At 58.7% G+C, this 56,932-nt stretch carries 55 protein-coding genes and 1 tRNA gene (1 of these 56 cut by a window edge); 35 read left to right on the top strand and 21 right to left on the bottom strand.

What is annotated here, in order from left to right; genetic code table 11:
* The 3 genes from mrdA to IP81_RS18985 form a co-directional block, all read left to right on the top strand.
* Nucleotides 1-752, top strand: partial view of a penicillin-binding protein 2 gene (gene mrdA / locus IP81_RS18995; protein WP_054109572.1) — the 3' portion only. The gene continues 1,345 nt to the left of window position 1, outside the view; the window shows 752 of its 2,097 coding nt (coding positions 1,346-2,097); the start codon falls outside the window, past its left edge; it ends in the stop codon at nt 750-752.
* Nucleotides 752-1,867, top strand: a complete 1,116-nt coding sequence (rodA, locus tag IP81_RS18990; protein WP_054109571.1) for a rod shape-determining protein RodA — start codon at nt 752-754, stop codon at nt 1,865-1,867. The genes mrdA and rodA overlap by 1 nt, the downstream gene beginning before the upstream one ends.
* Before the next feature lie 112 nt (nt 1,868-1,979).
* Nucleotides 1,980-2,055: transfer RNA gene (locus IP81_RS18985), tRNA-Lys, on the top strand.
* Between the two features lie 166 nt (nt 2,056-2,221).
* Here the strand turns inward: IP81_RS18985 and IP81_RS18980 are convergent.
* Both IP81_RS18980 and IP81_RS18975 read right to left on the bottom strand, forming a co-directional pair.
* Nucleotides 2,222-6,775, bottom strand: a complete 4,554-nt coding sequence (locus tag IP81_RS18980; protein WP_157573347.1) for a VCBS repeat-containing protein — start codon at nt 6,773-6,775, stop codon at nt 2,222-2,224.
* Between the two features lie 211 nt (nt 6,776-6,986).
* Nucleotides 6,987-9,902, bottom strand: coding sequence for a TonB-dependent receptor (locus IP81_RS18975; RefSeq protein ID WP_157573346.1), 2,916 nt, complete (start codon nt 9,900-9,902; stop codon nt 6,987-6,989).
* A gap of 571 nt (nt 9,903-10,473) precedes the next feature.
* On the opposite strand from IP81_RS18975, the gene IP81_RS18970 reads away from it, so the two are divergent.
* Nucleotides 10,474-11,001, top strand: coding sequence for a MarR family transcriptional regulator (locus IP81_RS18970; protein ID WP_157573345.1), 528 nt, complete (start codon nt 10,474-10,476; stop codon nt 10,999-11,001).
* 60 nt (nt 11,002-11,061) lie between these two features.
* On the opposite strand, the gene eno is transcribed toward IP81_RS18970, so the two are convergent.
* Entirely contained in the window at nt 11,062-12,348 is a 1,287-nt protein-coding gene (eno, locus tag IP81_RS18965) for a phosphopyruvate hydratase (protein WP_054109569.1), read from the bottom strand.
* Between the two features lie 218 nt (nt 12,349-12,566).
* On the opposite strand from eno, the gene IP81_RS18960 reads away from it, so the two are divergent.
* From IP81_RS18960 to IP81_RS18935, 6 genes are all read left to right on the top strand, one after another.
* Complete coding sequence (locus IP81_RS18960) at nt 12,567-13,115, top strand: hypothetical protein (RefSeq protein ID WP_054109568.1); 549 nt, start codon at nt 12,567-12,569, stop codon at nt 13,113-13,115.
* Nucleotides 13,116-13,146: 31 nt separating this feature from the next.
* Complete coding sequence (locus IP81_RS18955) at nt 13,147-13,530, top strand: phage holin family protein (RefSeq protein WP_054109567.1); 384 nt, start codon at nt 13,147-13,149, stop codon at nt 13,528-13,530.
* The gene (locus IP81_RS18950; RefSeq protein WP_054109566.1) at nt 13,527-13,811 is read left to right on the top strand and encodes a hypothetical protein; all 285 of its coding nucleotides are present in this window, start codon (nt 13,527-13,529) and stop codon (nt 13,809-13,811) included. Before IP81_RS18955 ends, IP81_RS18950 begins: the two co-directional genes overlap by 4 nt.
* A gap of 1 nt (nt 13,812) precedes the next feature.
* Nucleotides 13,813-14,298: a hypothetical protein gene (locus IP81_RS18945; protein WP_054109565.1), complete on the top strand. Its 486-nt coding sequence runs from the start codon at nt 13,813-13,815 to the stop codon at nt 14,296-14,298.
* Between the two features lie 161 nt (nt 14,299-14,459).
* Nucleotides 14,460-14,822, top strand: a complete 363-nt coding sequence (locus tag IP81_RS18940) for a bleomycin resistance protein (RefSeq protein WP_054109564.1) — start codon at nt 14,460-14,462, stop codon at nt 14,820-14,822.
* A 284-nt stretch (nt 14,823-15,106) separates the two neighbouring features.
* Nucleotides 15,107-15,328, top strand: a complete 222-nt coding sequence (locus IP81_RS18935) for a DUF4170 domain-containing protein (protein WP_197274708.1) — start codon at nt 15,107-15,109, stop codon at nt 15,326-15,328.
* Between the two features lie 63 nt (nt 15,329-15,391).
* On the opposite strand, the gene greA is transcribed toward IP81_RS18935, so the two are convergent.
* Both greA and carB read right to left on the bottom strand, forming a co-directional pair.
* Nucleotides 15,392-15,868: a transcription elongation factor GreA gene (gene greA, locus IP81_RS18930; protein WP_054109562.1), complete on the bottom strand. Its 477-nt coding sequence runs from the start codon at nt 15,866-15,868 to the stop codon at nt 15,392-15,394.
* 145 nt (nt 15,869-16,013) lie between these two features.
* Nucleotides 16,014-19,337 carry a carbamoyl-phosphate synthase large subunit gene (gene carB, locus IP81_RS18925; RefSeq protein WP_054109561.1) on the bottom strand — a complete coding sequence of 1,108 codons (3,324 nt, stop codon included), beginning with the start codon at nt 19,335-19,337 and terminating at the stop codon, nt 16,014-16,016.
* 67 nt (nt 19,338-19,404) lie between these two features.
* On the opposite strand from carB, the gene IP81_RS18920 reads away from it, so the two are divergent.
* Nucleotides 19,405-19,755: an endonuclease domain-containing protein gene (locus tag IP81_RS18920; RefSeq protein ID WP_054109560.1), complete on the top strand. Its 351-nt coding sequence runs from the start codon at nt 19,405-19,407 to the stop codon at nt 19,753-19,755.
* A 155-nt stretch (nt 19,756-19,910) separates the two neighbouring features.
* On the opposite strand, the gene carA is transcribed toward IP81_RS18920, so the two are convergent.
* Nucleotides 19,911-21,080 carry a glutamine-hydrolyzing carbamoyl-phosphate synthase small subunit gene (gene carA, locus IP81_RS18915; protein ID WP_054109559.1) on the bottom strand — a complete coding sequence of 390 codons (1,170 nt, stop codon included), beginning with the start codon at nt 21,078-21,080 and terminating at the stop codon, nt 19,911-19,913.
* A gap of 173 nt (nt 21,081-21,253) precedes the next feature.
* Here carA and IP81_RS18910 point away from each other — a divergent pair, with 173 nt between their 5' ends.
* The 6 genes from IP81_RS18910 to IP81_RS18885 all read left to right on the top strand — a co-directional run bounded on the left by IP81_RS18910 (nt 21,254) and on the right by IP81_RS18885 (nt 27,064).
* Entirely contained in the window at nt 21,254-21,709 is a 456-nt protein-coding gene (locus tag IP81_RS18910) for a GatB/YqeY domain-containing protein (RefSeq protein ID WP_054109558.1), read from the top strand.
* A 55-nt stretch (nt 21,710-21,764) separates the two neighbouring features.
* On the top strand, nt 21,765-22,046 hold the full coding sequence (locus IP81_RS18905) for a type II toxin-antitoxin system RelE/ParE family toxin (RefSeq protein WP_054109557.1): 282 nt from the start codon (nt 21,765-21,767) through the stop codon (nt 22,044-22,046).
* The gene (locus IP81_RS18900; RefSeq protein WP_054109556.1) at nt 22,046-22,354 is read left to right on the top strand and encodes a HigA family addiction module antitoxin; all 309 of its coding nucleotides are present in this window, start codon (nt 22,046-22,048) and stop codon (nt 22,352-22,354) included. The genes IP81_RS18905 and IP81_RS18900 overlap by 1 nt, the downstream gene beginning before the upstream one ends.
* 7 nt (nt 22,355-22,361) lie before the next feature.
* Nucleotides 22,362-24,230, top strand: coding sequence for a DNA primase (gene dnaG / locus IP81_RS18895; protein WP_054109555.1), 1,869 nt, complete (start codon nt 22,362-22,364; stop codon nt 24,228-24,230).
* A 62-nt stretch (nt 24,231-24,292) separates the two neighbouring features.
* Nucleotides 24,293-26,296 (top strand): RNA polymerase sigma factor RpoD, encoded by a 2,004-nt coding sequence (gene rpoD, locus IP81_RS18890; RefSeq protein WP_054109554.1) that lies wholly within the window; start codon nt 24,293-24,295, stop codon nt 26,294-26,296.
* Nucleotides 26,297-26,419: 123 nt separating this feature from the next.
* Nucleotides 26,420-27,064 carry a transposase gene (locus IP81_RS18885; RefSeq protein ID WP_082356311.1) on the top strand — a complete coding sequence of 215 codons (645 nt, stop codon included), beginning with the start codon at nt 26,420-26,422 and terminating at the stop codon, nt 27,062-27,064.
* A 25-nt stretch (nt 27,065-27,089) separates the two neighbouring features.
* Here the strand turns inward: IP81_RS18885 and IP81_RS18880 are convergent, their stop codons facing one another.
* Both IP81_RS18880 and IP81_RS18875 read right to left on the bottom strand, forming a co-directional pair.
* Nucleotides 27,090-27,545 (bottom strand): DUF3237 domain-containing protein, encoded by a 456-nt coding sequence (locus IP81_RS18880; RefSeq protein ID WP_054109552.1) that lies wholly within the window; start codon nt 27,543-27,545, stop codon nt 27,090-27,092.
* Nucleotides 27,542-28,837, bottom strand: a complete 1,296-nt coding sequence (locus IP81_RS18875; RefSeq protein ID WP_054109551.1) for a flavin-dependent oxidoreductase — start codon at nt 28,835-28,837, stop codon at nt 27,542-27,544. Before IP81_RS18875 ends, IP81_RS18880 begins: the two co-directional genes overlap by 4 nt.
* A gap of 212 nt (nt 28,838-29,049) precedes the next feature.
* On the opposite strand from IP81_RS18875, the gene rpiB reads away from it, so the two are divergent.
* Genes rpiB through IP81_RS18850 form a run of 5 tightly spaced genes read left to right on the top strand, consistent with a single transcriptional unit; the run spans nt 29,050 to nt 32,285 of the window.
* Nucleotides 29,050-29,487 (top strand): ribose 5-phosphate isomerase B, encoded by a 438-nt coding sequence (gene rpiB / locus IP81_RS18870; protein ID WP_054109550.1) that lies wholly within the window; start codon nt 29,050-29,052, stop codon nt 29,485-29,487.
* A gap of 14 nt (nt 29,488-29,501) precedes the next feature.
* Nucleotides 29,502-30,812: a serine hydroxymethyltransferase gene (gene glyA, locus IP81_RS18865; protein WP_054109549.1), complete on the top strand. Its 1,311-nt coding sequence runs from the start codon at nt 29,502-29,504 to the stop codon at nt 30,810-30,812.
* Between the two features lie 4 nt (nt 30,813-30,816).
* On the top strand, nt 30,817-31,023 hold the full coding sequence (locus tag IP81_RS18860; protein WP_054109548.1) for a hypothetical protein: 207 nt from the start codon (nt 30,817-30,819) through the stop codon (nt 31,021-31,023).
* 3 nt (nt 31,024-31,026) lie between these two features.
* Nucleotides 31,027-31,515 carry a transcriptional regulator NrdR gene (gene nrdR, locus IP81_RS18855; RefSeq protein ID WP_054109547.1) on the top strand — a complete coding sequence of 163 codons (489 nt, stop codon included), beginning with the start codon at nt 31,027-31,029 and terminating at the stop codon, nt 31,513-31,515.
* Nucleotides 31,512-32,285: an RNA methyltransferase gene (locus IP81_RS18850; protein WP_054109546.1), complete on the top strand. Its 774-nt coding sequence runs from the start codon at nt 31,512-31,514 to the stop codon at nt 32,283-32,285. Before nrdR ends, IP81_RS18850 begins: the two co-directional genes overlap by 4 nt.
* Here IP81_RS18850 and IP81_RS18845 read toward each other — a convergent pair whose 3' ends face one another.
* Nucleotides 32,286-32,573: a hypothetical protein gene (locus IP81_RS18845; protein ID WP_054109545.1), complete on the bottom strand. Its 288-nt coding sequence runs from the start codon at nt 32,571-32,573 to the stop codon at nt 32,286-32,288.
* Nucleotides 32,574-32,779: 206 nt separating this feature from the next.
* Here IP81_RS18845 and rpsD point away from each other — a divergent pair, with 206 nt between their 5' ends.
* Together rpsD and IP81_RS21080 are read left to right on the top strand one after the other, a co-directional pair.
* On the top strand, nt 32,780-33,391 hold the full coding sequence (gene rpsD / locus IP81_RS18840) for a 30S ribosomal protein S4 (protein ID WP_054109544.1): 612 nt from the start codon (nt 32,780-32,782) through the stop codon (nt 33,389-33,391).
* 145 nt (nt 33,392-33,536) lie between these two features.
* The gene (locus IP81_RS21080) at nt 33,537-33,713 is read left to right on the top strand and encodes a hypothetical protein (RefSeq protein ID WP_197274707.1); all 177 of its coding nucleotides are present in this window, start codon (nt 33,537-33,539) and stop codon (nt 33,711-33,713) included.
* Here the strand turns inward: IP81_RS21080 and tgt are convergent.
* A complete protein-coding gene (gene tgt / locus IP81_RS18835) occupies nt 33,710-34,834 on the bottom strand; it encodes a tRNA guanosine(34) transglycosylase Tgt (RefSeq protein WP_054109543.1) in 1,125 nt (374 codons plus the stop codon). The two genes, IP81_RS21080 and tgt, sit on opposite strands and share 4 nt — an antisense overlap.
* Before the next feature lie 60 nt (nt 34,835-34,894).
* Between tgt and IP81_RS18830 the strand changes: the two genes are divergently transcribed.
* Nucleotides 34,895-35,665, top strand: coding sequence for a TSUP family transporter (locus tag IP81_RS18830; protein WP_054109542.1), 771 nt, complete (start codon nt 34,895-34,897; stop codon nt 35,663-35,665).
* A gap of 7 nt (nt 35,666-35,672) precedes the next feature.
* Here the strand turns inward: IP81_RS18830 and IP81_RS18825 are convergent, their stop codons facing one another.
* The 6 genes from IP81_RS18825 to IP81_RS18800 all read right to left on the bottom strand — a co-directional run bounded on the left by IP81_RS18825 (nt 35,673) and on the right by IP81_RS18800 (nt 40,430).
* On the bottom strand, nt 35,673-36,857 hold the full coding sequence (locus IP81_RS18825; RefSeq protein WP_054109541.1) for a cytochrome P450: 1,185 nt from the start codon (nt 36,855-36,857) through the stop codon (nt 35,673-35,675).
* Nucleotides 36,858-36,922: 65 nt separating this feature from the next.
* Nucleotides 36,923-37,951 (bottom strand): tRNA preQ1(34) S-adenosylmethionine ribosyltransferase-isomerase QueA, encoded by a 1,029-nt coding sequence (queA, locus tag IP81_RS18820; RefSeq protein WP_054109540.1) that lies wholly within the window; start codon nt 37,949-37,951, stop codon nt 36,923-36,925.
* A 26-nt stretch (nt 37,952-37,977) separates the two neighbouring features.
* Nucleotides 37,978-38,649: a peptidylprolyl isomerase gene (locus IP81_RS18815; RefSeq protein WP_054109539.1), complete on the bottom strand. Its 672-nt coding sequence runs from the start codon at nt 38,647-38,649 to the stop codon at nt 37,978-37,980.
* Nucleotides 38,650-38,755: 106 nt separating this feature from the next.
* Nucleotides 38,756-39,268: a pantetheine-phosphate adenylyltransferase gene (gene coaD / locus IP81_RS18810; RefSeq protein WP_054109538.1), complete on the bottom strand. Its 513-nt coding sequence runs from the start codon at nt 39,266-39,268 to the stop codon at nt 38,756-38,758.
* A complete protein-coding gene (locus IP81_RS18805; RefSeq protein ID WP_054109537.1) occupies nt 39,268-40,167 on the bottom strand; it encodes a polyprenyl synthetase family protein in 900 nt (299 codons plus the stop codon). Before IP81_RS18805 ends, coaD begins: the two co-directional genes overlap by 1 nt.
* Nucleotides 40,168-40,178: 11 nt before the next feature.
* On the bottom strand, nt 40,179-40,430 hold the full coding sequence (locus IP81_RS18800) for an exodeoxyribonuclease VII small subunit (protein WP_054109536.1): 252 nt from the start codon (nt 40,428-40,430) through the stop codon (nt 40,179-40,181).
* A gap of 73 nt (nt 40,431-40,503) precedes the next feature.
* Between IP81_RS18800 and IP81_RS18795 the strand changes: the two genes are divergently transcribed.
* Complete coding sequence (locus tag IP81_RS18795; RefSeq protein ID WP_054109535.1) at nt 40,504-40,902, top strand: DUF2177 family protein; 399 nt, start codon at nt 40,504-40,506, stop codon at nt 40,900-40,902.
* Between the two features lie 39 nt (nt 40,903-40,941).
* Nucleotides 40,942-43,101 (top strand): phosphoribosylformylglycinamidine synthase subunit PurL, encoded by a 2,160-nt coding sequence (gene purL, locus IP81_RS18790; protein ID WP_054109534.1) that lies wholly within the window; start codon nt 40,942-40,944, stop codon nt 43,099-43,101.
* A gap of 63 nt (nt 43,102-43,164) precedes the next feature.
* Here purL and IP81_RS18785 read toward each other — a convergent pair whose 3' ends face one another.
* Together IP81_RS18785 and serB are read right to left on the bottom strand one after the other, a co-directional pair.
* Nucleotides 43,165-43,968 (bottom strand): Coq4 family protein, encoded by an 804-nt coding sequence (locus IP81_RS18785; RefSeq protein ID WP_054109533.1) that lies wholly within the window; start codon nt 43,966-43,968, stop codon nt 43,165-43,167.
* Nucleotides 43,969-44,034: 66 nt separating this feature from the next.
* A complete protein-coding gene (serB, locus tag IP81_RS18780) occupies nt 44,035-44,919 on the bottom strand; it encodes a phosphoserine phosphatase SerB (RefSeq protein WP_054109587.1) in 885 nt (294 codons plus the stop codon).
* On the opposite strand from serB, the gene miaA reads away from it, so the two are divergent.
* From miaA to IP81_RS18745, 7 genes are all read left to right on the top strand, one after another.
* Nucleotides 44,912-45,886: a tRNA (adenosine(37)-N6)-dimethylallyltransferase MiaA gene (gene miaA, locus IP81_RS18775; protein WP_054109532.1), complete on the top strand. Its 975-nt coding sequence runs from the start codon at nt 44,912-44,914 to the stop codon at nt 45,884-45,886. The two genes, serB and miaA, sit on opposite strands and share 8 nt — an antisense overlap.
* A 199-nt stretch (nt 45,887-46,085) precedes the next feature.
* Entirely contained in the window at nt 46,086-47,834 is a 1,749-nt protein-coding gene (ilvB, locus tag IP81_RS18770; protein ID WP_054109531.1) for a biosynthetic-type acetolactate synthase large subunit, read from the top strand.
* Between the two features lie 16 nt (nt 47,835-47,850).
* On the top strand, nt 47,851-48,366 hold the full coding sequence (gene ilvN, locus IP81_RS18765) for an acetolactate synthase small subunit (protein ID WP_054109586.1): 516 nt from the start codon (nt 47,851-47,853) through the stop codon (nt 48,364-48,366).
* Nucleotides 48,367-48,492: 126 nt separating this feature from the next.
* Nucleotides 48,493-49,512: a ketol-acid reductoisomerase gene (gene ilvC, locus IP81_RS18760; protein ID WP_054109585.1), complete on the top strand. Its 1,020-nt coding sequence runs from the start codon at nt 48,493-48,495 to the stop codon at nt 49,510-49,512.
* A gap of 219 nt (nt 49,513-49,731) precedes the next feature.
* Complete coding sequence (locus IP81_RS21765; protein WP_369800789.1) at nt 49,732-49,980, top strand: I78 family peptidase inhibitor; 249 nt, start codon at nt 49,732-49,734, stop codon at nt 49,978-49,980.
* A gap of 294 nt (nt 49,981-50,274) precedes the next feature.
* Entirely contained in the window at nt 50,275-51,945 is a 1,671-nt protein-coding gene (leuA, locus tag IP81_RS18750) for a 2-isopropylmalate synthase (protein WP_054109529.1), read from the top strand.
* A 118-nt stretch (nt 51,946-52,063) separates the two neighbouring features.
* The gene (locus IP81_RS18745; protein ID WP_054109528.1) at nt 52,064-53,044 is read left to right on the top strand and encodes a nitronate monooxygenase family protein; all 981 of its coding nucleotides are present in this window, start codon (nt 52,064-52,066) and stop codon (nt 53,042-53,044) included.
* A gap of 4 nt (nt 53,045-53,048) precedes the next feature.
* Here the strand turns inward: IP81_RS18745 and IP81_RS18740 are convergent, their stop codons facing one another.
* The 3 genes from IP81_RS18740 to IP81_RS18730 form a co-directional block, all read right to left on the bottom strand.
* Nucleotides 53,049-53,591: an AHH domain-containing protein gene (locus IP81_RS18740; RefSeq protein WP_231627130.1), complete on the bottom strand. Its 543-nt coding sequence runs from the start codon at nt 53,589-53,591 to the stop codon at nt 53,049-53,051.
* On the bottom strand, nt 53,582-54,235 hold the full coding sequence (locus IP81_RS18735) for a hypothetical protein (RefSeq protein WP_054109526.1): 654 nt from the start codon (nt 54,233-54,235) through the stop codon (nt 53,582-53,584). Before IP81_RS18735 ends, IP81_RS18740 begins: the two co-directional genes overlap by 10 nt.
* A gap of 190 nt (nt 54,236-54,425) precedes the next feature.
* Nucleotides 54,426-54,905, bottom strand: a complete 480-nt coding sequence (locus tag IP81_RS18730) for a flavodoxin family protein (RefSeq protein ID WP_054109525.1) — start codon at nt 54,903-54,905, stop codon at nt 54,426-54,428.
* A gap of 173 nt (nt 54,906-55,078) precedes the next feature.
* On the opposite strand from IP81_RS18730, the gene recJ reads away from it, so the two are divergent.
* Nucleotides 55,079-56,854, top strand: a complete 1,776-nt coding sequence (gene recJ / locus IP81_RS18725; RefSeq protein WP_054109524.1) for a single-stranded-DNA-specific exonuclease RecJ — start codon at nt 55,079-55,081, stop codon at nt 56,852-56,854.
* Nucleotides 56,855-56,932: the final 78 nt, after the last annotated feature.

Below are 56,932 nucleotides of genomic sequence, written 5' to 3'. Positions count from 1 at the left end.
GTCAGGGCTATATGCTGGTCAACCCGCTGCAACAGGCGGTGATGGCATCGCGCATTGCATCGGGCCGCGAGGTGATGCCGCGTCTGGTGCTCGATCGCAACGCGCCGCCGGTCAAATCGATGGGTTTCCGGCAGGACCATCTTGATTACATTCATGCGGCGATGAGCGAAGTGGTCAACGGGCGGGGCACCGCCGGACGCGCCCGACTGCCGGTTGAAAACGTGCTGATGGCAGGCAAGACCGGGACCGCGCAAGTCGTTGGCCTCAATGTTGCCAATGGCAAAAGCGGCGCATGGAAGTACCGCGATCACGGCCACTTCATCGCCTTTGCCCCGTTCGACAAGCCCAAATACGCTTGCGCAGTGGTCATTGAACATGGTGGCGGCTCGGGCGCAGCCTATCCCATCGCCCGCGACGTCATGACCTATATCTTTGCACCGGACAAAGCGATGGCCGTGCTGGATGAATTTGAAAAACAATGGGGCGGCAACGTGCAGCAGCGCATGGCCCGACGTTATAACAGTTTTGCGGCCCAATTTGGTGCCAGCGCGCCCAAGCCCTTACCCGATGATGAAGCGCTGACCGAGCAGGTGGAGCAAGCGCGCAAGCCCGATAGCGCCCCTGCCAATGTCCAGACAGACGCCGCCGCTCCGCCGCCCGAACCCGTCTCGGCTCCGCCCTCAACACAACCTGCCGCCACACCGGCGCAGTTACCCACAGCGCCGCAACCAACCGTGCAGGGGCAACCTTGATGCCACGCGCCTACATTCCCGCCGCGATTGCGCGTCAGCCATGGGGCGTACTACTCCCTTTAATGGCGCTTGTCGGGTTCGGCGCAGCTGTGCTCTATTCCGCCGCTGGCGGTCGGTTCGAAACCTGGTCACTGTCACACATCGTGCGCTTTTCGGTCTTTTTGGTCATGGCCATGGTCATCGCCCGCCTGCCGCAAGACTTGTTCCGGAAAATGGCAGTCCCAGGTTATGTCGTGCTCTGCCTGCTCCTGATCCTTGTCGAACTGATCGGCGGGATCGGCAAAGGCAGCCAGCGCTGGCTTAACCTCGGTTTCATGAACTTGCAGCCGTCAGAGTTGATGAAACCCGGCATTGTACTCGTGCTGTCGTGGTATTATTCCGTGCTACCAGTGGGCGAAACCCAAAACTGGCGGGCACTTGGCACAGCGGGTGTCCTTCTCGGCGTTCCGGCGGGCCTGGTAATGCTCCAGCCTGATCTAGGGACAGGCCTTTCGATCACGTTCGGCGCGGTGGTGATCATGTTCCTTGCCGGTTTGCCACTACGCTGGTTTCTCGGTGCAGGAGCGGCGGCACTTATGATCGCGCCGCTGGCGTTCTTTACCCTGCTGCACGGCTATCAGCGCAACCGCGTGCTGGTGTTCCTTGATCCCGAAAGCGATCCTCTGGGCACGGGCTATCACATTACCCAGTCGAAAATCGCCATCGGCTCGGGCGGCTTTTTCGGCAAAGGCTTTGGCGACGGCTCGCAAAGCCACCTGAACTATCTGCCCGAATCGCACACCGATTTTGTCTTTTCAACGATGATCGAGGAATGGGGCATGATCGGCGGACTGTTCGTCTTTGCCGTGTTCGGCCTGATTTATCGTTGGGGCCTTAAAGTGGCGCTGGATTCGCCCGAGCGTTTCCCGCGCCTGCTGGCCTCTGGCATGACGATGACGATCTTTTTCTACATGTGCATCAATCTGATGATGGTCATGGGCCTTGCGCCCGTGGTCGGCATCCCCTTGCCGTGGATGAGCCATGGCGGCTCTTCGATGATGACCAACATGATCTGTATCGGCACCATCATGGCCGTAGAGCGCTGGAACCGCGTTGCCCCCCGCAGCCTTTCCTGATCCTGCTTGGACGCAAAGTGCGACGTGGTTGCACAAAAGCAAAATTGGGGCTTGGCAGGGTCCAGAAAAACGCTAAGGGAACTGCTCCCGAACGGGAATGCCGGATGGCAGTGGACGCATAGCTCAGTTGGCAGAGCAGCTGACTCTTAATCAGCGGGTCCTTGGTTCGAGCCCAAGTGCGTCCACCACTCTCTTGATATTTGTTATCACGCTGTCGCGCTCCGCCACACAAGTATATGGTTCGTCTGCTACACGGGCATAGCGAAAGCACACGCGCTAGCGATCAGAGTATGAATCTCAGAAAGATCATAGTCTGATCGCAAGCAATGGGTGCAGGCTGGTGGACCAAGCGGGTCAGAGCAGGACATCGCCCCCGACATTAAAGCTCGCCAAGACGCCTGCAAAGCCGAAGCCGACGATATCATTGAACCCGTCGTTGTTGATGTCGGCGATTTCGCGGTGGAATGTGGCGTTGCTGTTCCACCCCTGGTTGGCACCAAAGTTTGCAACGTCGAAGTTGGCCGCGCCAAAGGTTCCGTCTGCCTTGCCATAGGCAACCAGCGTTCCTGCAAAACCGAAGCCGACCAGATCGGCAAAGCCGTCATTGTTGATATCGGCAACAGTGCGCGCAAAGCCGTCTTGTGTCGCCCATCCTTGCACTCTGCCGAAATTGTCCAGTGCGAGTTTGGCAGCGCCAAAGGTACCGTTGCCGTTGGACAACGCAACAAGCGTGCCTGCCTGACCGAAGCCGATGATATCGTCAAAGCCATCGCCATTCACATCGGCCACGGCGCGATGGAACTGGTTGTCGCTGGTCCAGCCTTGCGCCACGCCAAAGTTGCTTACGGCCAACGTGGCGTTCTGGAACGTGCCGTCACCCCTGCCGAGCGAGACCAGCGCTCCGGCAGAACCGAAACCGATGATATCGGCCTTACCGTCACCATTCACGTCGCCCATGGTGCGGGCAAAGCCGTCCTGCGTGCTCCAGCCTTGCGTGCTGCCAAAGTTGTTCACACCAACAGTGGGCGTGGCGAAGGACCCGTCTGCCTGTGCCAGCGAAACCAGCGTGCCCGCAAAGCCGAATCCGACAATGTCGGCACGGCCATCGCCGTTAACGTCGGCCAGTTCGCGATGGAATTGGTTGTTGCTTGTCCAGCCCGCTGTCTGGCCAAAGTTCCCGACCTTGAGCGTGGCGGCAGTGAAGCTGTTATTGGCCGCGCCAAACGACACCAGCACCCCGGCAAAACCGAACCCGACAATGTCGTTGAATCCGTCGCCGTTCACATCGGCAATGTGGCGGGGAAACAAATTCTGGCTGCTCCAGCCACCGGCCCCCACCGCAAAGTTATTCACCAACACGCCGCCAGTATTGGCAAACTTGAACGAGAACGTGCCGTCGCTGAACCGCAATTGCTCGACGTTTGCAACCGTATCAGTCCCGTCGGCCCCTGCTGCCACTGTCAGCGTGCCATTGGCATTGCGCGTAACCACGGCCTGCGAGCGGGCAACGGAATAAACCGCAACATCCGTGCCTGCACCGCCGTTGATAATGTCGTCTCCGGCCCCACCGGTCAGAATGTCATCGCCTGCATCGCCCCTCAGCACATCGCTCTGGTCGCTGCCGGAAATCGTGTCTGCACGAACGGTGCCGGTGATGTTCAAACCCGTCGAGTTTGCAACGCCACTGGCGTTGAAGGTCTGGACGAACACGCCTTCGGCAACGGGATTGCCCGGACGTGCACCAATGGTGCCGGTCAGCGTTGAACCAACCGTGAGGCCGCCTACGATCAGGAAGACTTGCGCATCTGTCGTTCCTAGTTGGGTAAGCAAAGCTGCCGGGATCCGGTATTCACCATTGGCATCAGGTGTGAGTGCAGGAATCTGGATCGAGCCCGAAGGTAGATATGTTGCGCCTGCAATTCCAGCGAGGTCAAGTGTACCACCCGACGACTGCGTGATCAGCATCCCGACCGACGTTGGCCCGGTGCCATTGGCATAAGAGGCCGAATCGATCTGGAAGGTTTCCGCACGGCCGCTTGTTGTGGCGATGAACCCGAACCCGTTGGGCAGAACTGTCGTGCTGGTGGGCACATCCACCAGCGCCGCTGTCTGGCTATAGGATAGGTCCTGCTGGCTTTCGATAAAGACGCCAACGCTTTGCCCTTGGTTCAGGCCCGTTATCTGCAAGTTCATGCGGTTGTCGATACCGAACTGGTCCAGGATAGACTGGGTGATCTGCACCCGGCCAAACGCGTCTGGCGTGAGCGCAACCGTCTGCTGTGCGCCGCCATTGCCCACACCTACCAGCGCGAACCTTGCGTTGGCAGGTGGGGAATCAAAGAAGAGCGCTTCGGGTCTTCCAGCGACAACCAAGAAGATGGTCTCGTTCGGAACAGTCGCCGTGACGGTAGCATAACGCCCTCCGGATTCCGGCTCCAGCGAATAGGTGAGAGCATAACCGCCGCCCGCGAGCGCTTGCAGATCATAAGATAAAACATCAAGCGAGTTAAGCAAGTCTGGCGACAGTCCTTGCAGCACCGTCACCGCGCCCTGTTTCGTGCCGTTCGCGGCAAACCGCTGCACCGCAAGCCCGCTTGCCGTGCCGTCGATATGATTACCATCGACCAGCCAGTGCACCACGAAGCCGCCGTCATCCAGCGCCGTCATGCCGACATTGAAACGGCCGTCATCCGTGTTTGTAAGCACCGGCGCAGATGTATTATCAATACGGGGGCCGAGCGCCCCGGTCGCCACGCCGCTGGCGTTGAAGGTCTGGACATAGAGCCCTTCGGGAATGGCGATGGCTGGACGCGAACCGATGGTGGCATTCAGCGTTGAACCGGCAGCAAGGCCGAGAACGATCAGAGCGGATTGCGCGTCACTCGTACCAAGCTGCGCCAGCAATTGAGCGGGCACGTGGTAATCACCGTTGGCATCGGGTGTCAGGCCGGTAATCTGGATTGTGCCGCTTGGCAGCCGCGTTGCTCCGGGAATTCCGGTTAAGTTAAAGCCAATATCGGTTGCAGGCGTAAACACCATAGTCACCGAACTTGGCCCGGTGCCGTTAGCAAAAGTTGCAGAATCGATGCTGAAAACTTCAGGTCTTCCAGATAATGTGAGTATACCCCCTCTACCGCTGGCTGAAGCAACAGAGCTGATAGGCACATCTACCAATGCGGCGGCGGGATCATACCGCACGTCTTCCTCGATCAAAATGCTGACGTTGACACTCTGGCCCTGCGTCAACCCTGTCACCAGCAAAACAAGGCGGTTATCGATGCTGAACTGGTCGAGAATAGCCTGCGTGATCTGGATCCGGCCAAATGCATCAGGGGTGAGCGCAACGGTTATTGACGCACCATTATTGCCTGAACCCTGCAGCGCATAACTGGCGTTGGCAGGTCCTGATTGTACGAAGAACCCGCTGGGACGTCCGACTACATTAAAGCCAAAAGTCAAGCCAGTCCCGCCTGCCGTCGCCTGAACTCCGCGCCCACCGCTCTCAAGGCCCAGCGCATAGGTCAGGGCATAACCGCCTCCTGCCAGCGCTTTCAGGTCATACGATGAAATATCCGGCGCATTGAGCACCTCTTGCGACAGCCCTTGCAGGACCGTCACCCCGCCTTGCTGCGTGCCGTTGGCGGCAAACCGCTGCACTGCAAGGCCACCAGCGCTGCTGTTTACATCACCGTCATCGATCACCCAGTGCACAACATAGCCGCCATCATCCAGCGCCGTCAGCCCGACATTGTTTCGCCCGCCGTCTGTGTCGAACAGCACTGGGGCCGGTCCGCCATCAAGCCGGGGACTTTGCGCACCAATCGCCACCCCGCTCGCGTTGAAGGTCTGAACAAACAGACCTTCCGGATTGGCAGTGGCCGGACGTGTGCCCATAGTGGCGGTTAGCGTTGAACCGACGGTAAGCCCGCCAACGATCAGGACTGTTTGGGCATCAGCAGTGCCAAGTTGGGCGAGCAATGCAGAGGGAATGCGGTAATCACCGTTGGCATCGGCTGTCACGCCGTCAATCTGGATCGTGCCGTCGGCCAGGCGTGTGGCGCCAGCAATTCCGGTGAGGTTAAACCCGATATCGATTGTCGGCGTGATCTGCATAGTGACAGAACTTGGCCCGGTACCATTCGTAAACAATGCAGAGTCAATGTGGAAGGTTTCTTGGCGACCGGAATTCGAGAAAATGAACCCGAAGCCGGGATTCACCACGACAGAACTGGTGGACACATTCACGAGTGCTGCTGCCAGATCATAACGGACGTCCTCTTGGACCGAGATGCTTACATTGGCGGTTTGCCCCGAGGTCAACCCGGTCACCTGCAAGAAGAAGCGGTTATCGATACCGAACTGATCGAGGATTGCTTGCGTAATCTGGATTTGGCCAAACGCATCAGGCGTGAGTGAAACCGACGTTCTCACAAGGTCATTGTTCACCCCATTTAGCACAAAACCTGCGTTGGCGGGGGCACCCTGAACGAAGAAGGATGCAGGGCGTCCCGCGATATTCAGAAACGGTGTCATAGAGGTGTATGTTTCAAAACGCCCTCCCGACCGAAGCTCCAGCGAATAAGTGAGGACATAGCCACCACCCGCGAGCGCCTGTAAATCATATGACGCATCGTCCTGGTTTTTGATAAGGTCCTCCGGGAGCCCTTGCAGGACCGTCACGCCACCCTGTTTTGTGCCATTGGCGGCAAAACGCTGCACCGCAAGACCGCTTGCACTGCCGTCAATATCACCACCATCGATCAGCCAATGGACGACGAAACCGCCCCCATCCAGCGCCGTCATCCCGACGTTGCTCCGACCGTCATCCGTTTCAGACAACCCCGGTGCCAACCCGCCATCAATGCGGGTAGCCAAACGTACCGTCGGCACCAAAGCATTGTTTACCATACATCCCCCAACCAAACTGACAAATGATCGCCCAGCCTTCGCTTCCGAAGCCTTTGTCACAATCATTTAGAAATTTATCGGAGAAAGCAATTAACTATCGTAAACTATTGTGACAATTTTCACCATTATTCCCGATTATCCTGCAAGAACTGCTCAAAAAAAACGCCGGGACTTTTGGCCCCGGCGCAATACTCTGGTCTGGTCAATCAGGTTAGAACTTGAAACCTGCCATCACACCATAACGGCGCGGTTCAAGAGTGAAGATGTTGGTAAACAGGCCGGATGATTGGTCGGTCACGTAAAGGCCGGTGGTTGCGTTATTGTTGGCGATATTCTGGATGTAGCCTCGCAGGAACCAGCGATCATCCCGGCCATTCAACTGGATCTGCGCATTCATCACAGAAAAGCCCCGAATCCGGTTGATATTGCCATTGAAGATCGTGCCATAGCTGTCGCCGGTATAATTGATGTCAAACCGGGGTACGATCGACATGTCTCCCGCTTCCAGCGTGTATTGAACACCGGCAGACCATTTGAATTCCGGCGCTTGGGGCAATTGGTTGCCCTTCACGTTGCGCTCGATCCCCGAACTCACGCGAATGCCGCCAAACGCGCTGCCCACTGCCGCCGCCTGCTGTGCCAGAACACCGCAGATGGAAAACGCGCCGGTCGTGTTTGTGCCCGGGATCGGAGTTGCCGGACGCAAGCCGACGCCGCCGTTGATCGTGTTGACAAAAGCATTGGCCGCAGCCGCACTTGCCCCGGTTACCGCACAGTTCGATCCCAGCGTGATATCCTTGATGATCACAGTGTCCGGTCGGCCTGCGGAAACATCGCGCGTGTCCACAAAGAACTGGTCGCCTGCAACCTTGGTTTTCAGATAACTGGCCGAAACGTTGACCAGCAGATTGCGCGTCGGGGCCATGATCGCCTCGGCCTCGACGCCGTAGATATTGGCATCGATATTGTCGTTAACCGAAGTGCGCGCGGTAATGCGGCTAAGCTGCAGATCCTTGTAGCGATAGTAAAACGCCGAAAGGTTGAGCTGCAAAGCGCCAAAGCGGTTTTTCGAACCCAGTTCAAACGCGTCCACCGTTTCGGGCTTGAACACATCGTTGACCGAACCCACCGAGAGCGGCGGGTTGATACCGCCCGATTTGTACCCGCGTGAATAGGACACATAGACAAGATTATCCGAACTGATCTGATAATCGATCACCGCGCGCCCGGTCATCCGGCCAAAGCTGACCGAGCGTTCCTGGAAGGGCTGAACACCTGCCTGACCCTTGTCGAAATCGGCTGTGGCAATGTTCAGCGCATCTTCCAACCGCGTAGCGCCAACCGGGGCAAGGATGGCACCGCCGCTGGCAAACTCGCTCGACAACCCGTTGCTCAGCAGGGTTGTTCGTGCGCGGGTGGATTTCTTGTCGTGATTGTAACGCAGGCCCAGTGTCAACTTCAGCTTATCGTTGAACTGGAAATAGGTTTCACCAAAGATGCCATAGCTGTTAAGCAAGCCACGTTCGGTATTGCTGCGGAAGAATGGCGATGCGCGGAACACCGCCCTGCCCCCGGTTGCGCCCGATGCCGCCGCCGCAGCACCGAGAATCCCTGCGGCATAATCAAGGCCGAAGGAATTGACGAAATAGTTGTTATTCGTCGTCTCGCCCCGCAGATAATTGGCACCGATCAGGAAATTGAACATGCCGTCAAAATCGGAATCGATATGGGCCTCGCCAGCATATTGTTTGTAGGACTGGCTTGATTCATCAATATCCAGCGATGTCCGGGCACAGAGCGGCTGGGCATTGGCACCAAACACCCCGACATTGTTTGTATCGATGTCAGACTGGCAGACGTTTCCGGTGGGGCCATTGGGGATCAGGCGGGCTGCAATCGGCGCAAAGGCAAATGCCGTTGCCGGATTGGCCGCAAATGCCGCCAAGGCGAACAGCCCCGGGCTGCCGGAAATCGCGCGCGCGGTTGTTAGGTTATAGTCCGTCCGGCTGCGAATGGTGTTGCGCGAATAACCGGCGGTCACATTCAGCGTAAGTTTATCGCCCAGCGTTTGCTGCAATTTGCCTTGGTAGACTTCTTCTTCGGCGAAATAGGATGGCAGATAATCGACATCTACCGTCCTGACGTCAGCGGGATTGCGTGCGCCCAGGAAGCCATCGCCATCATCACCATAGATGCTGCCAAGGCCAAGCGCTGCAAAACTGGGGGAAACGGCGATGCCAAAGAATTCACGCGAAGATAGCAGATTGGCCAGCGTCGCATCACCGTTGGGGGCTTCATTGGCCAGTTTATCCGGCAAACAGCCCAACACGCCGGTCGGGTCGCGGTGGCACAATTGCTTTTGTACGCGGCTGCGATTGTCATTCTCGCGGAAGTAATAGGCAGACAGATCAACCGTAGTGTTGGCGCTTGGCTCCCAGCGCAGAGATCCGCGCAGCGCATACATATCGCGCCCGTCGATGCGGCTGTTGGTGCCAATGTTATACGTATACCCGTCGCGCTTGTTATACATTCCGGCCACGCGGATACCGAGCGTATCGGTTAGCGGCGCATTGACCATGCCGCGCACGCGGACCGAATTGTACTTGCCGTAATCAACGTCACCCGATGCGCCAAAGCCTGAAAGATCAGGGCGCGCGGTAATGATGTTGACTACGCCCGAAGTGGCGTTGCGGCCAAACAAGGTGCCTTGCGGACCGCGCAGCACTTCGATCCGTTCCAGATCGAAGAATTCGGTTTCGAACAGTCGGCTGGCAACCATCGGCATATCGTTCAGATGGATGCCGGTGGCAGCATCGCACGAAACACCCACGCACAAGTCGCCAATACCGCGAATGGTAAAGCTTGAGGAGGTAAAGTTGGTCTTGGTAAACGTCACGTTAGGCAATGAAAGCTGCAAGTCAGATGAATTCTGGATTTGCTGCTTATCGAGATTTTCAGCAGAAAATGCCGATACCGCAATCGGCACCGCCTGAAGTGATTGCGCTTGGCGCTGCGCGGTTACGATGATTTCTTCAAAGCCGATATTATCATCGGCGGTTTGTGCAATAACGGGTGACGATATGGCTGTAACGCACACGCCAGCCATTAGGGAAAGTTTGCCCCTCATAAGTCAGACCTCTCTCCAGCGATGCCCATCGTTTATCGTGGGTCACGTGAAACACAGGACATAACGGGAGCAAACTTTTGTCAATCGGTTAATTAAAAACTGTCCATTCCGTAACGTAAGGTTATCGGGGATTGGGGCGCTGCCCGTGCCAAAACACCCGGATTTATGGAAAATCGCCGCGATCACCGTCCAAAACCGGCATCCTAGAGGCTCGACCGGCGACTCGAGTGATGCTGTTGCGTTTCAGATTATGTCTCCATGCGGTGGCAACGGACGACCGGGTGCTTGCTCTAAACCCTCGGCGAGAAACCCCCGGCGATACCCGAAAAGGCATCAACCAAGTATACTTTAATAAGCTTCGAAAATGGCATATCGTAATAATCTATCTCACTGAAAAAGAGAAAATATTACTGATAATATTAGCTTTTTTATTCAATATGACGCCCGCCTTAAATTAATACGTGGAAGTACTTAGCGTTAAACCGAATAGTTAAATGACTTATCTTCGCGGATTAACGGCGATGGAATGGCGGGGGTTCGGCATTCCTTTAGCCGACGGGGGTGTCATCGGATGAGCCAGAACCAGCTTAGGGCCAAAGCACGCAGACTAATTGCTGCCGCAAATGAATTGCTTGCCATCGCACACGAGCTTGAACTCACCGGAGATAGCCCCTTATCGGCGGACAAAGGCACGACTTATAACGCCAAGGACAGCCCCGTATGGGCAGAAGTGGCCCGTTCCAGCTATCGCGAACGCCGCCGCCGGGGTGAAGTGTTTGACGATCCTACCCTGTTTGGCGAACCGGCTTGGGACATCATGCTCGATCTGTTCATCGCTGCCAAGGAACGCAAACGCCTACCGGTGACCAGTGCCTGCATCGGCGCTGCGGTTCCCGTCACCACCGCCTTGCGCTGGCTGACTGTGCTGGAAGACAAAGGCCTGATTATCCGCGAAAATGACGCTGCCGATGCACGCCGCGTGTTCGTCCGACTGTCAACCGATGGCTACGAAAAGATGATCACCTATTTCAGCAGCGTCGCCGGGAACATGCGGCAGGATGAACACATCGAATCACCTGCTTTCCGCGTGGCCAACTGATCCACGAACCAAAAAGGGCGGCCCGCAAGAGCCGCCCCTTTGTTGTTAAGTCAGCAGCAATCAGCCGCCGAGGCGACCAAACGCGGCCTTGCCGGCATAACGTGCCGACGAACCAAGCTCTTCCTCAATGCGGATCAGCTGGTTGTACTTGGCCAACCGGTCAGACCGCGCAAGCGAACCCGTCTTGATCTGGCCGCAGTTGGTGGCAACTGCAAGATCGGCAATCGTTGCATCTTCGGTTTCACCCGAACGGTGCGACATGACGGCGGTATAACCGTTGCGCTGCGCAATGCTCACCGCTTCCAGCGTTTCGGTCAGCGTGCCGATCTGGTTGACCTTGACCAGCAGCGAATTGGCAAGGCCCTTGCCGATGCCCATCGTCAGGCGCTTTGGGTTGGTCACGAACAGATCGTCGCCGACCAGTTGCACACTCTTGCCAACCTTCGACGTCAAAGCCGCCCAGCCTTCGAAATCATCTTCGCTCATGCCGTCTTCAATCGAGATGATCGGATAGGCATCGCACAGCGCGGCAAGGTAATCGGCCATGGCATCGGGCGAAAGCGAGAGGCCTTCACCGCTGATTTCATACTTGCCATTCTTGAAGAATTCGGTGGCGGCGCAATCAAGCGCGATCATCATGTCTTCGCCCGGCTTGAAGCCTGCCTTTTCAATCGACTCCATCACGAAATCGAGCGCATCGCGCGTGCTGGCAAGGTTGGGCGCAAAGCCGCCTTCATCGCCCACAGAGGTCGACAGGCCCTTGTCATGCAGGCCCTTCTTGAGCGTGTGGAACACTTCTGCGCCCCAGCGCACCGCCTCGGCCAGCGTTGGCGCGCCCACCGGCATGATCATGAATTCTTGGAAATCGATGGGGTTATCGGCATGCTCGCCGCCGTTGATGATGTTCATCATCGGCACCGGCAGCACGTGCGCCGAAACCCCGCCGACATAGCTGTAAAGCGGAAGGCCGCGCGCATCGGCTGCTGCCTTTGCCGTCGCAAGGCTGACGCCCAAAATCGCGTTCGCACCAATACGGCTCTTATTCTCGGTCCCGTCAAGTTCGATCATCGCCAGATCGATGTCGCGCTGGTCTTCGGCATCCAGGCCAACAAGCGCTTCGGCAATGTCAGAATTGACCGCCGTAACCGCCTTGGTCACACCCTTGCCCATATAGCGCGCCTTGTCGCCATCACGCAGTTCAACCGCCTCATGCGCGCCGGTCGATGCGCCCGATGGCACAGCGGCGCGGCCAAAACTGCCGTCTTCCAGCAGAACATCAACTTCAACGGTGGGGTTGCCACGGCTATCGAGGATTTCACGGGCATGAATGTCAAGGATCGCGGTCATGGATTGCTCCCTGCAAGGGCGGCGGCAAAGAATCTTGCGCACCAAAGGTCTGGCGCGGCCCTATCGTTTGGAACCCAGACAGGCAAGCCGCGTTGGTGGTAGAATACGCCGAACAGTAATCAAACCCGCAGCCTTTGTGTTATAGGGTCTAGCAAGTTACCAGTTACTGCCCATATCGTAGCGGCAACAACCGCACGACATGCCGAAGGGAACCCACAATGGCCGATACCACGATGACCCCCGCCGATGCTGTCACCACCGACGCCGCAACTCCTGAAGCAACGGAAACCACCAGTTCCAAGGGCCGCTTCACCAAAGCCATCGAAGAAGCCAAGGCCGGTGCCGAAGCGCTAAAGGGTGAAGCCATCGACAAAGGCGCGGAATACAAAGCCAAGGTCAGCGAAACCGCAACCGATTGGATAGGCGAAGCCAAAGGCTATGCTGAACAAGCCAAGGAAAAGGGCGCAGCCCTCGCCGTTGAAGGCAAGGCCAAGGCCAGCGACGCCCTCACCACGCTTGGCAAAGTCATTTCCGACAATGCCGGAACCATCGATGAAAAGCTGGGCGTGCAATATGGCGATTACGCCCGCACCGCCGCGCGCTCGATCCAGGAAACCGCCGCCAAGCTTGAAGCCAAGGATCTGGGTGAACTGGGCAATGACGTGAAGGATTTTGTCCAGAAAAGTCCCGGCGTTGCCATCGGCATTGCCGCAGTTGCCGGGTTTGCCATTGCCAAGCTGCTCTCGGGCGGGTCGGACAAGGACTGACAGAAAGCCGTGATGCGGTTATGGCGGTCTGATGGCTGACACTGAACTCCCCGCTCCAGCGGATGATGATCCAAAGCCATCCTCGGTCGGCGATGCACTTCGCGCGCTGATCGAAGATGGCCAGACGCTGATCGAGGCGGAAGTCGCCTATCGCAAGGCGCAGGCCGCGTTCGGCCTCGGTGAAGCAAAAGTCATCGCGCTTCTGCTCGTGTTCGGGCTCGCTTTCGGCTTCTTCACCTTGCTGGCATTGGTCGTCGGACTGCTGCTGGCGCTAGCGTTCTACGTCGGTGTCTGGGGCGCTCTGGCGATTGTGGGCGGCTCGCTCCTCACGCTCACCGCGCTGTGCCTGTTTCTGGCGTTGAAACGGGCGGGCCGCGCCAAGGCGGCACTTTTGGTAGGCGAGAAGCCGCGATGAGCGATCCACAGACCATCGCCGCCGCGCGTGCTTTGCGCGATGAAGCGCTCGCCATCGTGCGGGCAGACCTTGAACTGGCCAAAGCAGAATCATCGCCTGCACGGATCAAGGAACGTGCAATCGATGAAGCCGTTGAGATGATTGACACCGTTCGCGACGTCGCAAACGAAAACAAGGCCATCATCGGCGCAATCTTGGCAGCATTGATCGGCTGGTTCCTCAGAGGGCCGCTGATCGATCTGGCCACCAAGGCGCGCGATGCCATCCGATCCGGAGATTGATATGAACGACGCTACGCCAGACACCAAACACGAACTGCGTGACAAAGTTGAGGCCGCGAAAACGCGATTGGCCGAACGCACCGCCAACGCGCGCCCCGTCGAAACCGTCAAGACCCTGATCGTCGAACACCCCGTCGCCTCGGTCGCCGCCGGCATTCTGCTCGGCGCGCTGATCGCCAAAGCCCTCCCCTCATCCGGACGCTTCCGCAAAGGCGCCGCCGGATTGGCCACCGTCGCGGGCAAATACGCGGTCGATTATGCGATGAAGGCCGCTGAAGCGGGCCGCGAAGGCTTGCACAAAGTCGAAGAAGCAGGCGGAAAGCTGGCCGACGCTGGCGGCACTATGGGCGGTAAGATCGCCGAAAGCAGCAGCGATGCCCGCCGCAAAGCCACCGACTTGGCCGACGTCGCCCGTGCCGCCGCCATCGAAGCCAGCGAAATCGCCATCCGCAAAATGACCGAACTGGCATCGCGCATAAAGCACTGATATTGCCCGACATGGATGGCAGCTAGACGGTGATCTTCGCCACAAGCTGCCATTCGGGAAGCGAAGCCATTCCCGACCGTTAAACCTCCGCATGTGATGGACGATTGCTGACGGCTACCGCCCATGGCAACATGATCTGACGATGAGAGGAGTGAAACGCCTTGGATCATGCCACGCCGAATCTTCCGTCACGAGACTTTACCACAACCGCAGAATTCTATGGTCGCTTCGGGTTCACAGAGAACTGGCGCGACGACAATTGGATGATTCTCGAACGAGGTGGAGTCACCCTCGAGTTTTTTCCGCATCCAGAGCTTGATCCGGCGAAGAGTTCGTTCAGTTGCTGCTTGCGCATGGATGATGTTCAGTCCTTTTTTGAAGATATCCTGCGCTCTGGTGTGCTGGAAAAAACGATGGGCTGGCCGCGCCTGCATCGCCCAAAAGCCGAGGAATGGGGCGGCAAAGTGGGTGCTCTAATCGACCCGGACGGGACTCTCCTGCGCCTGATACAGGAAGCAGATTAGCTGGCTGGCGGCTTGAGGCGCCAAAGCGAAAGCCGCCATTCCGCTCCCCACCCAATTCCCGCCAACCAGATCGTTCTGCGATCATGCCGTTTGCAGACCTTAGAGCGCCGTTCGACCAATCTGGATTACAGTGACCCAGATTGGTCGAAAAGCGCTCTAACTCACGTCCGAATTCTACCGATGCCGCCTCACCTCCTACGCAGAAATACGCTGCTCCCCGACTTGCTTTAAACCTGTCATTTTGTATGGGCACACACTTATCCTCCCCAAAGGAAAGTCGCCAAATGCCGAAGTTGCATCTTGTAATGGGCGGACGGGTAAAAGACCCGCAGGGCCTCGATTTCGTTGATCTCAAGGCCATCGATCTGGTCGGTGTGTTCCCCGACTATGCCACCGCCGAAGACGCGTGGCGTAGCGCGGCGCAGCGCACGGTTGATGATGCCGAAATGCGTTATGTCATCGTGCATATGCACAAGCTGCTTGAGCCCGATATGCCCGAGGCTTGAGCCCAAACGAGAAAGGCCCCGGATCACTCCGGGGCCTTTTTTCTTGTTCCGCTCTAGCAGCTATCAAATAAACTCGATCTTCTGCACCAGATAGAACTTGTCGCCCGCTGGCACGGTCACTTCGATTTCCTCGTCCACCTTGCGCCCGATCAGCGCTTTGCCCAGCGGCGAATTATAGCTGATCATGCCATTCTTCGCGTCCGCCTCATAAGGGCCGACGATCTGGTAGCGCACGGGCTTTTCATCTTCATCCAGCAAAGTCACCGTTGCGCCGAAGATGATCTTGTCGCCCGAAAGTGTGGCCGGATCAATGATCTGCGCGCGGCTTACGCGGTCTTCAAGATCGCCAATCGAAGCTTCAACTTGGCCCTGACGCTCTTTGGCGGCGTGATATTCGGCGTTTTCCGAAAGATCGCCGTGCGCGCGGGCTTCCTCGATGGCATCAACGATCAGGGGGCGCTCTTCACGCAGCGCCTTCAGCTCGGCGGTCAGGCGTTCATAGCCTGCAGCAAGCATCGGCAGCTTTTCCACACTCGCCATCGCTTCAATCTCTTTCTTATTCTGCCCCCTGCTTGCCGTTACGGCTTACAGGGAAAAACTGTCCTCGCCGACCCGCGCCGTATGCGCCAGGTCAGCCCTTCAGTACCACAATGCCGGGGAACGCCCGCCCAGGAACCTTTGGGGTTCAGCTATAATAGTCCTGCAATGACCGCACTTCAAGTTCGGCCGCACGCATTGCCTCAATCGCTTCCACCGCAGCCACCGAACCGGCGGCCGTGGTGAACGAAGGAACCCGCGCGCCCAGTGCCGAAGCACGGATCGATGCTGAATCCTTGTGGCTTTGCCAGCCTTCGGTGGTGTTGAAAATCAACGCGATATCGTCATCACTGATCCGGTCAACAATATGCGGACGCCCCTCGGCAACCTTGTTGACCCGCTCCACATTCACGCCCGCATCCGAAAGGTAGCGCGCGGTGCCGCCCGTCGCCACGATCTTGAAGCCAAGCTGCGTCAGCTTGACGACCGCAGGCAAAATCATCGCCTTGTCCGAATCCTTGACCGATACAAACACCGTGCCGCTTTGTGGCAGCTTCACGCCCGCACCCAACTGCGATTTGGCAAAAGCCACCGCAAAGCTGCTGTCGATGCCCATCACTTCGCCGGTCGATTTCATCTCGGGCGAAAGCACCGGATCGATGCCGGGGAAGCGCCCGAACGGGAACACGGCTTCCTTGACCGCCATGTAATCGATCTCTCGCTTGATCGCGGGCAGGTTCGCCAGCTTTTCGCCAGCCATGATGCGCGCGGCAAACTTGGCAATCGGCTGACCAATGGCCTTGGCAACGAAAGGCACCGTGCGGCTGGCGCGCGGATTGACCTCGATCAGGTAAACCTCGCCATCCTTGATCGCGAACTGGATGTTCATCAGCCCGCGCACGTTGAGGCCGCGCGCCAGCAAAATCGCCTGACGCTCCATCTCGGCGATGATATCGGCGGGCAGGCTGTAGGGCGGCAGGGTGCAGGCGCTGTCGCCCGAATGGATGCCCGCTTCCTCGATATGCTGCATCACGCCTGCTACGGTAACATCGTCACCATCGGCCAGCGCATCAACATCGCATTCAATCGCATCGCGCAAGTACTGGTCGATCAGCACCGGGCTATCACCCGAAACCTTTACAGCCGTGGCGATGTAATCATCAAGCTGCGCAAGGCTATCAACGATTTCCATCGCGCGGCCACCCAACACATAGCTCGGGCGGATCAGCACAGGATAACCGATGCGGCTGGCCACCGCCACGGCTTCATCGCGGCTGCGCGCGATGCCGTTCATCGGCTGCTTCAGGCCCAGCTTGTTGACCAGCGCGGCAAAACGCTCACGGTCTTCGGCAAGGTCAATCGAATCCGGCGATGTGCCAAGGATCGGGATGCCCGCATCTTGCAACGCCTGCGCCAGTTTCAGCGGCGTCTGGCCACCAAACTGCACGATCACGCCCACCAGTTCGCCCTTGGACTGTTCCAGCTCAAGGATTTCGAGCACGTCTTCGGCCGTCAGCGGCTCAAAGTACAGGCGATCCGAGGTGTCATAGTCGGTCGAAACGGTTTCAGGGTTGCAGTTGACCATGATCGTTTCGAACCCGGCATCTCCCAGCGCATAACACGCATGGCAGCAGCAATAGTCGAACTCGATCCCCTGCCCGATCCGGTTCGGACCGCCGCCAAGGATGACGATCTTTTTCCGGTCGGTCGGCGCGGATTCATTTTCCGGCTCGCCAAACAGTCCGCTCTCATATGTCGAATACATATAAGGGGTTACGGCCTCGAACTCGGCGGCGCAGCTATCGATACGCTTGAACACCGGGCGTACGCCCAGCTTGTGCCGCAGCGCGCGTACTTCGGCCTCGCTGGTGGCACCGGCCATCGCGTTCAGCACATCGTGCAGCAGGCCCGAACGCTTGGCTTGTGTCTCGGCCATACCGCCCGCAACACCCACCGAACGCACCGCCAGCGTGGCAAGACGCTTGTCGGAAAAGCCCATCGCCTTCAACCGGCGCAAACCGGCAGCATCATTAGGCAAGCCATTGCTTTGAATGGCTTTTTCTTCATCAATGATCTCTGCGATCTGGCGCAGGAACCAAGGCTCATACTTTGTTACCGCATGTACTTCATCAACTTTGAAGCCCTCGCGGAAGGCCTGCGCAATCGCCAGAATACGGTCCGGCGTCGCCTTGCTCAATGCCGCAACGATCTGGTCACGGCTCGCACCCTCCAGTTCAACCACGCGGTTGAAGCCATCAAGGCCGGTTTCCAACCCGCGCAGCGCCTTCTGCATCGATTCCTTGAAGTTGCGGCCAATCGCCATCACTTCGCCGACCGATTTCATCGCGGTGCCAAGGTTGTTGTCCGCACCCTTGAACTTTTCAAAGGCAAAGCGCGGGATTTTGGTCACGACATAATCGAGCGTCGGTTCGAACGCCGCAGGCGTTGCCCCGGTGATGTCGTTCATGATCTCGTCAAGCGTATAGCCGACCGCCAGCTTGGCCGCGACCTTGGCAATCGGGAAGCCCGTGGCCTTCGATGCCAGCGCGGACGAGCGCGATACGCGCGGGTTCATCTCGATCACGATCATGCGGCCATCGGCAGGGTTCACCGCGAACTGCACGTTCGATCCGCCGGTTTCCACGCCAATCTCGCGCAGCACAGCGATGCTGGCGTTGCGCATGATCTGGTATTCCTTGTCGGTCAGCGTCAATGCCGGCGCGACGGTGATGGAGTCCCCGGTATGGACGCCCATCGGATCGACGTTCTCGATCGAGCAGATGATGATGCAGTTGTCGTTCTTGTCGCGAACAACCTCCATCTCGTACTCTTTCCACCCGAGCAGCGATTCATCGATCAGCACTTCGGTGGTGGGGCTGGCTTCAAGGCCGCCCTTCACGATCTTGACGAATTCTTCCTTGTTATAGGCAATGCCGCCACCGGTGCCGCCCATGGTAAAGCTGGGGCGGATGATCGATGGCAGGCCGGTGCGTTCCAGCACGGCCAGCGCCTCTTCCACGGTATGCGCAATGCCGGATTGCGCCGATTCCAGCCCGATCTTGTCCATCGCCTCGCGGAACCGCTGGCGGTCTTCGGCCTTGTCAATCGCATCGGCATCCGCGCCGATCATCTGCACGCCATACTTGGCCAGCGTGCCATCGTTGAACAGCGACAGCGCGGTGTTCAACGCGGTCTGCCCGCCCATCGTCGGCAGCAGCGCATCGGGGCGCTCCTTCTCGATGATCTTGGCCACCACCTCGGGCGTGATCGGCTCGACATAGGTCGCGTGCGCCATGTCCGGATCGGTCATGATCGTCGCGGGGTTCGAATTGACCAGAATGATGCGATAGCCCTCTTCCTTGAGAGCTTTCACCGCCTGCGTGCCCGAATAATCGAACTCGCAAGCCTGGCCAATGATGATCGGCCCGGCGCCGATGATCAGGATCGAGGAGATGTCAGTGCGTTTGGGCATTTTGACGAACTTCGCTATCTAAAGCCCTCCCCCTCAAGGGGGAGGGTTGGGTGGGGGTGTACAACGTATGAGCGACAAACGCCTGACGCCGCTGGCGCGCAAATTGCGCAAAGATCCTACGGATGCGGAAAAACGAATGTGGTCGCGGCTGCGTGGCGAACAGCTTGGCGTCAAATTCACGCGCCAGTTTCCGATTGGAAACGCCATCGTGGATTTCGCCTGCCGCCGCTTGAAGCTGGTCGTCGAACTCGATGGTGGGCAACACGCTGACAGCAGCACTGATGACGCCCGCACCAGAATGATCGAAGCGCACGGCTACCATGTCGTCCGCTACTGGAACAACGATGTCCTCGCCAACACGGACGGCGTCCTGACGGCCCTGATGATCGAAATCGACCTCGCCCGAAACCGAACGTGAATAGCCGACAACCTCTCTTGCCCCTCCCCCTTCAGGGGAAGAAAGGGTGGGGGTGTGCCCACGCCCGATAGCTGGACGCGAGGCTGCGCCTCGCTCCCCCACCCGCGGCGCCTCCCCGCTGGGGAGGGGAGGATTCAGAAGTAATTCGGGGTGTATCACCCCAACATCCCCACGAACTTCTCGAACAGGTAGAAGCTGTCCTGCGGTCCCGGCGATGCCTCTGGGTGATACTGTACACCGAACGCGCGCTTCCCCTTTACCGCGATGCCGCAGTTCGAGCCGTCGAACAGCGAGACGTGGGTTTCCTCAACGGTGTCGGGCAACGCGGTGTTATCCACTGCGAAGCCGTGGTTCATCGAGGTGATCTCTACCACGCCGTCGGCCATGCGCTTGACCGGATGGTTCGCGCCGCGATGGCCTTGGTGCATCTTGGTGGTGCGGGCACCCGCCGCAAGGCCCAGCATCTGATGGCCGAGGCAGATGCCGAAGACCGGCATGTCCATCTCCAGCAGCTTCTGGATCACCGGCACGGCATAAGCGCCGGTCGCCGCCGGATCGCCCGGACCGTTCGACAGGAACACGCCAGCGGGCTTGAGGCCAAGGATCGTTTCCAGCGAGGTCTGCGCCGGAACAACCGTGACGCTTGCCCCCACCTTCACCAGATTGCGGAAGATATTGTCCTTCGCGCCATAATCGATTGCGACGACATGCGGCCTTGAATCGCGCGGAGATCGACCAAATCCTTCACCCAGTTTCCAGACCGAGCCTTCCCACGCCTGCTGCTCATCGCGGCTGACCACGCGGGCAAGGTCCATGCCTTCAAGGCCGGGCCAGTTGCGCGCGCGTTCGATCAACGCGGGGATATCGAATTCGCCCTTAGGATCATGCGCGATCACTGCGTTGGGTGCGCCCGAAAGGCGGATGCGGCGCGTCAGCGCGCGGGTATCAAGCCCGGCGATGCCGACTTTGCCAAGCTTTTCCATCCATGCCTGAAACGGGCCAGCGCTGCGGAAGTTGGCAGGATCGGTCACATCTTCACGCACCAAGCAGCCAACAGCCCCCGGAACGCCGTGGCTTTCCATGTCTTCGGCATTGGTGCCGACATTGCCGATATGCGGGAATGTGAAGGTCACGACTTGGCCCGCGTAGGAAGGATCGGTCATCACTTCCTGATAGCCGGTCATCGCGGTGTTGAAGCACACCTCGCCCACGGCAGAACCGGTTGCGCCAAAGCCACGTCCCCACGCCACAGAACCATCCGCAAGCACAAGGACTCCCGTCGCGCCTTCTGGTTTGGACGCGTGCGAAAGTGCGGGGTCGGCCATGATTGGGGGCGCTCCGTTGGCAGGGGTTTTGGCGATGTTGCTAAGGGGCGGCGGTTAGACCTGAGTCCCGCACGCGTCAACCTAGCGAAGACCGAAAGTTTGCCTTACATGGGGAAATGACCGCCCTTCGGTGCGCCCGTTCACATAAAGACCGACACAGGACACAATTCCACATGATCCGCGATACCATCAAGGCCGCGCAGATTTCTTCGATGAAATCAGGCGACAAAGCCCGCCTCGCCGCCGTCCGCCTGATCCTTTCGAAGCTGAAGGACAAGGACATCGAACTGCGCACCGCCACCGTGGTGCCTGAAGACGACGTGCTGGTAACCGACGTTTTGCAGAAAATGGCCAAACAGCGCCGCGAATCGATCACGATGTACGAAGCAGGCGGCCGTCAGGAACTGGCCGATGTGGAAAAAGCCGAGCTTGCCGTGATCGAGGAATTCCTGCCCCAGCAAATGAGCGAGGACGACACCCGCGCCGCGATTACCGCGCTGATCGCCGAAACAGGCGCTGCTGGCATGAAAGACATGGGCAAGGTTGTGGCCGCACTCAAGGCCAGGCATGGCACGCAGCTGGATATGAGCAAGGCCAGCGGACTGGTGAAAGCTGCGCTGGCAGGGTGATGTAGTGCGTAACGCTACACTTGACGCACGATAGCTTTCAGACTAGGTTTTCAGCATGGAGATCGGATCAATCCGGCATAAGGCGCTCTGCCGCTTTGCTACTGAAGGCAAAGCAAAAGGACTGATCGAGCCGGACCGGTTGCGAGACATGCTGGCCTATATCGATGCCGCAACATCGTTTGATACATTGGCATTGCCGCCAAATTTCGGGCTCCACCAGCTAACCGGTGACCGTGTTGGCACTTGGGCGATGACGGTGGCGCGGAACTGGCGACTGACGTTCACCCGGATCGGGGACCATACTGTTAGCGATCTGGATTTGGAGGATTACCACTGATGGCGATCAAACTTCATGCGTCGATGGCAGTGCACCCGGGCGGCTGGTTGCGCCGTCAAGTGCTTGATCCGCATAATCTTACCGTAAAACGGGCGGCCGAAGTCCTGCACGTCTCGCGGCCCGCCCTCAGCAACTTGCTGAACGGCAATGCAGATTTATCAGCCGAGATGGCGATCCGCTTTGAAAAAGTGTTCGGGCTGAACGCCGACACACTGCTGCGCATGCAATCGGCGTATGACATCGCTGAAGTGCGTCAGCGGCAGGACGAGATTTCGGTGGAATGGCTGCCCGAACTGATGCGCGCATGATTTTCGCATGAGCCTGACCCCGCAATGGATGGACGAACTGCGCAACCGGATCTCGCTATCGGGCGTGATCGGGCGGAGCATTCGTGTGACCAAGGCGGGGCGCGAATTCAAGGCGTGCTGCCCGTTCCATAACGAAAAATCGCCCAGCTTCACGATCAATGACGAGAAGGGCTTTTACCACTGCTTTGGTTGCGGGGCACATGGCGATGTGATCCGCTGGATGACCGACCATCAGGGCCTGCCCTTCATGGAAGCGGTGAAGGAACTGGCGTTGCAGGCAGGCATGGAAGTGCCCGCGCCCGATCCGCGTGCCGCAAAAGTCGCCGAACAGCAAAAGTCGCTGCATGACGTCATGGCGGCAGCCCAAGCGTTCTTCGTCAATTGCCTTGCCGAGGAACGCGGGGCCGAGGCGCGGCGCTATCTGGCCTCGCGCGGGTTTCCGCCCAATGTGGTGCGCGAATTCGGTTTCGGCTTTGCACCCGATAGCCGCACCGCGTTGAAAGAGGCGCTCTCCGCTTTCCCCGACGCCATGCTGATCGAAGCGGGCTTGCGCATCGTGGTGGATGGCAAAGATCCGTACGACCGTTTTCGCGGGCGGTTGATGCTGCCGATCCTTGATCCACGCGGGCGCGTGATCGCGTTTGGCGGGCGCATCCTTTCGGCGGAAAAGACCGATGCCCCCAAGTATCTGAACTCGCCCGATACGCCTTTGTTTGACAAAGGCCGGACGGTTTACAACTTGCACCGCGCCGCGCCCGCATCGCGCGCCAATGGCCGCGTGGTGGTGGTTGAAGGCTATATGGACGTGGTGGCTTTGGCGGCTGCGGGCATTGGCGAAGCCGTTGCTCCGCTCGGCACCGCGCTAACCGAGCACCAGATCGAACGGCTGTGGCGTCTGGTGGAAACGCCGACGCTCTGCTTCGATGGCGATGCTGCCGGTCAGCGCGCCGCAATGCGCGCGATTACCCGTGCCTTGCCAATGCTGCGCCCCGGCCACAGTTTGCGCATCACCACCTTGCCCAAAGGCATGGACCCCGATGATTTGGTCAAACGTGACGGGCCGCAGGCGATGGAAGCGCTGCTCGAAGGCGCAAGCAGCCTCGTAGATGTGCTGTGGCAAGTGGAACGCGATGCCCTCCCCCTTGCCACGCCCGAGGACAAAGCAGGCCTGAAGGCAAGGCTGCTCGCTCACTGTGAGACGATCCAGCACCCTGATATCAAATCGCTCTACCGCCGTGAATTGACCGAGCGATTCGGTGAACTTGCGTTTGCCCGCAAGGAACGCCCGCCCTTCCAACCGCGCCAAGGCGGACAGGTGCGCGGCAATCAAGGCAAAGGTCCGTGGAAGCCTGCCCCGCTGCCCTTGGGCGCGGATGACAAGGCCAGGATGCTCAAGATCGGCAACGGGCCGAGCACGACTTTGCTCGCCGCCGTGTTGACCGGATTGATTCGCTACCCTGAACAAATTGCGCGCCATGCCGAATCACTTGCCCGGCTTCAGCCCGAAGAAAATGCGACCGCTGCGCTCCTTGATGCCCTCCTAACAATTTCGGATAGCGGCCAAACGCTTGAAAAAACGGGCCTCGAACCCATATTGATCGAACGAGGGCTGCGGCCCCCGCCGGCACAAAGTTACGCTGGAATGCGATTCGGCTTTTTGGCCGGCAATGGTGAGCAAGCATCGGACGAATTGGCCGAAGCTGTATCACTGCTGGTCGAACTTCCGGCCGTTGAGGAAGCGCTTGTGGCAGCGACACAAGCCCACGAAACGGTGTTTTCCGACGAAAGTTTTGCTGAACAGCAACGTTTACGCAAACGAAGGGTGGATTTGTTTGCTCGTTTGGAGCAAATGAACCGAGCTCGTGCTGCGTTATAATTATAGTCACAACGCGCATCGGGTCATTCAGGCCCGGCTTAATATGGTGGTACCGGGGTTAAATGGCTTCGAACGAAAAGACCGATAACGGCGATGCGCCGCTGATCGACCTCAACGACGCTTCAATTCGCAAGCTGATTGCCCGCGCCAAGCGCCGTGGCATCATCACTGTGGACGAGCTGAACGAGGCGCTTCCGCAAGACCAGATGTCTGCCGACCAGATCGAAGACATCATGGCCGCAATCTCGGAAATGGGCGTCAACATCGTGGAAAGCGATGAAGACAATGTCGATCCCGAGGACAAGGAAGCCGACGAGGCTGAAGAAGCCGAAACCGGGATGGACGACCGCCCGGTTGTCGAAAAGCGCAAGGAAACGATCGAGCGCACCGACGATCCGGTGCGCATGTACTTGCGCGAAATGGGCGCGGTCGAACTGCTCAGCCGCGAGGGCGAAATCGCCATCGCCAAGCGCATCGAGGCCGGTCGTGACACCATGATCATGGGCCTATGTGAAAGCCCGATCACTTTCCACGCCATTATCCAATGGTCCGAAGCGCTGAACGCTGGCGAAATGCAACTGCGTGAGATCCTCGATCTTGACGCGATGCTTTCCAAGGAGCCTGCGCCCGAGGCTTTGACCGAAGACGGCGAAGAATCAGGCGAGCCCGAGATCAGCGAGGCAACCGCTGGCCCGACCTTCAAAGAAGAAGAAGAGCCCGAGGAAGAGCCTGCCGAAGACGAAGACGACGAGTTGCGCGAACGCCGCGCCCGTCCCGCTGAAGAAGAGGAAGAGGACAACACCCTCAGCCTTGCGCAGATGGAGGCTCAGCTTAAGCCTGCCGCGCTTGAGCGTTTTGCCGAAATCACTGCCCTGTTTCGCGCCTTTGAAAAAATTCAGGGCGAACGCCTCGATGCGCTCGGCCTCGGCAACGATTTCCCCGCAAACCGCGAAACGCAGTATCACAAGTTGCGCGAAGACCTGACGGCGCAAGTCGAATCGGTGCAGTTCCACGCATCGAAGATCGAATACCTTGTCGACAATCTCTATGCCTTCAACCGCCGCCTGACCACGCTTGGCGGTCAGATGCTGCGTTTGGCAGAACGGCACAAGGTACCACGCAAAGACTTCCTCGACATGTATGTCGGGCGCGAATTGGACGATGGCTGGCTGCAAAGCCTTGCGACGCGTGACAAGAAGTGGGCGGCCTTTGCCACCAACGAAGCCGAACCGGTTGAGCGCATTCGCGCCGAAGTCTCGGACATTGCGGCTGCCACCGGCATGTCGCTGGGTGAATTCCGCCGCATCGTCAACATGGTTCAGAAGGGTGAGCGCGAGGCGCGCATCGCCAAGAAGGAAATGGTCGAAGCAAACCTGCGCCTCGTGATCTCGATCGCCAAGAAATACACCAACCGTGGCTTGCAATTCCTTGATCTCATTCAGGAAGGCAACATCGGGTTGATGAAGGCCGTCGACAAGTTCGAATACCGCCGTGGCTACAAGTTCAGCACTTATGCCACATGGTGGATCAGGCAGGCGATCACACGGTCTATCGCGGATCAGGCACGCACCATCCGTATTCCGGTGCACATGATCGAAACGATCAACAAGCTGGTGCGCACCAGCCGCCAGTTCCTGCACGAACAGGGCCGCGAACCGACGCCGGAAGAAATGGCCGAGCGCCTTTCGATGCCGCTCGAAAAAGTCCGCAAGGTGATGAAAATCGCCAAGGAGCCGATCAGCCTAGAAACGCCGATTGGCGATGAGGAAGATTCACACCTAGGCGATTTCATCGAAGACAAGAACGCGATCATCCCTGTGGATGCGGCTATTCAGGCCAACCTCAAGGAAACCGTCACCCGCGTCCTTGCCAGCCTCACCCCGCGCGAAGAACGCGTGCTGCGCATGCGCTTCGGGATCGGCATGAATACCGATCACACGCTCGAAGAAGTCGGCCAGCAGTTCTCGGTCACCCGCGAACGCATCCGCCAGATCGAAGCCAAGGCTTTGCGCAAGCTGAAGCACCCAAGCCGGTCAAGGAAGATGCGATCGTTCCTCGATCAATAAATAGGGACAGTCCCTATTTAAGAAGTGGGGCTCCGCTGCGGCGGGGCCCCACTTCGTTTGTGGTCCACCAGCGCCACTGACTCCGGCAAAAATGGGGACTGTCCCTGTTTTTGAGGAAGCGCCATGCCGCGTACAGCGAGACTTGTCGTCCCCGATTGCCCGCACCACGTGATCCAGCGTGGCAATCGTCAGCAGCCCATCTTCTTTTCCAATAACGACAGGCGACAGTATCTGGCGCTATTGGCAAAGAATTGCGCCGACCATTCAGTGCGTTGCCTGGCGTGGTGCCTGATGAGCAACCATATCCACCTCGTGCTCGTACGTCCAACAGCCGATGCTCTGCGCGCAGTGCTTTCACGTACGCACACCAGCTATGCCCAGCGCATAAACTTGCGCGAAGGCCTCTCCGGCCATCTCTTTCAGGGACGCTACGCCAGCTATGCCATGGATCAAGCGCATCTCGCCGTTGCGGTCCGCTATATCGAGAACAATCCAGTCAAAGCCGGGCTCGTTGTCAGCGCGGAGCAATGGCCTTGGTCAAGTGCCAGAGCCCACATCAATGTAACGAGCGATGGGCTGACCGATCTCGAACACGCCTTCCCGGTCACCAACTGGCGCACTTATCTGACCGATGGCGTCGAAGCCAGCGAGCGCGACGATGAACTGGAGGCTGCTATGCGATCGGGCCGTCCACTTGGCAGCGTTGCAGTGGCTGGAAGCCCTATGGATAAACCAAGACCGCGCGGCCGCCCTCGCATCATTAAATAGGGACTGTCCCTATTTAATGATGCCCTCACCCCACCCGGTACACCGCCAGCCGCACCGTATTCCCGACCTTGCCGCCATCGGCGACATAGATCGAGCGCGCGACCCACGCGTAATCGGGATGCCCGCTGTCCAGCCGGATCGCGGTGCGCATGTAGTATTCCGACGGCGGCACCACTTCGCCCGCCGCGATCCGCGCGCCCACCTCCGGCGAGGCGTGGCGGATGCCGTGGCTCACCACTTCGATCACCGCGCCGTCGTCCGTTTGAATCGCATAGCGCGCATCGAGCTGTGCGACACCGCCTACCTGCACCGTCTGCCAGTCAGCGCCCACGTTCAGGATGCGGCCATTGAGGCGCGGCCCTGTCGCAGACCCGCCGACAATCGGAATGATCCGCCGCGTGCCCGAAAGCGCTGCGCCCATCTCGTGCGGCGACGAAAGCTCGACCACCAGATCGCAGATATGTTCCAGTGCTATTGTCATGCCGCCATTTCTCCCGCAACCTGCGCACCGGCAGGGATTGTCGGCGGCGCAGTGTTGAGCTGCTCTTTCGCAAAGCCCGCCGCCTTCTGGTACGCCAGCATGAATGCTGCGCGCTCGTCTGCGGGGATCACCGCGTCGATATTGTCGAACTGCCCGCCGCAGCGCTCATCCACCATATTGAGCAGGCCGAACGGCCCCGCCCCCCGGTTGCGCATCGCTACCGCGCCGATGGGAGCGCACAACTCGGCATCGAACGCGGCAAAGCTCGCCGCGCTCACCCCTTGCTGCGTCATGATCCGCCCTAACACCCGCGCATCAATGATCGCCTGCGACGCACCGTTCGAGCCCGTCGGATACATCGGATGCGCCGCATCGCCGATCAGCAGTACTGGTCCATCAACCCAAGTTGGCAGCGGATCGCGGTCGATCATCGGGTTCTCGTAAGCCAGATCAGACTTCGCCAGGAGCGCCGGAAGATCGAGCCAACCGTAGACGAAACCCTCGAACTCATGCGCGAACTCCGAAAGCTCGACCGGACGGAACCAGCCCGAATTCGTCCAGTCGTGGCTCGCATCAAAGGTCTGTTCGGCGATCCAGTTGATATCGGCAAGGCCATCGGCATCGGGGTGCGAGATAGGATAGAGCACCACGCGGTGGCGGCTGGTGCCCAGCCCCACAAACGAAGAGCCGCTCCGGATCGGCACCCCGCGTGCCGTCCCGCGCCACATGATCGTGCCGCCCCAGTGGATCGGCGGTTGATCGGGGTGCATCTGCGCGCGGATCGCCGAATGGATGCCATCTGCGCCGATCAACAGCTTGCCGCCAAGTTCCTCGCTCGTGCCATCGGCCCGCTCAACCAGCGCCGTAACGCTGCCATCGGCTTCCTTGCGATAGCCTCTTACCTTGCATCCCAACCGTACCGAATCCGGCCCCAGCCGCTCCAGCACGGTGTTGTAAAGCATCATATGGAACCGGCCGCGATGCACTGCATATTGGTGCCAGCGATAACCCGCTTCCTTGCCGCGCGGCTCGGCATAGATATCCTTGCCGTTCAGCCCTACCAACGCCCATTCGCGCGCCGGAAGACCGACGGCATCAAGCGCTGCCTCGCCAATTCCCAGATCCTCCAGTTCACGCACCGCATTGGGCTGGAGATTGATGCCGACGCCCAGCGGCTTCAACTCGCGCACGCTTTCGAACACGGTGCAGCGCACGCCGATCTGGTGCAGCGTCAACGCCAACACGAGGCCACCGATGCCGCCTCCGGCAATAAGGACATGGTCTTGCTGCATCGTGGTCGTCTTTCATCGGCCGGAAATATTCGCGGCCCTCTAGCGATTGAACGTCCGTCGAGCAATCGTTCGCACCAAGGGGCAACGCTCACAACTGTTACAATGAGCCCCATCGGGCAGATGTTGTGGGTCGATTTCCGGTGGCTTGTTGCGCATTGACTGATTAAAGGCCCGCCATCGAATCCTGCTAAACCGCTGCCGAAACGGAAACCATGCGCATCGCAATCGCCTCAGATCACGCTGCATTCGACCTCAAAGCGAACTTGCGCGAGTACCTGATCGAACAGGGCCATGAGGTTGCAGACCTTGGCCCTGAAACAGCAGATCGCGTTGATTATCCAGACTTTGGTTATAAACTTGCGTCTGTCGTCGCAGATGGCACCGCCGAATATGGCGTGGCTCTGTGTGGTTCGGGCATCGGCATTTCCATCGCGGTCAATCGTGATCCCGCCTGCCGCTGCGCATTGATTTCAGAACCGCTTTCCGCAGCCCTAGCCCGCGAACACAACGATGCAAATGTCATCGCAATGGGCGCGCGGCTTACCGGCGAAGATATGGCCAAGGCCTGTCTTGATGCATTTTTCAGCACTGAATTTGGCGGTGGCCGTCATAGTGGCCGCGTCGAAAAACTTTCCAATCCCACTTTTTGAAGGAGCCTCATACGATGACCACTGCAACCGCAGCGCCGGAAATCCGTAAAGCGGGTTTTTTCACCGAGCACCTCGAATCCGCTGATACCGAAGTCTTCGCCGCAATCCGTGGCGAATTGAACCGCCAGCAGACCAAGATCGAACTGATCGCCTCGGAAAACATCACCAGCCTTGCCGTGCTGGAAGCAACCGGCTCGGTCTTCACCAACAAGTACGCCGAAGGCTATCCCGGCAAGCGCTACTATGGCGGCTGCGAATATGCCGACATCGTCGAAACGCTGGCAATCGAACGCGCCAAAAAGCTGTTCGGCTGCGATTTCGCCAACGTACAGCCGAACTCCGGCAGCCAAATGAACCAGGCCGTGTTCCTCGCGCTGCTCCAGCCCGGTGACACGTTCATGGGCCTTGATCTGAACTCGGGCGGCCATCTCACCCACGGTTCGCCCGTAAACATGAGCGGCAAGTGGTTCAATCCGGTGCCTTACGGTGTCAGCGCCGATACACACATGATCGATATGGACGAAGTTGTCCGTCTGGCGCGTGAGCATAAGCCCAAGCTGATCATCGCTGGCGGCACCGCCTATTCGCGCACGTGGGACTGGGCTGCTTTCCGCGCCATCGCCGATGAAGTGGGCGCCTGGCTGCTGGTCGATATGTCGCACATCTCGGGCCTCGTCGCGGGCGGCGCGCATCCTTCGCCTTTCCCGCACGCTCATGTCGTCACCAGCACCACGCACAAGAGCTTGCGCGGCCCGCGCTCGGGCATCATCCTGACCAACGATGAAGCGCTGGCCAAAAAGTTCAACACGGCGGTGTTCCCCGGCCTGCAAGGTGGCCCGCTGGTCCACGTGATCGCCGCCAAGGCTGTCGCCTTTGGTGAAGCGCTGCGCCCTGAGTTCAAGGCTTACGCCCACCAGATCGTTGCCAACGCCAAGGCGCTTGCCGAAAGCCTCAAGGAAGCGGGTCTCGGCATCGTTTCGGGCAGCACCGACAATCATCTGATGCTGGTAGATCTTTCGGCTAAGGACGTGACCGGCAAAGCCGCTGAAAAGGGCCTCGATCGCGCATGGCTCACCTGTAACAAGAACGGCGTGCCGTTCGACAAGCGCTCGCCCTTCGTCACCTCGGGCATCCGCCTCGGTACGCCTGCAGGCACGACGCGCGGCTTCCGCGAGGAAGAATTCCGCGCAATCGGCAAGTTGATCAGCGAAGTGGTTGATGGTCTTGCGCGCAATGGCGAAGAAGGTGATGGTCAGGTGGAACAGCGGGTGCGTGATCGCGTTGCCGATCTGTGTGCACGTTTCCCTGTGTACCCGGAGCTTTGATACCATGAACAATAACGATGATCTTGCCGCCCGCGCCAAGGACGAAATCTCCGGCATGGCCAAGCAGGGCATGTCCCACCCCTCGACCAAGCCCGTGCTGACCGGCGCGGCCATTGGTGCTGTGGCGGGCGCTTTGCTCCCTGTCGTATCCTTGCCGCTCGGTCTTGCCGTCGGTGCAGGCTTTGCCTTCTGGCAGCGTATCAAACGCTAAACCATGCGCTGCCCGTTCTGTGCCCACGATAACAGCCAGGTAAAAGACAGCCGGCCGAGCGAGGATAACACCTCGATCCGCCGGCGTCGGCAATGCGAGGGTTGCGGAGCGCGCTTCACCACATTCGAACGCGTACAATTACGCGAGGTGATGGTGGTGAAAAGCGGCCAAGGAACAGAAGCGCGGCGTGAAGCCTTTGACCGCTCAAAGATCGAACAATCCGTCTCGCTCGCCTGCCGTAAACGCCCGGTGTCACAGGAAAGGCTCGACCAGCTTGTTTCCGGCATTCAGCGCCAGATCGAAACGATGGGCGATGCCGAAGTGCCGTCCAAGGTCATCGGTGAAATGGTGATGGAAGGCTTGCGTCAATTGGACAGCGTTGCCTATATCCGCTTTGCCAGCGTCTACCGCGATTTCACCGAAGCCCGTGATTTCGAAGAATTCGCCAGCAGTGTTCAGGAAATCAGCGGTCTTGGGATTGCCCAGAAATGACGGTTAACGAGAACCGCCAACCGGTCATGGTTCTGGTGCGTCCGCAACTGGGCGAGAACATCGGCAAAGCCGCCCGCGCCATGCTCAATTTCGGCCTCACCGAACTACGCCTCGTCACCCCGCGCGATGGCTGGCCCAATCCTTCGGCTGGCCCCGCTGCTGCTGGCGCAGACATCGTGCTGGAAAAAGCGAAAGTATTCGAAACGCTCGCCGATGCGGTGTCCGATTGCGCCCATGTCTATGCCACAACCGTGCGCAAGCGCGGCGTGACAAAACCGGTATTCACCCCGGACGAGGCTGCACGCGAAGTGATCACAGCTCCGGGACGCAGCGCCTTCGTGTTCGGGCCTGAGCGTTCGGGGCTTGAAACAGATGACGTGGCGCTAGCCCGTGCGATCATCACGGTCCCGATCAATCCTGAATTCGGATCGCTCAATCTGGCACAGGCCGTTATCCTGTGCGCTTATGAATGGTCCAAGCACGCATTGGCGAGTGCTGATGCCTCTGCCGATCTCGTACAGCCCACGGTTGAGGACCTGCTGCCTCCTGCCCCGCAGGAGGATTTTGAGGGTCTGTTTGACCAGCTCTGCGCCATGCTGGAACCACGCGGTTATTTCGAACCGGAAAGCCGCGCCACAACCACCCGCCGGACGCTGCGTTCGGTGCTGACCAAGCCGGGCTGGAATCACTTGGAAGTGCGCACCTTGCGCGGGGTGTTAAGCGTGCTGCGGCGCAGGCCCGGATCAAAACCCGGTGATCCGCGCGATTGATTACCGGCTCTTGGCCTGCCTGTGCATTGCGCCTGAAGCATCAGAGAGCCGGTCCCAAAAATCCGCCACCAGACTAACCGGTACGCCCAGTTCAAACGCTCTGCGGCGTATCGCTGCCAAGGCTGCGCGGCGCTCGTCCTCGTCATCCCACACACCGTCGCCCGCCGTGCGCGCCAACGCGAAACGACGGGACAAGAGCAGCAGGATCTGCTGGTCAATCATGTCCACGGTCGCAGCGGATATATCCGCCAGCGCAGAGGAATCAGGGTTGGGCGACCTATAAAGCATCGAACCCCATAAACGCCTGATTCGTGTTGCTGTCTATGGCAGGCACCCTTGACATCTGCCCCAATCTCTGCTCTTGGCCGCGCTTCGCAATTGGCCCCGCACTCCCGGTGAAGCGGTGGCCGCATTCTGCAATTGGCGGGATGGTGCGGTTCCGGGACTAGAAACTTCGGCACATCGCTGAAGCATTGCAAATTGAAGGGTAGCGCATGTCCAAGCGCAAGGCATCTAAGTACAAAATTGACCGTCGCCTCGGTGAAAACATCTGGGGTCGTCCCAAGTCGTCGGTAAACCGTCGTTCGTATGGTCCCGGCCAACACGGTCAGCGCCGCAAGAGCAAGGTTTCCGACTTCGGCATCCAGCTGCGCGCCAAGCAGAAGCTGCGCGGCTACTATGGCGACGTGACCGAAAAGCAATTTAAGCGCACCTATCAGGAAGCGGCGAAGATGAAGGGTGATACCGGTCAGAACCTGATCGGTCTGCTCGAACAGCGCCTCGACATGGTCGTGTATCGCGCCAAGTTCGCGCCAACCATCTTCTCGGCCCGTCAGGTTGTATCGCACGGTCACATCTATGTGAACGGCGTGAAGTGCAACGTCGCCTCGCGTCGCGTTCGCCCCGGTGACGTGATCAGCCTTGGCAAGAAGGCCAAGGAAATGGCCCTGATCGCCGAAGCGCAGACCCTGCCAGAGCGTGACGTTCCTGATTACGTTGCAACAGACGCTGACAAGGCCACCTTCACCCGCGTGCCAACGCTGGACGAAGTGCCTTATCCGGTGAAGATGGAACCGAACCTGGTCGTCGAATTTTATTCGCGCTAAGCGTTTGGGTCTTCCAAGACACAAGAAGGCGGGGCATCAAACCCCGCCTTTTTTGTGCGCAGAAGAAACGCATTAACACTTGTTATATAAGTATAATTTGCGACGAAACGGGGGAACTGGCAGGCTACGAAACCATTCTGATGGCATGTCGCACTATCGCTTTGTCACGCCGCATCGCACCGGAAAATGGTATCCCGATCTTCTCTCTGCGCAGCGTCAGGCCGCCACTATTGGCGCAGGTTTTCTCGATCCGCGATCCGGCATGTTCTACCCATACAAGGATTCACGCCTTGAAGTGGGTCAGCCGGGCCGCAAAGCCTAACGCGCGAAATAATCCCGCCGGAAATCCGATGCGAACGCGGCAAAGCGCCCCTCGGCTATGGCAGCGCGCATGCCAGCCATAAGCTGCTGGTAGAACCACAAATTATGCTCGGTCAGCAGCATCGCGCCCAGCATCTCGCCAGATTTGATCAGGTGATGCAAATAGGCGCGGCTGTATTTCGTGCAGGTCGGGCACGGGCAGCGCTCATCCAGCGGCCCCGTATCTTCGGCATGGCGCGCATTGCGCATGTTCAGCGGGCCGTTCCACGTAAACGCCTGCCCGTTGCGGCCGGATCGCGTGGGCAGCACGCAATCGAACATATCCACCCCGCGCTCCACCGCGCCCACCAGATCATCCGGTTTGCCCACGCCCATCAAGTAACGCGGACGGTCTGCCGGAAGCTGTTGTGGCGCAAAATCGAGCGTGGCGAACATCGCCTCCTGCCCCTCACCCACTGCAAGCCCGCCAATGGCATAGCCATCAAAGCCGACATCGATCAAGGCATCGGCGCTGCTCTTGCGCAACCCCTCGTCCAATGCGCCCTGCTGGATGCCAAACAGGGCGGACCGCGCGGCATGTTCGCCACCTGCGTCAAACGCGTCACGGCTGCGCCTCGCCCAACGCATCGACATTTCCATCGACTTGGCGATCGCATCGCGCGGCTGATCAGCGCGCGGGCATTCGTCAAAGCACATTACGATGTCCGAACCCAACAAGCGCTGGATTTCCATCGACCGCTCCGGACTGAGCATGTGGCGCGATCCATCAAGATGGCTGGCGAAAGTCACACCCTCTTCGGTGATCTTGCGCAAGTCTGAGAGGCTCATCACCTGATAGCCCCCGCTATCGGTCAAAATCGGGCGATCCCAGCCCATGAAGTGGTGCAATCCGCCCAATTTCGCCACCCGTTCGCCACCTGGTCGCAGCATCAAATGGTAGGTGTTACCCAGAATGATATCCGCGCCCGCCGCGCGCACATCCTCCACCTTCATCGCCTTCACCGTCGCCGCAGTGCCCACCGGCATGAACGCAGGCGTGCGGATTTCTCCCCGCATCATCCTGATCGTACCGGTACGGGCCTTGCCGTCAGTGGCGTGAATATCGAAGGCAAAACGGGTCATTGACTGTCTACTCGGCAAAAAGAGTTTGCGGCCCTTAAGCCTATTCGCCAAGGCGCGCAAATGCTTGACCCTTTCCAGATCGAACTGTGGCTTTACCCTGCGCTGACCTGCGTCGCCGTGGTCTCGGGGTTTGTCGACGCTGTTGCGGGTGGTGGGGGCCTTGTGATGATGCCCATCCTGTTGTCGACCAACCTGCCTCCGCATGTTGTTCTGGGCACAAACAAGGTCCAATCCATGTGCGGCACATCGGTCGCAACCTGGCGCTATCATAAAGCCGGGCTGTTCAGCTTTCGCGAAAATGCACCGCTGGCCGCCGTAGTGTTCGTCGGCGCGCTTCTGGGAACGCTTGCAATCCAGAGGCTGAGCGCCGATGTGCTCAAACTGGTCGTCCCCGCCCTGCTCATCAGTGTCGCGCTCTATACCATGCTGTCGCGCAGCATGACGGATGAAGACCGCAAGCCCGTAATCGGCGAAACCGAGTACAAGGCAGTGGCTGGCGGAATCGGATTATACGACGGCTTTTTCGGGCCGGGCGCAGGACAGTTCTTTGCCACAACCCTCGTCGCCTTGCGCGGCTACGGCCTTACCCGCGCCACAGGCCTCACCAAATTTCTCAATGTTACAAGTAATATCGCAAGCGTTATCGTGTTCACAATCGGCGGGCAGGCCTTGTGGGTGCTGGGCTTGTGCATGGGCTTGGGATCAATGACCGGCGCTTGGATCGGCTCGCACTTTGCCACCAAATTCGGTGCCAAAATGATTCGCCCGCTGCTCGTTGTCGTCAGCCTCGGGCTCACCGGTCGGTTGATCTGGGGATGGTTCGCCGCTTAACTGCGGGTTACCAGACCAGTGGAAGAGTGATGCATGCCCCGACATTGCCCCCCTTCATCCTGACTGGCTGCGTCAGATCAAGCCTGAATTCAGGCATTTGCGAGAGCCATTCGCGCAAGAAAACAATTACCTCCATCCGCGCCAGCCCCGCGCCGACACAACGATGCGCGCCAACGCCCATCGTGGTGTGCCGGATTGGTGTCAGATCGCGATCAAACCGCACCTCCTCAGGCGCATCGAAGCTGGCGGGATCAAGGTTGTGTAAAACGCTGGGCAAATAGACTAGGTCGCCTTTGCAGATTGTAACGCCATCCACTTCGATATCTGTCACCGCATTACGGCTTACCGCTACGGTGGGATAGCGCCGCATCAGTTCATCGGCAGCAGCGGGGATAAGATCGGGCTGTTCGCGCAAAAGCCGCTGATCTTGCGGGTTAAGCGCCAGATGCAGCGCAACCATGCCGAACATTGCCGCTACCGTATCCAGCCCGCCAAATAGCAGGTTACGGCACATTCGGCGTGCTTCGTCCTCGGTCCAACCGCGCCCCATCACCGGTTCCGACAGGATGTGGCTGAACAAGTCATCGCCCGGCTCGGCCATGCGCTTTTGGATGAACGGCCACAAATAGTCGTCAGCGGCTTGTTTCAGTCCTTCAACGGTCATCGAGCCATCAGGTCGTGTCAGTTGCACACCCAGTTGCCGCAAGCGCGGGCGATCTTCCAACGGCACATCGATCAACGACAGAAAAATATTCAATGGCAAGACTTCGGCAAATTCCGCCACGAAATCGCACGATCCGCGCGGACGCAAATTGGCGATCAATTCGCCCGCAATTTCGACCACGCGCGGTTCCAGCGCTACAACATAGCGAGAGGCCAAGCCTTTCATCACAGCCATGCGGAAAGCCTTGTGTTCTGCACCATCCTGCTGAAGCGGGATGAATTGCATAACTTCGCCTAGACCCGGGGTTACCGCCAGACATTGGTTCGACAGCCTTGCGGAATCATTCCAAAGATTGCGCACAACATCGCCGCGCGCGGCAATCCAGTGTCCGCCATTGGCCGTGGTCCACACAAGGCCCGGCCCTTGCAGCAATGTCTTCCACGCAGCGAAGTAATCATCTTCAACCCCCGGCGGATTGAAAATATCAAAGTTGACGATCCGGTTTTCCGGTACGTGCGCTGGAATCATGCGCTTCCTCTCAGGTGCTCTCTTGCAAGGAAGCTAGCCGCGTAAACCCAAGACGATACTGCGCTTTATGGCAGGAGCAGGCTGGAATCTCCGTAGCTGTAGAACCGATAGCCCTGCGCAATGGCAAAGGCATAGGCGGCCTGCATCCGTTCGCGCCCCATGAGCGCCGAAACCAGCATAAACAGCGTGGATTTGGGCAAGTGGAAGTTGGTCATCAACCCGTCAATCGCACGGAAGGTATAACCGGGCGTGATGAAGATCGAGGTATCGCCTTCAAACGGGCGGATGATGCGATCTTTGCCGGTCGCGCTTTCCAGCAAGCGTAGCGATGTCGTCCCAACTGCAATCACCCGGTTTCCCGCAGCGCGGGCAGCATTCAACCTATCTGCCGTTTCAGCATCAATCGTGCCCCATTCGGCATGCATGGCATGATCGTCGGTATCTTCTGCCTTTACCGGCAGGAAAGTGCCTGCGCCGACATGAAGGGTCAGCGTCTCGGTCTTCACGCCGCGCGCGCTCAATCCTTCCAGAAGCTCCGGCGTGAAGTGGAGCGCTGCGGTAGGCGCTGCCACCGCACCATCCTTGGCCGCGAACATTGTCTGATAGTCGGAGCGATCCTGCTCATCGGTCGGGCGCTTGCCCGCGATATAGGGCGGCAAAGGCATGCTGCCGGCCCGCTCTAACAGCACTTCAACCGGCTCATCACCGGGAAAGAACAGCGTCCAACTGCCGTCGGCAAACCGCTCTTCTGCATTGGCAGAAACACCTGCGCCAAATTCAATTACATCGCCTGCCCGCAACCGCTTGCCGTTGCGCACGAAAGCTTGCCAGCGCCGCAAATCGATTCGCTTGTGCAGCGTGGCCCCAATCCGCGCATCGCCACGCTGGCCCTCAAGCTGCGCGGGAATCACGCGCGTATCGTTAAACACCAGCACATCGCCGGGATTCAGCAGCGTTGGCAGATCGCGCACGATCAGGTCGGTGAAAGGCCCCGAGCCTCCCACGCCCAGCAACCGCGCAGAATCACGCGGGCGAGCGGGACGCAGGGCAATGTTTTCAGGCGGCAGTTCGAAATCGAAGAGGTCAACACGCATGGCAGCCCTCTAGCGGCATTTGCAGCTTAGTTCGACCGCGAATTGCTCAACATATCGGCTGAAAACGCTGGCTTGGCGCTCGGTACTGCCATGACTGGTGCTGGCTTGTTATCCGCCGCGATGGAGGCTTGTACCACCTTGGTCGGATTCGCAGGCGGTTCGCCGCGCACGATAGCGTCGACATTATCCATACCCGAGATCACCCGGCCAAAATTGGTGTACTTGTTATCCAATGCAAAGCGCGGATAAAACACGATAAAGAACTGGCTGTTGGCTGTGTTGGGCTCATTCGTGCGAGCCATAGACACGGTGCCGCGCAAATGGGGGACAGTGTTGAATTCCGCCGTCAAATCAGGAAGCGGTGAACCACCCTGCCCTGTCCCTGTCGGGTCACCCGTCTGGGCCATGAAGCCATCGATCACGCGGTGAAAGATCACCCCGTCATAAAAGCCTTCACGCGCAAGCTTCTTGATCCGCTCCACATGGGCTGGAGCCCATTCCGGCATCAACCGGATCGAAACACGGCCGCCGTTGGATAAGTCCAGCAGTAGGATATTTTCGCGATCTACGCTTTCATCAGCGTTTACAGCATAGGTTATCGGCTTGGGCGCGACTGCCTCTTTCTTGTCTTTCGCCAATGCAGGCGAGGCAATCAAGGCGGCGCCAAGCGCAACAACGGTAAAAAAGCGCGAAACCATGAGACGGGTTAACTCCGGATAACCTAAAGCGCGGATAGGCGCGTGGCGCTTTCGCTGCAATGAACGATTGCGCATTCGCGTTCGGGAACGATTACGCCTGCGCGTTTCAATAGTCGCCCATGCGGCCGAGTTTCTCAACCCTTGCAATCACCTCGTCGCGAATCGTCGATGTGACAAAGCCCGAGATATCACCGCCAAACAGCGCGATTTCCTTGACCAGTTTGGAAGCGATCGGTTGGAGTCCGACATCGGCCATCAGAAATACCGTCTCGATCTCGGCATCCAGTTGCTGGTTCATGCCCGCCATCTGGTACTCGTATTCAAAATCGGCAACAGCGCGAAGCCCCCGCACGATCACGCGGGCTCCCTGCTTGCGGGCGAACTTCATCAACAGAGCGTTAAAACCCACCACTTCAACATTATCGATTCCCTGATCGGCCACCTCGCGGCGGACCGATGCCATCCGCTCTTCAGGGGTGAACATGGGGTTTTTCGAAGGATTGGTCGTCACCCCGATTATCAACCGGTCCACCAGCTTGGCGCCGCGCCGGATGATATCGAGATGCCCGAGCGTGATCGGATCAAATGTGCCCGGATAAACGCCGATACGTTCAGCCATCAGTGGTTCCTCTCCACGATGAAGCGCGCAAGTTCACGCAAGATATCCGCTTCCGGACCATAACTTTGCAGCAGGTCAACCGCCTGCTCTACCAAGCGGCGCGCCTGTTCGCGAGCGCGTTCCGGGCCCAGCAGCGAAAGGAACGTCTGCTTGCCTTGCGCTTCGTCCTTGCGCAGGGCTTTGCCCGCCGCCGCCTCATCGCCTTCAAGGTCCAGAAGATCATCGGCGATCTGGAAAGCAAGGCCGATATCACGCGCATACCCGCGCAAATGCGTGCGCCCTTCAATCGGCACGTGGCCCAGAATTGCGCCCATCTCGACCGAAGCTGCCAGAAGCGCGCCAGTTTTTAGCTGCTGCAAACGGGTCACGGTAGGCAGATCGAAGCTCTCGGTCTCGGCAACGATATCCATCATCTGCCCGCCGCACATGCCGTTCAAGCCGCTGGCCGTGGCAAGCGTCCGGATCAACTCGATACGTACAAATGGATCGCCGCTGGTCGCAGGATCAGACAGCAGTTCGAACGCGAAATCGTGCAACGCATCGCCCGCCAGCACGGCGGCGGCATCATCAAACGCCACATGCAAGGTTGGCTTGCCATGGCGCGTGCCATCATTGTCCATGCACGGCAGATCATCGTGGATCAGCGAATAAACGTGGATCGCCTCAATCGCAGTTCCCACCCGCACAGCGGCCTCGCGCGAAACGCCAAACATCGCCGCAGTGGCCGTGACCAGCAGCGGACGAATCCGTTTGCCGCCGCCCATCGTGGCGTAACGCATCGCTTCAACCAGACGATTGCGGGGATCGCCTGGCAACGGCAACAGCAAATCAAAGCTGTGGTCGATGTCCTCGGCAATCGCCTTGAGAGCGGGCTTAAGCAGCCCGGTTGCCTGTGACATGACCTTGCCCCTTACCCTGCTGCTTCATCAAATGAGCGTAAACCTTGCGCTTTACCATCGCGATCAGCGACGATCGCCTCGATCCGGGCTTGCGCCGAATCGAGCCGCGCCTGGCAGTGCGCACGCAGTGCATCGCCTTTGGCATAAAGCTCGATCGATTCGTCGAGTGGAGCTTCGCCACTCTCCAACCGCCTGACGACGGATTCAAGTTCTTTGAGCGCTTCTTCGAAGCTGAGGTTCGCGATTTCCGGTTCCATTCCCATGTGGGCAGCATTGACGGGGCGCGGGGGGCGGGTCAAGCTTCGATAAGCAGATGATCCAGAGGGACGAAAAGCAATGCAGTATTTGATTGCCTATTTTGCAGCCGCTGTCGTGTTCGGTGCGCTCGATGCCGTGTGGCTTGGCTGGGCAGGATCAAAGCTCTATCGTCCGGCTTTGGGCGATTTGCTGGCCCCGACATTTCGCATTGCCCCGGCGCTGGTGTTCTATGTCCTGTATCTGGTAGGCATGATGTGGTTCGCGGTACGGCCAGGTCTGACACAAGGCCTTGGTGCCGCAGCGCTGAACGGCGCTTTCCTCGGTGCCCTATGTTATATGACATATGACCTGACCAGTCAGGCAGTGCTGGCACGCTGGCCCGTCCACGTGACGATCATCGACATTATCTGGGGCACATTCGCGACTGCCGTTGCAGCCACTGCCGCAACATGGGTCGCAACGAAGTTTGCAGGTTAAGACTAGCCTCATTGCGCAGCCCTCGCTAAGGCGCGGGCCATGTCCGAGATCACCGCAGATGTCGTCGCCGCTCATGGCCTGTCCGAAGACGAATACCAGCGCGTCCTGAACGCGCTCGGTCGTGAACCGAACCTTGTCGAACTCGGCATTTTTTCGGTCATGTGGTCAGAGCATTGCTCCTATAAATCGAGCCGAATCCACCTCAAGAAGCTGCCTACCAGCGCACCTTGGGTAATTTGCGGCCCGGGCGAAAACGCCGGTGTAATCGATATCGGCGATGGTCAGGCGGCCATCTTCAAGATGGAAAGCCACAACCACCCGTCATACATCGAACCCTATCAGGGCGCGGCAACCGGCGTCGGCGGGATCTTGCGCGATGTGTTCACGATGGGCGCGCGTCCGGTGGCAAACATGAACGCGCTGCGATTCGGTCGGCCCGATCATCCCAAGATGAAGCACCTTGTCCAGGGTGTGGTTGCGGGAATCGGAGGCTACGGTAACTGCGTCGGCGTGCCGACCGTGGGCGGCGAAACAAATTTCCATCCGGCATACGATGGCAACATTCTGGTCAACGCCATGACCGTTGGCGTCGCTGATCAGGACAAGATCTTCTACTCTGCCGCCACCGGCCTTGGTAACCCCATCGTCTATGTAGGCTCGAAGACCGGACGTGACGGCATTCACGGCGCAACCATGGCCAGCGCTGATTTTGGCGAGGATTCCGAAGCCAAGCGCCCCACGGTGCAAGTGGGCGATCCGTTCACCGAAAAGCTGCTGATCGAAGCGTGCCTCGAACTGATGGCGACAGACGCCATCGTGGCGATTCAGGACATGGGCGCAGCAGGCCTTACCTCCTCGTCAGTCGAAATGGCTACCAACGGCAAGGCCGGCATCATCCTCAACATGGATATGGTGCCCTGCCGGGAAGAGGGCATGACCCCTTACGAAATGATGCTGTCCGAGAGCCAGGAGCGCATGCTCATGGTGCTCAAGCCCGGCAAGGAGCCGATGGCCGAAGCCATCTTCAAGAAGTGGGAGCTCGACTTTGCCGTGATCGGCGAAGTGACCGACACCGGCCACATGGTGCTGATGTTCGAGGGCGAAACTGTGTGCGATATCCCGCTTGGCCCGCTTGCTGAAGACGCGCCGCTCTATGATCGCCCGGCGCTCAGCCTTGCCGATTATAAAGCGTGGGCCAATGTCGCGCCACTTGGCGATGTGGCGGAAAGCACCGATCTTGGCGCAGACCTCGTCAAGCTGATCGGATGCCCGGATCTTGCCAACCGGCGCTGGATTTTCGAGCAATACGACAGCCAGGTTGGCGCAGATACCCTGCAAAAATCGGGCGGCGATGCCGCGGTTGTTCGCATCCATGGCACGCAAAAGGCGCTGGCGATGAGCACGGATTGCAGCCCGCGCTATTGCTACGCTGATCCTTATGAGGGCGGCAAGCAGGCCGTGGCCGAAACGTATCGCAACATCAGTGCAGTCGGCGCGCGGCCGCTTGCGATCACCAACTGCCTCAACTTCGCCAATCCGCAGCGCCCGGAAATCATGGCACAGATTGTCCAAGCGCTTGAAGGCATGGGCGATGCCTGCCGTGCGCTCGATTATCCGATCGTGAGCGGCAACGTCTCGCTCTATAACGAATCGAAGGCGACCGGCGGCGGCTCTGCCATCCTGCCAACGCCAGCCATCGGCGGCGTCGGGCTGATGCTCGACCACGAAATCATGACCACCATCGCGTTCAAGAACGACGGCGATGCGATCTGGCTCGTCGGCGATGAAGGCAAGCACCTTGGCCAATCGCTTTACTTGCGCGAAATCGCAGGCCGCGAAGCCGGCGATGCGCCTAAGGTTGATCTGGCGGTTGAACGTCAACGCGGCGAACAAGTCCGCGAATGGATCGCCACAGGCAAACTCACTGCCGTGCATGACATTTCCGACGGCGGCCTTTTGGTCGCGCTCACCGAAATGGCATTGGCAAGCGACAAGGGCTGCGTTCTCAGCATCGAGCTCGATACTGCAAAGGCCTTTGGTGAAGACCAGTCGCGCTACATTGTAACCACGTCCGCCAGCGAAGTGCTCGAAGGTGCAACCCGCATCGGTACTGTCGGCGGCTCGCAAATCGCGGGCGTCGAAATCGCCACCTTGCGCGAAGCCAACGAAGCCTTCTTCCGCGACTGGATGGAAGGGTAAAAGCCCCCTCCGACCTGCCTGCGGCAGGCCACCTCCCCGAGCGAGCTCGGGGAGGAACACCAATCACGCGGCCTTTTGCAGCTTTTTGCCGAGCAAATCATAGGGATCGACGCCCATCTCTGCCCATGTTCTATGGGCCTCGCGGTAGTGCATGGCTGGCGTGATGTTCAGTTTCCGGCGCACTTCCTCAAGCGGGAGCGGCAGCAGTTCTGTGATCGACTGTTCGCACAAGCGCGGGCAAGCCTTGCCCAATCGCTTGCCTTCGGTCACAGCTTTTAACACCGGCGCATCGCTGCGCACTTGCCTGCGAATATTCAGGCCCGCCATATATCCGATGAACAGATGCGCAGGCGAAGGTTGCTGGCTGTACGTGAACGCCAGCACGCAAGATTCGCCAAGGGCATCGCGGCCATAGCCGGTCAGCACGTGCAGCATATCATGCACATCGCGCATACGGTTGAGATACCAGCGAAACTGGTCTTGGAACTGCACATGATGCTTGGCGAACCGGTCAAATTCTTCGACTAGCCCTTGGGCTGTCAGGCCCTCCCGCTCCATGAAGTCGCAATAGGCGTGGGCCAAGGACCCGGCTGGCATTTGGCGCAATGCTGCATGATCATCAAGAATCGCCGGAAGATTCGGCTCCCTCATGCGCAAGGCCTGCCCGCGCGCAGAACGCAGAAAGCGCTCCGCCGACGGGCGCAGATTGCGCCACGGGAGCGATTCAAAGATATGGAACACCTCTTCAGTGTTTTCCTTATCTTTCATCAGGTTCTGAAAATGACGCCACGCCTTCGCAGGTCGCAAACGCAGCACGGGGCGGCGCACGTCGTAAATGGGCAAATCAGCTTGCAGCGCGCCGGTCATGGCATTCACGGCGTATTCTCCCGATGTTCTCAACCCGCACATATTAACAGGAGTGTAAATACTCCGTCAATCCAGCACCCAGTCTTCACGCGCTATGCCCAGAAGGGAAAGGATTGTCGTCAGGTCTCCCCGATCGATCCAGCCATCTGCCGCCGCGCGCGCCTTTGGCTTGGCGCGATAGGCGATGCCAAAACTGGCCGCTTCGATCATCGGAATGTCGTTCGCGCCATCGCCGGTAGCGAGGCTTAACACACCCTCACCCAGCCGCGCCGCTTCTTCAAGCAGCACCTGCTTTTTGACCGCGCTATCAACGATCCCGCCAACCAGACCGCCGGTAAGCACGCCATCATGCAGGCCCAACCGGTTGCCGACGACGCGCTCGAAGCCCAGCAGTTCGGCGACCGGATCAGCAAAGGAATGAAATCCGCCCGTCACCAGAACGGTATGGCAACCGCGCGCTTTCAAAGTGGAAACCAGTGTCCGCGCGCCGCCCATCGGCTGGATGCGCTCATCCAGACATTGGCGGATTGCTGCTTCTGGCAGGTCTTTCAGCAGCCCGACACGCTCACGCAACGCCGATTCGAAATCGAGTTCACCCTGCATGGCACGCTCGGTGATCGCGGCGATGCGATCCTTGAGTCCTGCAAAATCAGCCAGTTCATCAATGCATTCCTGCCCGATCATCGTCGAGTCCATGTCGGACACGAATAGTCCGGGCACATCGATCAGGCCTTGCGACAACAGCAGATCGCTCTGCGGAAAACATTGATCCAGAATGCCGCGAATCCCGGCCGGATCGCCTTCAAGCACTTCAAGTTCCAGCACATCTTCGCAAGCATCGAGCATCCCTGCCCCTGCCACTTCCCAATCGCGCGCCTCAATCATTTCCATCGCGAGCGCAAGATTGTCACCAAGCGTCTCAGGGTCTGCTATCAAGCGCGCGATGATCACCGAGAATTCCTTTGAAAACGAAAGCGTGGACAATGAGGCCAAACGGCCAAGGCTCGCGCTGATCGCAGGGCCGACGGCCAGCGGCAAGAGCGATCTCGCCGTAAAACTTGCATTGCGTGCCATGGCAAGCGGACAAGAGGCTGTAATCGTCAACGCCGACAGCGCACAAGTCTACACCGATTTGCGCGTGTTGAGCGCGCGGCCTTCAGACGAGGAAATGCAAGGCGTCCCTCACGTGCTCTACGGCGCGTGGGATGGCGCGCAGGCATGTTCGGCAGCCGATTGGGCCAATGCCGCCAAGCGCGAAATCACCGCCGCCCATGCACGAGCGGCTTTGTCCATCCTTGTTGGTGGGACCGGCTTATACATGAGGACCTTGCTGGAAGGCATTGCTCCTGTGCCAGATATTGATCCGGAGATCAGGACGGAAGTCCGCGCGATGCCGTTGGAATTGGCTTACGGAGCCTTGCAGTCCGAAGACCCATTACGCGCAGCCCTGCTCGCCCCCGCAGACGCGCAGCGCGTGACGCGTGCCTTGGAAGTTGTCCGTTCTACCGGCTATCCGCTCGCGCATTGGCAAACCCGGCTCAGCGGCGGGATCGCTGACAGCATCGACCTTTCACCTTTGATCCTACTGCCCGAACGGCAGTGGCTCTATAAACGCTGCGACTTGCGGTTTGAATTGATGTGGCACGGCGGGGCTATTGCTGAAGTCGAAGCGCTGCTCGCCCGCAATCTGTCAGTTGATCTGCCTGTGATGCGCGCCATCGGCGTGCCCGAGATCGCGATGTTTTGCCGTGGTGAACTTAGCCAAAGCGAAGGGATCGCTGCCGGACAGCAGGCCACCCGCCGCTATGCCAAGCGGCAATACACTTGGCTGAACAACCAGAATCCCGGCACATGGCCCCGAGTCACGTACGAAAATTCCATTGACATTGATCATGCCGCAAGTTTATTGCGCATATAGCAGCTTGACATAGCATTTTGTATCAAGTATCCGGCCGTCAATTGTCCTCGTCGCCTCGTTTGCGAAGTGGATGCCCGAGTAGGGAGAGACGGCCCGGTGCGGTAAACCTGCACCGGGCCGATAATTTTTGTTTTTCACAAGCGCAGTCGCGGCTATCGGCCCTAAAAAGTCGGCGCGACAGGCAAAAGGATTGAGTGACGTGACAAGCGAGCGCAGCGGCGCCGAAATTCTGGTCGAAAGCCTCGTCGCCAAGGGTGTCGAGTTTGTGTTCGGCTATCCCGGTGGCGCGGTTCTGCCGATTTACGATGCGCTGTTCGGTGACGAACGCATCCGCCACATTCTGGTGCGCCATGAAGCAGGTGCGGCTCACGCAGCCGAAGGCTATGCCCGTGCCACGGGCAAGCCCGGCGTGGTTCTGGTTACATCCGGCCCCGGCGCTACCAATGCAGTCACCGGCATTGCCGATGCCTTCATGGATTCGATCCCGATGGTGGTGATCACCGGACAGGTCCCCACCGGCCTGATCGGTTCAGATGCGTTCCAGGAAGCCGACACTGTTGGCATCACGCGCCACTGCACCAAGCACAATTATCTCGTCAAAGACCCGGCCCAGCTAGCCACGATCATTGATGAAGCATTCCGTATTGCCACCGAAGGCCGGCCCGGCCCGGTTGTCATCGATATTCCCAAAGACGTACAGATTGCGATGGCCGCGTGGAGCGGTGCCGCTCCGCAGCAACGCAATCGCTACAACCCGCAAACCGAAGGCGGTGCCAAGGAAATCGAGCAAGCGATCGAGATGATCGCCAACGCCAAAGCGCCGGTGTTTTACACGGGCGGCGGCGTGATCAATTCGGGGCCACATGCGGCCAAGCTTTTGCAGGAATTGCAAAGCCTCACAGGCGCTCCTGTCACCTCGACCCTGATGGGCCTCGGCGCGTTTCCGGCGGACCACCCGGCTTGGCTGGGCATGCTTGGCATGCATGGCACATACGAAGCCAACATGACCATGAACCGCGCCGATCTGCTGGTCTGCATTGGCGCGCGCTTTGATGATCGTGTAACCGGCCGGCTGGATGCGTTTTCGCCCCATTCCAAGAAAATCCACATCGATATCGATCGCGCTTCAGTCAACAAGACGGTGCGCGTCGATCTGCCTGTGATCGGCGATTGCAGCAAAGTTCTGGCGCAGTTGATCGATGCCTGGCACTCGCGTGGTTACAAAGCGCAAGACCTGACGGCATGGACCGCGCAGATCGATACGTGGCGTGAACGCAAGAGCCTTGGCTATCCGCGCAAAACCGCTGAAATCATGCCACAACTGGCGGTTGAGCGGCTTTACGAACTGACCAAGCACCGCGAACCCATCATCAGCACCGAAGTTGGCCAGCATCAGATGTGGGCGGCGCAGTACTTCCACTTCATGAAGCCTAACAAGTGGCTCACCTCGGGCGGCCTTGGCACGATGGGCTATGGTCTTCCCGCCGCTATCGGTGCGCAGGCAGGCTTCCCTGATGCGCTCGTGATCGACATTGCAGGCGATGCCTCGATCCAGATGAACATTCAGGAACTGGGCACGGCCACGCAGTATCGCTTGCCGGTCAAGGTCTTTGTCCTGAACAACGAATGGATGGGCATGGTCCGCCAATGGCAAGAACTGACCTATGAAAGCCGCTATTCAAACTCCTATTCCGATAGCTTGCCCGATTTCGTCAAGCTCGCCGAGGCTTATGGCTGGAAGGGCATCCGCATCAGCGACCTGAGCGAGCTGGATGCCGGAATTCAGGCGATGATCGACCATGATGGCCCGGTCTTTGTCGATTGCCTCGTTTCGAAGGAAGCCAATTGCTTCCCGATGATCCCATCAGGCGCTGCGCACACCGACATGATCCTTTACGGGGATGAGGTTGCCGGCACGATGGATGATGAAGCCAAGGCGCTGGTCTAAGAAAGCCCCTGACATGATGCACATGCACGAAGAGGCGCAAGAGCGCCACGTCCTGACCATCACGGTCGATAACGAAGCCGGTATTCTGGCCAAGATCGCCGGATTGTTCACCGCGCGCGGCTATAACATCGACAGCCTGACCGTGGCCGACATAACAGATGGCCATGAATTGAGCCGGATTACGATCGTCACACACGGTCCGCCGCCGGTGATTGACCAGATCCGCGCGCAACTGGAGCGTCTGGTGCCGGTTCACAAGGTCACAGACCTTACCGAAGTGGGACCGTTTGTTGAACGCGAACTGGCCCTGATCAAGGTTTCGGGCAAAGGTGAAAACCGCGTCGAGGCCCTTCGTTTGGCCGATGTGTTTCGTGCCAAAGTGGTTGATACCACCACCGCAAGCTTCATTTTCGAATTGACCGGAGCACCCGAAAAGATCGACAGCTTCGTATCGCTGATGAAGGAACTGGGGCTGGTCGAGGTCGGCCGCACCGGCATCGTCGGCATGATCCGTGGTGCGTTAGCCGCATAAGAGTTTCATATCCACCACCCGTCGTCCCTGCATCCGCAGGGGTCCATCTCCAACGGGTGCTACTGGACAACATGGCCGGAGATGGATTCTCGCCCGCGCGGGAATGACGAAAACGAGGAAAATTCAATGAAGGTCTATTACGACGCCGATTGTGATCTCAACCTGATCACCGACAAGAAGATCGTTATTCTGGGCTATGGCTCACAGGGCCACGCCCATGCGCAGAACTTGCGCGATTCAGGCGTCAAGGACGTGGCTATCGCGCTGCGTCCGGGCTCGGCTAGCGCGAAGAAGGCCGAAGCTGCCGGTTTCAAGGTTCTGTCGAACGCTGACGCTGCTGCCTGGGCTGACCTCATCATGATCTTGGCGCCTGACGAACATCAGGCCGCAATTTATGCTGACGATCTGGCCGCAAACATGAAGCCCGGTGCAGCGCTTGCATTCGCCCACGGCCTCAACATTCACTTCGGCCTGATCGAGCCACGCGCAGACATCGACGTAATCATGATTGCGCCAAAAGGCCCCGGCCATACCGTGCGCTCTGAATACCAGCGTGGCGGCGGCGTGCCTTGCCTGATCGCGGTGCATCAGGACGTCACCGGCAATGCCCAGGACGTTGGCCTCGCTTACGCGTCGGGCGTTGGCGGTGGCCGCAGCGGCATCATCGAAACCAACTTCCGTGAAGAGTGCGAAACCGATCTGTTCGGCGAACAGGCCGTGCTCTGCGGCGGCGCAACCGCGCTGGTTCAGGCAGGTTTTGAAACACTGGTCGAAGCCGGTTACGCGCCCGAAATGGCCTATTTCGAATGCCTCCACGAACTGAAGCTCATCGTTGACCTGATGTATGAAGGCGGCATTGCCAACATGCGCTATTCGATCTCGAACACCGCTGAATACGGCGATATCAAGACCGGCCCGCGCATCATCACCGCCGAAACAAAGAAGGAAATGAAGCGCGTTCTGGAAGACATCCAGTCAGGCCGCTTCGTCAAGGACTTCGTGCTTGATAACCGCGCTGGTCAGCCAGAACTGAAGGCTGCCCGCGGCCTTGCCAAGCGTCACCCGATCGAAGAAACCGGCGCAAAGCTGCGTGCGATGATGCCATGGATCGGCGCCAACAAGCTGGTTGACCAGACCAAGAACTAAGCGGAATGATCGTGGCCCGCCGCAAGTGCGGGCCACATTTCCGACAAATGAACGCAACCGCTTGACAAAATAAGTAGACGAACCAGCCGCCGGTGATATTAATCCATTTTGGATGCAAATCGCTGACACGGGGCCTGGGCGGTGTTCAAATTATTGATATATCGAATTTTCCTTCCAGGAGCGCTACTGCTCTTGGTCGCCTTCGGTCCAGCCGACGACATGGCCCAGCGTCCCGCCCCCCAGAAGCAGGGCACACGCCAGCCCGATACATGCGGGAGCCACACTGTAACCCGTTTTGTTGGCTCAGATGCCACTCCTTCCGTTCGCCATGCCATCACCGTCGCCAGCGGGCAGGAGCAGATCCGCTGGATTAAACCGGGCACAGCCGTAACACAGGACTTTCGTGCGGATCGCCTTAACGTCATTCTCGACCAGGCAGGCCGTATTTTAACAATGCGCTGCGGTTAAGGCTTTTATCAAGCGATTGCCCATTGCGCACAAAAGCCGCCCGGATGCATTGCTTTCGGCGCAACGGGCTATTTTGCCATGCTATCAACATGGCTTGAAGGTCATTATGCGCATTCATTCTGGACAAGCGCGCGATGAATCAGCATAGGCTTTCAACATGACCACTCGACTGGCCCTTACCCTGCGACTTACACGCCCTTGGGCGTAAGCTGACGTGTCGCATTGCGGCGCGCACGGCGCCCAAGGGAAGCGAGAACCAGTTTCAATTCATTTTGCCAGTCGAGTATCACTCCCATGACCATGCTGAAAACCCCTTCGGCCAAGTATCGTGCCTTCCCGCAGATCAATCTGCCAGATCGCCAATGGCCAAGCCAATCAATCACGCAAGCTCCACGCTGGCTGTCGACCGACCTGCGCGATGGCAACCAATCGCTGATTGATCCGATGAATGCCGAGAAAAAGTCGCGGTTCTTCGACCTGCTCATCAAGATCGGCCTCAAGGAAATCGAGGTCGGTTTCCCCAGCGCAGGCGCGACCGAGTATGATTTTATCCGTGGTCTGGTTGACAGCGGGCGCATTCCTGATGACGTGTTCGTCCAAGTCCTCACCCAGTCGCGCGAAGACCTGATCCGCACCAGCTTTGAAAGCCTTGCTGGTGCCAAGCAAGCAATTGTCCACGTTTACAACGCTGTGTCACCGCTGTGGCGGCAGGTCGTATTCGGCATGGACAAGGCCGATGTGAAGCAAATCGCAATCGACGGCGCAAAAGTTCTGCGTGATCAGGCCGCGCGATTCCCGCAGACCGACTGGCATTTTGAATATAGCCCGGAAACCTTCTCCACTGCGGAAGTCGATTTCAGTATCGAATGCTGCGAAGCCGTGATGGAGGTTCTGCAACCAACCGTTGATCATCCGATCATCCTCAACCTGCCCGCTACGGTCGAGGCTTCCACGCCCAATATCTATGCCGACCAGATCGAATACTTTGGCCGCAACCTGCCCAACCGCGATCGCGCGATCATTTCACTGCATACCCACAATGATCGTGGCACCGGTGTTGCCGCCGCCGAACTCGGCCTGATGGCAGGTGCGGACCGTGTTGAGGGCTGCCTGTTCGGTAATGGTGAACGAACCGGCAATTGCTGCCTCGTTACGGTCGCGCTGAATCTCTATACCCAAGGGGTTGAACCTGAACTGGACTTCTCGGACATTGATGAAGTGATCCAGACAGTGGAGTACTGCAACCAGTTGCCGGTCCATCCGCGCCACCCTTATGGCGGCGAACTGGTGTTCACGGCATTTTCGGGAAGCCATCAGGACGCGATCAAAAAGGGATTTGCCGCACAAGATCAGCGCAATGACGACATATGGTCCGTGCCCTATCTGCCGATTGATCCAGCCGATCTTGGCCGTAGCTACGAAGCGGTCATCCGCGTCAATTCACAATCTGGCAAAGGCGGTTTCGCCTGGGTGCTTGAACAGGACCAAGGCCTTAAACTGCCCAAGAGGATGCAAGCGCATTTCTCGCGCCATGTTCAGGAACTGGCCGACGAACTGGGCCGCGAATTGCAGGCATCCGATATCTGGGGCGTCTTCCGCAAAGCCTATCACCTCGATTCCCCACTGCACTTCCAACTTGTTGATTACGAGGAAACACGCGGCAGTGACGGCACGCGCATCTTTGCCGGAAAAATCGAAGTGGACGGCAAAGTGCGGTCGGTTTCTGGTCGAGGCAATGGCCTGATTTCATCGGTAGTTGCAACGATCAAGGACGGCTTTGGCCTCGATATCGACATCACCGACTATACCGAACATGCGCTGGGCGCAGGCAGCAACGCCCGCGCGGCGGCTTATGTCGAATGCAAAATGCCCGATGGCCGCACTTTATGGGGCGTCGGGATTGATGAAGACGTTGCTACAGCCAGCGCCCGCGCGGTGTTAAGCGCTGCCAACGCCGCAGCATAACTTGTGACAGCGGGCGACTGCGGTCGCCCGTTTGTCATTTCGGACACCTTTGACAAGCGCTCCCTCCACGCCTAGGATTTAATCACGCAATTAACTACTCTTGCGAGGAAGATACCCGATGCCATTGCCTGCGCTCTTTGCCAATCTGCGCCTGCCTGTGATCGCTTCACCCCTGTTTCTGATTTCAGGGCCTGAACTGGTAATCGCGCAATGCAAAGCCGGAATTGTCGGTTCATTTCCATCGCTGAACGCACGGCCGATCAGCCTGCTGGATGAATGGTTGCACCAGATTACCGAGGAGTTGGCGACCTATAATCGCGCCAACCCGACACGTCCGGCAGCCCCCTTTGCGGTTAACCAGATCGTGCACAAAACCAACAATCGCTTGGGCGATGACATGGCCTTGTGCGAAAAATGGCAAGTTCCGATGCTGATCACTTCGCTCGGCGCGCGGGAAGACGTTTATGCCGCCGCACATCGCTGGGGCGGCATTGTGTTGCATGATGTTATAAACAGCAACCACGCGCAAAAAGCCATTACCAAGGGCGCAGATGGCCTCATCCCCGTGGCGGCTGGTGCAGGTGGCCATGCCGGAGCGCTATCGCCTTTTGCGCTAATGCAGGAAATCCGCCAATGGTTTGACGGGCTTATCGCTTTGTCAGGCGCTATTGCACACGGCCGATCCATCCTTGCAGCCCAGGCAATGGGCGCAGACTTTGCCTATATCGGTTCGGCTTGGATTGCGACGGAAGAAGCACGCGCCGAGGCCGATTACAAACAAGCCATCGTCGATTCCAGTGCCGATGATATTGTCTATTCCAACCTGTTTACCGGCGTTCATGGCAACTATTTGCGCTCGTCCATCGTCAACGCCGGACTTGATCCAGACCACCTTCCCGAAAGCGATCCGACCAAGATGGATTTCGGGTCTGGCGGCAACACCGATGTAAAAGCGTGGAAAGACATCTGGGGTTCGGGTCAAGGCATTGGTGCAGTTTCAGCGATTGAGCCCGTATCTGCGCGGGTTGCACGACTGGAACAAGAGTATCGCGAGGCGTCAGCAGCCTTGAATGCGAACACTGCGCCATTTCTGGGGTAAAACTCTACGCCGCTTGCGCAGTCTCGCTTGTGGTTGACCACAACAAGTCTGTCATCGCATCAAGGTGGCCGAATTCAAGCGCAGGATCGTGCGCGTTAAGCGGGGCGCGTGACCATGAGCGCGGATCGAGCAATTTGCGGCGTAGCGCCCGTTGTAGCAGATCGAAACGCATCAGCGCTTCATAATCGGCATTGGTCGATCCTGCTACGCGTTCCCGCGCCCAGCGCGCCTCGATCTGCCCTGCCCGCTCCATCACCAATTCGTTATAGCAGCGATGCGGCCCACGATGCAGCGGCAGCCCGATCCGCAGCGCGGTTACTTCCGTGGCAGGCAAGAGCAGCCCGTTCCGGCGAAAGTCATGAAAGCCAAGCCGGTCTGTACCAAGCCGTCTGATCATTGGCCCTAATGCTTCAGAACCAAGCAATTGGCGCGGGATAAGATGGTGTCTCTGCAAGCCTGGGGCGTACCCGGGCTGTCCGGCAACATTAACGCTGCCAAATGGCAGGGCCTTTCTTTTTTCAGATCCGGGTTTGCGACTCAGGAACACCTTGCGATAATACTTGTGGCGTTTTCCGCCTCAAGAAAGACTGCTCCCGTTCCGGCAAGATCTACCTGTCTTGCTTCTGCAATCGGGCCGTGGGCAACCAACCAATCGATCAATCGCACCGCCACGCGCGCCAAATGTTCGCGGCTTGTTCCTGGACTACCAGATAGAGTAAATTCCTGCCCTATCAGAAACTTAAGGCCAGTTGTGGCGATAGCGCCGGATTCATTCGCCTGAAGCGAGGCAAGAGCAATGGCCGGAAATGGCCCGCCCTCAAGCCAAGGCTGTACGGCCCGGTTAAAAAGTTCTGGCGCAACGGCATTTCGCGCTGGAACCCAGCAAATTGCACGCGGCTGGGCAATCTTTGCCAAACAACCGGTCAGGGCCGCTGCGACCCGGATCACAGGCAGAAGCCGCTGTGCGCCGGATAGATGGGGGCCAGGACAGATTAACAGCGCGGCCAAATCATTGTTGTGACCAATACTGATCCCTACCGAATGCTCGATTGTGGGTAAAGCTTGTGGGGCGCTTCCGGAAAGCCCGCGCAAATCAAAGGTCAGGCCGTCACGCAAGACTTCAACCCAGCCGGCTCCCTCAGCCGGAGCGTGGCTCACCGTGAAATCACCGCCATGCAGTGCCGCGGCCATCACCTCCTTTATACCGGGGACTGAACCGGCATCATAGAGAAGAGCGGCGAGCGGCGCGCAGTCAGGAGACTGGTCACATCCGTTCACAAACACCCCGCTTCAATTTCCTCCAGATTGGCACAACCGCCCCCTTACCGTCGAGTCTCTCAAGCAAACGGGGAAACCCGGCAGGAGATATAGCGTAACAGATCTAGAAAACTCCTAGTGCGATGCCTCCGGTTAAAGCCTGTCCCATTTCGCAACACTTTTGCAATGCTTCATCCGAAAGGATCTTGGACGCAAGGATGTCCTCGGGGGTTTGTGCCCCGTTTCGGATGATTAGCGGCTCTGCTGCCCGCCGTAATCGCCACCCAGTAGCGATACGGTCTATCTGCCGCTGAGCACCGGTTCCATCCGTTCCTGCGGCAATCATTGTGGCGTAGGCACGCCCTTCTAGCCGGCCCAGCAGCGGATAGTACATGCCATCAAAAAACTCCTTCATTGCCCCTGTCATCAAGCCCAGATTTTCAGGACAACAAAACAGATAGCCTTGCGCCTCCAGCAGCGCTTCCGCAGTGGCATCCTGGGCGCGAAGCATCAGGCTCGCCCCCTCCCCTTGCGCCCCAGCATACGCAGCCCGAGCCATCGCTTCGGCAGCGCCTGTGCGGCTGTGCCAGATAATCAACAGCATCGCATCAATTGCACCACCCTGAGCAAGCTTTATCTCTAGCCCAATGCTGCCTCAACGTGAGTCTTAAGCCAATCCTGTGTAGTCATATGTGCCGGGGACAAATCGTTGACCAAACGCAACCACGCTGCGGCTCTCCCTTCCCCGCACCGCCAGCATGGTATAGCGATTGAACCATGATACCCGTCACTGCGATAACCCGATCCCTATCCGGCCAAGCTTGGCGCTGGCGCGGCGGCAATATGGACATGGGCAGCACAGATAGCGCCCCCGGCGATGATCTGGTTACCCAGTTGCTTATGTCTCGCGGGGTTGCGCGCGAAGATCTTGAGCGCCACCGCCGCCCGACTTTGCGCGATTTCCTGCCAGACCCCTCGATTTTCCGCGACATGGATAGCGCCGCAATCCGCCTGTCCGACGCAATCTTGTCGAACGAACAGATCACGATTTACGGCGATTATGATGTTGATGGCGCAACCAGTGCAGCATTGCTCGTGCTGCTGCTCCGCGATTTAGGCGTTCTGGCGCGGCATTATATTCCTGATCGTCTGCTCGAAGGCTACGGCCCCTCGGGCGAAGCACTGGTGCGCCTCGCCGGTGAAGGCTCCACACTGATCATCACCGTAGATTGCGGGGCCATGGCCCACGAGGCTTTGGCAGCGGCCCACGCCGTCGGTGTTGATGTGATCGTGGTAGATCACCACAAATGCTCGTCAGAGCTTCCTATGGCCGCAGCTCTGGTCAACCCCAACCGGCTCGATGAGTGCGACGAGGCAGCTTCTTATGGCCATCTGGCGGCCGTTGGCGTGGCATTTCTGCTTGCTATAGCCACCGTTCGCGAATTGCGCGGACGCGGCCACTTTGAAAAACGCAAGGCACCTGATCTGATGCGACTGCTCGATCTGGTCGCGTTGGGGACCGTGGCGGACGTGGCGCAGCTCAAGGGCCTAAACCGCGCTCTGGTTTCGCAAGGTCTCAAGATCATGGCCCGGCGCGAAAACATCGGCCTTTCCGCGCTGATTGATGCCAGCCGCCTCACCCGGGCACCCACCTGTAGCGATCTGGGCTTTGCACTGGGGCCACGCATTAATGCGGGCGGGCGCGTGGGCGAGGCCACTTTGGGCGTGCGCCTGCTGACCACGCAAGACCCGGACGAGGCCCGATCAATCGCAGCGCAGCTATCGTTGCTCAATGAAGAGCGACGCGGGATCGAACAAGAGGTGCAAGAGGCAGCCGAAGCGCAAGTCGCCGCGCAGCACAACCGCGCTGTGCTGGTCCTTGCCGGCCACGGTTGGCATCCCGGCGTAATCGGCATCGTGGCAGGGCGCATCAAGGAGAAGACGGGCAAACCCTCGCTTGTCATCGCGCTGGATGCAGACGAGGCTGGCAATGGCAAAGGCTCGGGCAGATCGATAGCCGGGGTTGATCTTGGCTCGGCTATCATGGCCGCGCGGGAAGCCGGGATGCTCATCGCAGGTGGTGGCCACGCGATGGCTTGTGGCCTCACCATTGATCCGGCCCGGCTTGCAGAATTGGGCGATTGGCTGAACGAACGCCTCGCGCGGGATATCTCCGGCGCTCGGGCTTCGCAGTCGCTGCTCCTGGACTTGTCGCTCAGCCCCGGCGGCCTTACGCCGGAACTGGTGGAGACGCTCGAGACCGCAGGGCCATTTGGCATAGGCTGGCCCGGACCGCGTGTGGCGGTAGGGCCGGTGCGTCTGGTCAAGTGCGACCTTGTGGGGGCCGATCATGTGCGAATGGTGGCGAGTGGTGCCGATGGCCGCTCGTTCAAAGCCATCGCTTTTCGTGCCGCGCAGACCGAGCTTGGGCAGGCATTGCTGCACGGATCGCGAGGGCGGCACCTGTGGTTGGCGGGCCGAGCAAAGATCGATGATTGGGCCAGTCGGCCTGCGGCAGAACTTCACGTTGAAGACGCCGCGTTTGCAGACTGACTTTTTTCGCAACATGCAGCTTGACGCTTCGCCCTGTGCCCCTTAGAGGCGCGGACCTGCCCAGCGGTGCAAACCCGT

The organism is Novosphingobium sp. AAP83 (genome assembly GCF_001295795.1).
In the GTDB taxonomy this organism is placed as follows: Bacteria; Pseudomonadota; Alphaproteobacteria; order Sphingomonadales; family Sphingomonadaceae; genus Novosphingobium.
This window is presented reverse-complemented; position numbering and strand designations above follow the sequence as displayed.

Bases quoted from the DNA above. Each gene is read 5' to 3' on its own strand.
- rodA (WP_054109571.1), top strand. From the start codon at position 752: ATGCCACGCGCCTACATTCCCGCCGCGATTGCGCGTCAGCCATGGGGC.
- IP81_RS18980 (WP_157573347.1), bottom strand. From the start codon at position 6,775: ATGGTAAACAATGCTTTGGTGCCGACGGTACGTTTGGCTACCCGCATT.
- IP81_RS18975 (WP_157573346.1), bottom strand. From the start codon at position 9,902: ATGAGGGGCAAACTTTCCCTAATGGCTGGCGTGTGCGTTACAGCCATA.
- IP81_RS18970 (WP_157573345.1), top strand. From the start codon at position 10,474: ATGAGCCAGAACCAGCTTAGGGCCAAAGCACGCAGACTAATTGCTGCC.
- eno (WP_054109569.1), bottom strand. From the start codon at position 12,348: ATGACCGCGATCCTTGACATTCATGCCCGTGAAATCCTCGATAGCCGT.
- IP81_RS18960 (WP_054109568.1), top strand. From the start codon at position 12,567: ATGGCCGATACCACGATGACCCCCGCCGATGCTGTCACCACCGACGCC.
- IP81_RS18955 (WP_054109567.1), top strand. From the start codon at position 13,147: ATGGCTGACACTGAACTCCCCGCTCCAGCGGATGATGATCCAAAGCCA.
- IP81_RS18950 (WP_054109566.1), top strand. From the start codon at position 13,527: ATGAGCGATCCACAGACCATCGCCGCCGCGCGTGCTTTGCGCGATGAA.
- IP81_RS18945 (WP_054109565.1), top strand. From the start codon at position 13,813: ATGAACGACGCTACGCCAGACACCAAACACGAACTGCGTGACAAAGTT.
- IP81_RS18935 (WP_197274708.1), top strand. From the start codon at position 15,107: ATGCCGAAGTTGCATCTTGTAATGGGCGGACGGGTAAAAGACCCGCAG.
- greA (WP_054109562.1), bottom strand. From the start codon at position 15,868: ATGGCGAGTGTGGAAAAGCTGCCGATGCTTGCTGCAGGCTATGAACGC.
- carB (WP_054109561.1), bottom strand. From the start codon at position 19,337: ATGCCCAAACGCACTGACATCTCCTCGATCCTGATCATCGGCGCCGGG.
- IP81_RS18920 (WP_054109560.1), top strand. From the start codon at position 19,405: ATGAGCGACAAACGCCTGACGCCGCTGGCGCGCAAATTGCGCAAAGAT.
- carA (WP_054109559.1), bottom strand. From the start codon at position 21,080: ATGGCCGACCCCGCACTTTCGCACGCGTCCAAACCAGAAGGCGCGACG.
- IP81_RS18910 (WP_054109558.1), top strand. From the start codon at position 21,254: ATGATCCGCGATACCATCAAGGCCGCGCAGATTTCTTCGATGAAATCA.
- IP81_RS18905 (WP_054109557.1), top strand. From the start codon at position 21,765: ATGGAGATCGGATCAATCCGGCATAAGGCGCTCTGCCGCTTTGCTACT.
- IP81_RS18900 (WP_054109556.1), top strand. From the start codon at position 22,046: ATGGCGATCAAACTTCATGCGTCGATGGCAGTGCACCCGGGCGGCTGG.
- dnaG (WP_054109555.1), top strand. From the start codon at position 22,362: ATGAGCCTGACCCCGCAATGGATGGACGAACTGCGCAACCGGATCTCG.
- rpoD (WP_054109554.1), top strand. From the start codon at position 24,293: ATGGCTTCGAACGAAAAGACCGATAACGGCGATGCGCCGCTGATCGAC.
- IP81_RS18885 (WP_082356311.1), top strand. From the start codon at position 26,420: ATGCCGCGTACAGCGAGACTTGTCGTCCCCGATTGCCCGCACCACGTG.
- IP81_RS18880 (WP_054109552.1), bottom strand. From the start codon at position 27,545: ATGACAATAGCACTGGAACATATCTGCGATCTGGTGGTCGAGCTTTCG.
- IP81_RS18875 (WP_054109551.1), bottom strand. From the start codon at position 28,837: ATGCAGCAAGACCATGTCCTTATTGCCGGAGGCGGCATCGGTGGCCTC.
- rpiB (WP_054109550.1), top strand. From the start codon at position 29,050: ATGCGCATCGCAATCGCCTCAGATCACGCTGCATTCGACCTCAAAGCG.
- glyA (WP_054109549.1), top strand. From the start codon at position 29,502: ATGACCACTGCAACCGCAGCGCCGGAAATCCGTAAAGCGGGTTTTTTC.
- IP81_RS18860 (WP_054109548.1), top strand. From the start codon at position 30,817: ATGAACAATAACGATGATCTTGCCGCCCGCGCCAAGGACGAAATCTCC.
- nrdR (WP_054109547.1), top strand. From the start codon at position 31,027: ATGCGCTGCCCGTTCTGTGCCCACGATAACAGCCAGGTAAAAGACAGC.
- IP81_RS18850 (WP_054109546.1), top strand. From the start codon at position 31,512: ATGACGGTTAACGAGAACCGCCAACCGGTCATGGTTCTGGTGCGTCCG.
- IP81_RS18845 (WP_054109545.1), bottom strand. From the start codon at position 32,573: ATGCTTTATAGGTCGCCCAACCCTGATTCCTCTGCGCTGGCGGATATA.
- rpsD (WP_054109544.1), top strand. From the start codon at position 32,780: ATGTCCAAGCGCAAGGCATCTAAGTACAAAATTGACCGTCGCCTCGGT.
- IP81_RS21080 (WP_197274707.1), top strand. From the start codon at position 33,537: ATGTCGCACTATCGCTTTGTCACGCCGCATCGCACCGGAAAATGGTAT.
- tgt (WP_054109543.1), bottom strand. From the start codon at position 34,834: ATGACCCGTTTTGCCTTCGATATTCACGCCACTGACGGCAAGGCCCGT.
- IP81_RS18830 (WP_054109542.1), top strand. From the start codon at position 34,895: ATGCTTGACCCTTTCCAGATCGAACTGTGGCTTTACCCTGCGCTGACC.
- IP81_RS18825 (WP_054109541.1), bottom strand. From the start codon at position 36,857: ATGATTCCAGCGCACGTACCGGAAAACCGGATCGTCAACTTTGATATT.
- queA (WP_054109540.1), bottom strand. From the start codon at position 37,951: ATGCGTGTTGACCTCTTCGATTTCGAACTGCCGCCTGAAAACATTGCC.
- IP81_RS18815 (WP_054109539.1), bottom strand. From the start codon at position 38,649: ATGGTTTCGCGCTTTTTTACCGTTGTTGCGCTTGGCGCCGCCTTGATT.
- coaD (WP_054109538.1), bottom strand. From the start codon at position 39,268: ATGGCTGAACGTATCGGCGTTTATCCGGGCACATTTGATCCGATCACG.
- IP81_RS18805 (WP_054109537.1), bottom strand. From the start codon at position 40,167: ATGTCACAGGCAACCGGGCTGCTTAAGCCCGCTCTCAAGGCGATTGCC.
- IP81_RS18800 (WP_054109536.1), bottom strand. From the start codon at position 40,430: ATGGGAATGGAACCGGAAATCGCGAACCTCAGCTTCGAAGAAGCGCTC.
- IP81_RS18795 (WP_054109535.1), top strand. From the start codon at position 40,504: ATGCAGTATTTGATTGCCTATTTTGCAGCCGCTGTCGTGTTCGGTGCG.
- purL (WP_054109534.1), top strand. From the start codon at position 40,942: ATGTCCGAGATCACCGCAGATGTCGTCGCCGCTCATGGCCTGTCCGAA.
- IP81_RS18785 (WP_054109533.1), bottom strand. From the start codon at position 43,968: ATGACCGGCGCGCTGCAAGCTGATTTGCCCATTTACGACGTGCGCCGC.
- miaA (WP_054109532.1), top strand. From the start codon at position 44,912: ATGATCACCGAGAATTCCTTTGAAAACGAAAGCGTGGACAATGAGGCC.
- ilvN (WP_054109586.1), top strand. From the start codon at position 47,851: ATGCACATGCACGAAGAGGCGCAAGAGCGCCACGTCCTGACCATCACG.
- ilvC (WP_054109585.1), top strand. From the start codon at position 48,493: ATGAAGGTCTATTACGACGCCGATTGTGATCTCAACCTGATCACCGAC.
- IP81_RS21765 (WP_369800789.1), top strand. From the start codon at position 49,732: ATGGCCCAGCGTCCCGCCCCCCAGAAGCAGGGCACACGCCAGCCCGAT.
- leuA (WP_054109529.1), top strand. From the start codon at position 50,275: ATGACCATGCTGAAAACCCCTTCGGCCAAGTATCGTGCCTTCCCGCAG.
- IP81_RS18745 (WP_054109528.1), top strand. From the start codon at position 52,064: ATGCCATTGCCTGCGCTCTTTGCCAATCTGCGCCTGCCTGTGATCGCT.
- IP81_RS18735 (WP_054109526.1), bottom strand. From the start codon at position 54,235: ATGGCCGCGGCACTGCATGGCGGTGATTTCACGGTGAGCCACGCTCCG.
- IP81_RS18730 (WP_054109525.1), bottom strand. From the start codon at position 54,905: ATGCTGTTGATTATCTGGCACAGCCGCACAGGCGCTGCCGAAGCGATG.
- recJ (WP_054109524.1), top strand. From the start codon at position 55,079: ATGATACCCGTCACTGCGATAACCCGATCCCTATCCGGCCAAGCTTGG.